Source organism: Spirosoma aerolatum (assembly GCF_002056795.1).
GTDB classification, from domain to species: Bacteria; Bacteroidota; Bacteroidia; order Cytophagales; family Spirosomataceae; genus Spirosoma; species Spirosoma aerolatum.
The window spans coordinates 115,343-173,013 of record NZ_CP020104.1 but is presented as its reverse complement, the minus strand read 5'-3'; the positions used below and the strand labels follow the sequence as shown (position 1 = coordinate 173,013).

Sequence of the window (57,671 nt, the reverse complement as noted above, 5' to 3'; positions counted from 1 at the left end):
TGCAAACGGATGTGTATGGCGACGGACATAAAATCTGGAGCATGTCATTCTATTCTAAGGAAGGCAATCCGCTCTGGGGCCAATATTCCACCCGCGTTGTTGAGCATACGCTACGGTCGTATGGCAACCGGACCATCAAATACCCATACCCAGTCGCTATCTCGTGCCATGCAACAGCCGGTGGCGGCATGGAATACCCAATGATTTCGTTCAACGGGGGTCGCCCTGAGGCCGACGGTACCTATTCGGCACAAACCAAAGCAGGTATGATTGGCGTAATTATCCACGAAGTAGGCCACAACTTCTTCCCGATGATTGTTAACTCCGACGAGCGGCAGTGGACCTGGATGGATGAAGGCTTGAACACCTTCTGTCAGTATCTGGCCGAAAAAGAATGGGATTACGATTTCCCAAGCCGCCGGGGAGAGCCCCAATACATTACCGATTACATGAAGTCGGACAAGTCAGTTTTATCGCCGATCATGACCTCGTCCGATAACGTTATCAGCCTTGGTCCGAATGCCTACGCCAAACCGGCAACGGCCCTCAATATTCTGCGTGAAACGGTAATGGGCCGCGAACTATTCGATTATGCTTTTAAAGAATATGCGCGTCGCTGGGCGTTCAAAACTCCCGAACCAGCCGACTTTTTCCGTACTCTTGAAGACGCATCGGGCGTTGATCTGGACTGGTTCTGGAAAGGTTGGTTCTACGGTGTTGAACCCGTTGATCAGGATCTGGTAGAAGTGGACTGGTTCCAGGTTGACTCAGGCGATCCGGTTGCGACCAAAGCAGCCGCTAAAGAAGAGGCTATGCGTCGGGCGGGCACCATCAGCAAACAACGGGATGCCGCCACGAAAGCCGAAACCGTTGTAGCGAAAGATTCCACCATGAAAGATTTCTACAACAGCTACGATCCGTATGCCATCACAGAAAACGATAAGAAGAAATACCAGGATTACCTGGCAACGCTTAGCGAATCGGAACGGGCAACCCTCGAAAAGAGCGCGGGTACGAATTATTACACCTTGTCGCTTAAAAACAAAGGCGGCCTACCAATGCCTGTTATTATTCGGATGCAGTTTGAAGACGGTACTGATTCGGTAGCCCGTTTCCCAGCCGAAATCTGGCGTTTCAATGATGTATCGGTCAAAAAGGTGATTGCAACCAGCAAAAAAGTAACGCAATGGACGCTTGATCCCTTCCAGGAAATTGCCGACATTGATACGGAGAACAACTCGTTCCCACGGGTATCGCAACCAACTCGATTCCAGTTGTTCAAGCAACGCGGCTTTGGTCCACAAGGCCCCAACCCGATGCAACAGCAGAAACAAACTACTCCTCCACCAGCCCGCCAGGGAACTGGCAGGAACTAGATTAATCGACTTGGATGAACAAGGGGTCATAGAATTTAGAAAAATCTCTTAATCTTCCTTGTTCATCCAAGTCAATTCACTATTTTTGCGCTCCAATCGGGATGTAGCGCAGTCCGGTAGCGTGCTTGCATGGGGTGCAAGAGGTCGTGGGTTCGAATCCCGCCTTCCCGACTTAACGAAAAAGCCACTTATGTTTATCATAGGTGGCTTTTTCGTTTTAGGTACAATGTTTGTCCCAACAGTTATCCGCTTTCTTCAAAAATAGATTAAGCTAGTAACCACTTATTTTACTCACAAATTACCCTTATTAGAGCCTCCATTTAATTTAGTACAAACAATAAAAAGAATCATTTTACCACTTAATAGAAGCCTAAAGGATCATTCAGGTTGGTGTGTAAGAAGCAGATCTTCTACATAAACTTCGCCATTTACTGCCCTAAAATCTAGCTATTTTTGACCCTTTAAGAGCGGTAAGCGGTAGTTGGTCATCCTAACTTATCCGCAATATAAATTAGGATAAATCAATGATTTTGGAGCATGCTTATCTGTGCCAAACTATCTTGCGAAGACCTAGAAAGCTCTTAATTGACTTGTTGTATAGATAAATAAAATTAGGTTCATTTAGAGGCCGTTGACGATAGTTAAACTGTACAATTGATATACTTGCCTAGGCGAATCAGGGCAGCCGATCTTTAAATTCCTAAACTTCTACTTCGCCATCAAGTTCATGAGTGCCCTACGTAGCATGTAATCCAGATAAGTACCTGTATTCAATTATTGCTGATCACCAGTCTGAATCGGTCAGACGGTTGGTCGTTGGTGGAAATAACCAGAAGGGCTATTATCGCCCAATGTGTCAGAGAGAGGCCAGACTGGCGATTGTAGCTATACTATAGTTTTATCTAGTATTCATTTAAAACCTTCCTAACTTGAACCCCTTGTGCATTTTGTAGCTTAACAAAGTATGAGCCTATGGCAACTTTACTTAAGTCAATGCTTTCTATTTGATCTTCTCCCGTACCGATGACGCGTTGCTGGTATATTTGGAACCCTGACAGGCTACTTACGGATAAAGTTGCTTCTTCCTGTTTAGCCAATTTGAAGTGGATCTGAGCTACTCCTTTTGTAGGATTAGGAGCAATAACCATCTGATTTAATCCTTTAGGAGGGTTTTCAACAGTTGAGTTCAACTGAAAATTTTTTACGAAATCCCACAAGACCTGCGCTGTGTTAAATTGAGAACTCCAGGCATGAGTGGCATCTTTAGTTACAAGTAAAATAACTTTTTTTCCCGTACCGCAAAAGGTTAAAGAATCCACATAGTCACTGAGAACATTGGTTGAATAAGTACCCGTACTGTTACCATTTAGCCGCCCAAATGTTGACAAAGGCCAAACGTCGGTCGCCGGCTTTGGATAAGATGGAATGGGTAATGGAGCGGCTAAATCCCCAGCGCTATGAACATGTAGAATAGGCGTCTTAATATACTTGCTACTCGTAAAATAGTCATTTAAGTACTTTTTATTTCCCCATAAACCGGATGCAACCGGAACAAAAGCTGCAATTTTATAAGCTAGAGCTACACTAGCGTAGTAGCACATAACACCACCACTTGAGTGGCCAGTTGCATATACTCGATTGTGATTTATATGGTATGTCTTTATAAAATAGTCGATTAAATCAGCGGTAAATAGTATATCGTCTGGGGCATCGGGGGCAACTGGATTAGGCCCGTCTAGGTCATCTGCTGATCCAAAACCAGGGACATCATCAGCGTAATAATTAAAATGAGCTACTTGGTCTATTATAACCCCGTCTGGATAGACAGCAATGAAGTTTTGGCTATCTGCAACGGCATCCAGACCTGCATACATTTGGAATGCAGCCCCTGACGCATAATTACCATGGTAGCCAATAAGAAGAGGTAAGCCGTCTTCAGGCTGATTCGTTGGCAAATGATAGGAAAATGTACGTGTACGTCCACCTGAAATTAATTGTCCTGTACGATTAACCGAATTCTGGGTCCAGGCTGTATGAGAAACGATTAAGCTTATTATGAATACTGTGATTCCAATAGCTTTGACCATAAAAGTCGGTAATTAAAGTTAAATGTAAATTGGCAGCAATTGTGATTTAAATTACATAATTGCTTGACTTGTTATGGAAATTGATTACTAAGGCAACTTAAAAGTAATCTGTTTTAGTCAAGAAATAAAGCGGGCCATGGAGGATTTACTTTAAAAAGCCTCTAACCATTGAAGATAGGGTACCCTTGATTAGATTAGTTTGGTAATGAAAAGTTACAGTTGATTATAACTTCTGAACTTACCACCATTTGGCTTTAACACAATGAAACACCCGAATCTTACCCTTTTGATGTTTTTGAGTAGCTTTACCAATGTCAAAAACATGACTTTGGAGGTATGTCTGTCTGGGCCGAATCCGTGAGTAATTCGGCGATGGGCCAATCTCTACTGATAAAGTAGTCATAGTAACAATAAAATCACGGCTATTTCCGATAGTGAGCGTAGTACAAGTTAAGGCAAGAACTCACAAACAGCTTCGTATGGAACATTACTATACAGGCCTTTTTAATTATATCGAACAGATCATCGTATTGCCCGAGACAGACAAAGCGTCTATCCGTGAATCCTTTAAACCAATTTTCGTTCCTAAAGACACGATCATTGAGCCAGCGGGGCAAATACCCCAATATCATAATTTTATCGTGTCGGGTTATATGAGGAACTTCCACCTCGATAAAGACGGTACCGAAATAACAACGGATTTTAACGAAGGACCACGTTTTTTTACGTCGTATTCCCATTTCATGAATCGTACGGTTTCCAACGAAAATCTGCACTGTATTACAGATTGTGAACTTCTCAGAATAAACAGGGAGGAGGTATCGATAAGAGCCGAATATAGCCAGACACAAAAAGACTACACGATTCAGATTCTACAAAGACACCTGGAAGAAGAAAAAAGACGGCTTTACGACTTAGCTCACCTGACAGCCGAAGAGCGGTACTCTAAATTTCTGCAGGAGAAACCCACCATTATACAGCATGTGCCCCTGCGTTACATTGCTTCTTACTTAGGCATCACGCAACGGCATTTGAGCCGACTCAGAAGTCAACACAACGCGTAACGCTCACCCTAGAATATAACCATTCATCCGTATTGGACATTTGTCTAATTACGCCCGGAAAGACGCTGCTTAAGTTTATTCCAAACCTTAGCATCCTTTCTGTCATGACATCCAATACAACGATCTCTGTATCTGATAAAACAAGTTTCTATAACACGACCAAAATTTTAACCATAGCTTCAACAGGCTGGTTTGGGGTAACTACACTCGGCCTTTGGTTATTTGGCATTTATATCTTGTTATTCTATGGCAAGGCCACGCTGGAAAACCACTTCGAAAGATGGAACAACGTGCTGCCGCATGGCTATGTAACTGGTGACTGGCTAGGTAATCTAGTAGTAGGCACACACGTTCTGCTAGCGTCTATCTTGGTTATTGGCGGGCCTTTACAATTTATTCCATCAGTGCGCCGGCATGCTCCCCGATTTCATCGCTGGCTAGGTCGTCTTTACATTATCACGGCTATTATTGTCAGTACAGCAGGGCTGATTATGGTCTGGACGCGCGGTGCAGTCGGCGATACAATCCAACACATCAGCATCAGTATACAAGCGGTTTATTGCATTATTTTCGCCTTACTTTCTTTTATCTACGCTAAAGCTCGTCAATTTAATAAACACAGAGTCTGGGCTCTACGGCTATTTATGGTGGTAAATGGTGTCTGGCTTTTCAGAGTTGAACTGATGTGCTGGTTACTGATACATGGAGGCCCTGTTGGGTTTAATCCTAAAACGTTCTCTGGCCCTTTCCTAACAGCTCTTGCCATATTTACCTATGCTATTCCTGTTTCGATCGGCCTTCTGGAACTCTATTTCTATGCTCAGCGAAAGCAACGAAAGGCTTTAAGCTTGTTCGTTTCAACCTTAATTTTCCTGGCTACAGCAATTCAGTTTGTTGGAATAGCCGGAGCAATGATGGGTATGTGGCTCCCCAGGCTCGCAGAGCCGTAACGATAGGTAGGGTCAAAGGCTATTTTTCGGTAGTCCGACTGTCATTTAATAGATTAAAAACATACGACCCCGGCAATTCATAATCCACGTTAGATAACCAGAAAGTTATATTTGCCGGAAATCAAGTTGATCATGAAACGTTACCTGTACACCTTTATCTTTCTCGTTTTAGCTGTTACTGCTTACTCGCAAAAAATTGACATTCCCAAAGGCGCTAATCGCATTGAGATAACCAGTAGTTTGTCTGACTCAGCGCTGGTAGACATGATTGCTTTTCGTCTTGAGTCGTCCGGTTTCTTTATCGAGCAATTAGATAAAAACAAAGGCTTTGCCATAACCGAATACAAAAACATGGGTAATGAAATCGCTATACGAATTTTTGTCCGGGTTGAGGGCAATAAAGCGGTCTTTAATGGTCAGGGCAATGCTGAGATGCTAGGGTATCAATACCGTAATACGCCTTTACTTTTCAAAGGATCGACAGGGGGCATTGAAAAAGGTGGCTTTCTAGCCATGGATGGTGTTGTCAGGAAGTTAGCCAAAACTGTAGGTGCTTCTAACATTGCTTACCTTCTGCCTTAGCCCATCCTTGTCTTGAACCAGATAGCCCCATCTATGTATCTGTTAACTGACCTGTTAGTGGTAAGCCATACTGGTTACATTATCTAAACTTTCAAAAAAATCTAGCGAGCGTTATGGAATAATCCCTGTTGATGCATCTATCCGTAAAAGGCTTCAGATGTAGTTTTTCAGGCATTATGGACAAGCTTAACAATTTTTTTATAATCCACGATCCGCCTTAATTATCAGGCTGAATTAGCCTATTGGGAGTGAGTTTTAGATATATAGGCCTAAGTTCAGAGTTTATCCGTTGTATTAATCGCTGACAACCAGGACCATCAAGTGAAATATATCCAAGTATTTATTGGTGGATTACAATAAAAGTGAAACATTTGACCAAAACCGTTGTGTGGTTTTTAATTGAAAACACCTATTTTTGTGGAGGTTCGACGGTATTTCTGCTAAATTTTTAGTGGATCAAACCGAAAGAGTCTAAATTTTTCACTTTTTTTACCGGGTAAACCAACTTTTAAATTTTAACCCTACAGTCCAGTTCAAATGAAAACACAAACTCCCTCTCCAGCACCCGCTAAAGCACCAGCCCCAAAAAAGAAGTCGTCGGGCGGTCTGAACCCCGCGTTCGTCCTTCCGGTTCTGTTGATCATCGGTATCCTGACGTACATGTTCGTCTTCGGTGATGGCAGTCACTTTCAGGAAGGCGACAATACCAAAGAACCTCTTCCAGGCGACTACTTCGGTACCGTGTATAAGGGAGGATTCATTGTACCTATTCTGTTCACCTGTTTCCTGACCGTATTAGTGTTCTCAATTGAGCGCTTCTTCACGATCGGTCGTGCGAACGGTTCAGGTTCGATTGACGATTTCGTTCGGAAAGTCAAAAGCCAACTCGACCGCAATGAAGTGGCTGCTGCTATCCAGGAGTGCGATCGTCAGAAAGGCTCTATCGGCAATGTAGTGAAAACGGCTCTGCTGAAGTACCAGCAATTATCGACCGATACCGAGTTGAACAAAGAACAAAAGTTAGTTGCCTTGCAGAAAGAAGTTGAAGAAGCTACTACCTTGGAGCTGCCAATGCTGGAGAAAAACCTGACCATCATTGCTACGCTGGCTTCGGTTTCGACGCTGATCGCCCTGCTTGGAACGGTACTTGGTATGATTCGGGCCTTCGCTGCCATGGGTGCAACGGGCCAACCTGACACAGCTGCTCTTTCGACGGGTATTTCTGAAGCTCTGGTAAACACGGCTCTTGGAATCGGTACAGCTGCTATCGCTACGATCATGTATAGCTACTTCACTAGCCGCATCGACGTATTGACCTACAACATCGACGAAATCGGTCTGAGCATCCAGCAAAACTTTGCGGCTCACTACTAAGCCGTACCAGTGCAGTTGATGTAATTAACCAACCTGCCTAATTGAACCAGGCAGGCCGAAACAGAACAACTCATGCCAGCAGTAAAAATTAAACGTGCCAGTTCGACGGTAGATATGACCGCGATGTGCGACGTGGCGTTCCTGTTGTTGACGTTCTTTATTCTGACCGCTCAATTCCGTGCGCAGGATGCCGCAACAATCGAAACCCCCTCGTCTATTTCTGGCATTAAGGTTCCTGACAAGGACATCATGACCATTGGTCTTGGCAGAGATGGTAAAGTCTACTTTGGTATTGATAACCAGCAGCACCGGTTGGCTATGCTGGATAACATTGCCCAGGCAAAAGGCATTACCTTTTCACCAAAAGAGCAGAAGGAGTTCGCCCTTATGTCGAACTTCGGTATGCCAATCGCTCAGTTAAAGCAGTTCCTTAACCTGTCGCACGAGCAACAGGCGAAAATTAAACAGCCTGGTATCCCTACCGATTCGACAGGGGCCGGTGTTACAAATGAACTGAAAGACTGGGTGTTTAACGCCCGTAAGGCTAACAACGATCTCCGAATTGCGTTGAAAGGCGACAACCTTGCCAAGTTCCCCGAATTCAAGAACGTCTTAGCTACGCTGCAAGCACAAAACATCAACAAATTCAACCTGATCACTGGTACGGAAGCACCACCGGCAGGTTGGAAAGCGGATGACTAACGTGCAGTGATTGCAACCGAATTGATTTTTCATCACGCGAATCTGTTAAGAAAACATGGCAGAAATTAACACTGGCGGTGGTGGTGGTAAACATGATGGTGGTAAGGTACGCTCCAAGAAAGCGTCGACGCGGGTGGATATGACCCCGATGGTTGACCTGGGCTTCCTGCTGATTACCTTCTTCATTTTGGCCACCACCCTGAGCAAACCATCTTCGATGACGCTCAACGTGCCAGATAAAACAAAGACCGAAGAAACGGAGCCTATTAAGGCGTCCAACGTTATGACGATCTTCCTGGGTAAAGACAATAAAGCCTATTACATCTTTGGTAAAGCGGCTAACGAAGACCCAGAAGTGAAGACCGTTGGTTACGGTTACGAATTTCGGCAGGCCATTCAGGAGAATGCCCGCAAAGTTCCAGCCGATAAGTTTGTTGTGGTAGTGAAACCAACCAAAGAATCGACCTACAAAAATATGGTTGACGTACTGGATGAGATGGCTATTACCAAAACCAAACGCTACGCACTTGTGGATCAGTTAACTCCTGACGAGAAAAAACTCCTCAAGGATAAGGCAAAAATAGACGCATAACGCCATGGCAGAAGTAGACCAAAAGGCAACACTTGATGATATCGTGTTTGCCCACCGGAACAAAGCATATGGTGCTTATGATCTTCGGAAAACGTACCCTAAAACCGTAACACGTGCCCTCATTATTGGTGGTGTTCTGTTTACGCTGGGCGTACTTTCTCCAACGATTATTAGTGCCCTGACTCCGGAGAAAAAGGAAGAAGCAATGGTTGAGGTGGATCTGATGAAGCTCCCACCACCACCCATTGACCCAAATGAGCCACCACCACCGCCACCACCACCGGTCGAACTACCAAAGGTGAATACGGTGAAGTTCCTTCCACCGGAAGTAAAGCCGGATGAAGAAGTGCCTGAAGAAACGCCACCACCAGCCGTTGAAGAGCTGAAAGAGGCTGTTGCCGCTGAAAAAACGCAGGAAGGTGACCCTAATGCTGAAGAGGTAATTGCAGCGCCTGAAGCTACTGCGGCTCCCACCAAAGTAGAGGTCGCTGTAGAAGCCGCTCCGAAAGAAGAGGAAATCTTTACAGTGGTAGAACAGCAACCCGAATTCCCAGGTGGTATGGCCGCTCTTGGTCAGTACCTGAGCAAAACGCTCCGATACCCTGCTGCCGCTCAGCGTGCAAATATATCGGGTCGGGTATTCGTCAGCTTCGTTGTTAATACGGACGGTAGTATTCAGGACGTGGCAGTTCTAAAAGGACTGGGTTTCGGTACGGATGAAGAGGCTCAGCGTGTAGTAAAAAGCATGCCAAAGTGGCGTCCTGGTAAACAGTCAGGCCGTCCGGTACGGGTAAAATACAACCTGCCGATCAACTTCACGCTGGAGTAAGTCTGTATGCGTAGACAAAATAAAGGTGCAGCCCAGTTAACGCTGTACATAGCAGCGCTGGCTTCGCTGGCATATTTGGGAGGAGGCATCGCACTGATAGCCTCCTCTCAATCTTTTGGCATGTTGCCAGAGCCCGGATTACTGCGATATAGTATGGGTGCCTTGCTGATTATTTATGGAGCTTTTCGGGCATATCGGGCCTACCAACGTTTTCAAAATAATGACTAATCGATTTTGGGTGTTTGCTGGGCTATTGCTGAGCCTGTTTGGATGTAGTACGGATAAACCGTTAGACAACCCATCGAGGGGCGAAATTGTAATTGCCGCTGATGAATCGTTTCAGCCATTGGTCATGCAGTTGACCTCAGCTTATTCAGGCATTTATCCTGATGCTCACTTTAAAGTAGTGTACAGGCCAGAGCAGGAAGCGATCAATATGATGCTTAAAGATAGTGCCCGGCTGGTCTTTGCTACACGTTCTTTAAAGCCAAACGAGTCGGCGGTACTTAAACAACGAAAGATCAAGGGAGCTACGGAGAAGATTGCGACCGATGGTGTAGCCCTGATTATCAACAAGGCGAATACCGATAGCCTGATTACAATGAATGAATTAAAGGATATTTTCAATGGGCAAATCAAACAATGGTCTCAATTGAAAGCAGGAAACCTGTCGGCTCCAATAACCTTAGTCTTCGATAACAATAATTCCAGCAATTTAGAGTTTGTATTAAACACTTTTAATGTCAAAGACGTTAAGAGCCTACGAATTTTCACTACCCACTCGAATCGTGAAGTAATTGATTTCGTGCGTAAAAATCCTTCAGCACTAGGTTTTATCGGTGTCAACTGGATAAGTGATAGCGATGAACCTCTTTCTGTTGAATTGGCTCGTGATTTACGGGTAATGGGTGTATCGCCCAAACCCACCCCAACGAAACGGGACGATTATTTTCAACCGTTTCAGGAAGATTTAGGCATGCAACGCTACCCGTTACGGCGACCTGTCTATATTTTAAGTCGGGAAACGCACCCAGGTTTGGGTGGTGGGTTGATAAATTACATCACTCGTGATGCCGGATCACTGATCATTCGTAAATTGGGACTTTGGCCCAGAATGCCATATGATCGAATCATTAACTTAACAAAGTGATTTAGTTTTTTTGGTTTAACCGCAATTTTTTAGTTTTGCTATTTGTTTTATAAGCATAAGCGCAAACCTTTTTCATTTCCAATTTGAAATCCATGATGAACAACCGAAAGCAGTCGCTATTGACCATCCTGTTCGTTGGGGCTACCATAACGACTCCTTTAGTGGCGCAGGATCTCCAATCAGCGTTGAAGGACATAGAGGCTGATCGTTATACAAAAGCCGAGCAAACGCTAACTAAATTAGCCAGCAGTTCGCCAAACGCTGAAAATCAGTTTTACCTTGGCTACTACTATCTGAGAAGCGGTCAAACTGACAAAGCGAAAGCCGCTTTTGAAAAAGGCGCTGCCGCTGATGCCAAAAATCAATTAAACAACATCGGTTTAGCGGGTGTAGCGCTCTCAAAAGGCGACGGCCCAGCTGCTAAAACATTGATCGACAATGCTGTTGCGGCAACGAAAAGCAAGGACCAGAATGTACTGATTCGCGGTGGCGAAATGTACACGCTATTCGAAGATCCGAAGAAAAATAATCCGGCCGAAGCGATTCGTTTACTCACAATTGCTGACGAAAAGGACAAGAAAAACGAAAATTCGGAGATCGAAATGCTTCTTGGTGATGCATACTTCCTGAAAAACGATGGTGGTAATGCGATTACCAAGTATGAAAATGCGATGACTATTACGCCAAACCTGGCTGAAGCGAACTATAAAATAGGCCGGTTATACCTGCGTGGTAAAAATTATACCAAAGCTCAGGAATATTTCAAACTGGCGATCCAGAACGACCCTGAGTTTGCGCCAACCTATCTGGCTTATGCCGATGCATTAGCTAACTCACGGGCTTACAAGAGTGCTGCTCAAAACTATGAACTGTATGTTCAGAAAAGCGGTACTACCGACCCCGAACAACTGCTGGATATAGCTCGGTATAAATTTCTGGCGGAAGATTATCAGGGCGCAATCACTTACCTGGATCAATTGAAAGGAAAAATCAATAACCCAATCATTGACCGGATGTACGGTTGGGCTTACACAGCTTTGGGAAAAAACCAGGAAGCCATTGAATCATTGAACCGCTTTATCAATGCCGCCCCTCAAAAGGTAATGGCTGATGATTACAAATTCCTTGGTCGTGCATACAATCAGACAAATACCCCAGAAGGTGATTCGTTGGCTATTGTAAATTTGGAGAAAGCTGCTCCGATGGACACAACGGAGAATCTGTATCGTGAAATTGCTAAGACGTTCTACGATAACAAAAAGTATGACAAAGCAGCCGCTTATTACACAAAAACCATCCAGACCGATAAGAAACCTCAGAACAATGACTATCTGTGGTTAGGTTTGGCAAGCTATCAATATGCTCCTCGTGTAGGTCGCGATAGTACCGCTGCTCCAATGGATACTGCCCAGATTCGTCAGATAAAACAAATGTATTATCTGAAAGCAGATTCAGCCTTCTCAATCATGGCGCAGAAGATTGAAGCAGACGGCAAAAAATATCCTTTGGCTTATTACTATCGTGCAGGCGCAAACTATTATGCCTATACAAACGATAAGCTGAAAGGGGCTGAATTAGCAACTCCTCTCTACGAAAAATTCATTGAGCAGGCTACGACTCCTGACTCAACTGATAAAACTGATTACAAGCGTTATCTGATTACTTCATATAAGTCGCTGGCAGGGTTTAGCTTACTGAAAAAGGATGATGGGAAAGCCAAAGAATATTTCAATAAAGTGCTTGAGCTTGATCCGAACGATGAAAGCGTGAAAAAAGCACTTGAAGATCCGAAACCAGCAGCGCCCGCAGCACCAGCAAAGGCTGCTCCAAAAGCTGCTCCTGTGAAGAAGAAAGTTGCCGGTAAATAAGCAGATTTTAGAGAATACAATAAAAAAGCGTAGGTTTGAAACCTGCGCTTTTTTATTTTGCTAGTAGAAAAGCATGACTATCAAGGAATATCGCTATTATTTTTCCGGGGCTATTGTAACTTTGCGGGCGCAATTTTTTTGTCTAAAAACGACACCCCTTTAAGAAGCCGTATGCTTAATCTTGTACTGTTTGGCCCGCCGGGAGCAGGGAAAGGTACCCAAAGCGAAAAGTTAATTCAAAAATACAATCTGGTTCACTTGTCTACAGGCGATTTGCTACGATCGCAAATTGCTGCGGGTACCGAGCTTGGCCTCAGAGCCAAACAATTAATGGATAACGGCTTATTGGTTCCCGATGAAGTCGTAATTGGGATGATTGAGAGTAAATTGCAGGAAAATCAAGCGGCTCCTGGGTTTATTTTCGATGGGTTTCCACGAACTGTCAACCAGGCCATTGCCCTTGATCAACTGCTAGATCAGCATCAAACCCGGATCACGGTCATGGTTGCCCTGGTTGTTGACAGTGAAGAATTGACCCGACGCCTTTTATTACGCGGGCAAACTTCGGGCCGCCCCGACGACCAGAACGAAGAGCTGATTCGTCGGCGTGTTAAAGAGTATAACGACAAAACAGCTCCCGTGGCTGACTATTATAATCAACAGGAAAAATACGTAGCCATCGACGGCATCGGTAGTATTGAAGATATTTTTCAAACTATCTGTCAAAAAATTGAAGAGTCGGTTGTGCGGTAGAAAGATTTATGGCTTCGTCAAATTTTATTGATTACGTTAAAATAAATTGTCGGTCAGGTGCTGGCGGAGCGGGATCAGTCCACTTTCGTCGGGAAAAGCACACCCCCAAAGGCGGACCTGATGGTGGAGATGGTGGACGAGGAGGGCATATTATTTTACGTGGTAATGCACAACTCTGGACGTTGCTGCACCTGAAATACCGGAAGCATGTTAAAGCAGGCAACGGGGTAGCGGGTGAAGGTGGCCGACGAAGTGGAGCACAGGGAGAAGATGTCATCCTAGAAGTACCCCTGGGTACTATTGCCCGAAATCCTGATTCAGGAGAACAACTGGCGGAAATCACTGAAGATCAACAGGAGATTATTTTGTTTCCGGGCGGCCGTGGCGGCCTGGGAAATGATCATTATAAAACATCGACTCAGCAGGCACCCTACTACGCTCAACCGGGTGAGCCGGGTATGGATGAATGGGTTATCCTGGAATTGAAATTATTGGCCGATGTCGGTCTGGTTGGATTCCCGAATGCTGGAAAATCCACTTTATTATCGGTCTTGTCTGCAGCACGCCCCGAAATTGCCGACTATCCCTTTACAACCCTCGTACCCAATCTGGGAGTCGTAGCTTATCGAGACTTCAAGTCATTCGTTATGGCCGACATTCCAGGGATTATTGAAGGTGCTTCACAGGGCAAGGGGCTTGGTCTACGATTTTTACGCCATATCGAACGGAACTCAGTCTTATTGTTTCTCATTCCGGCTACCTCTGACGATATACGGAAAGAATATAATACGCTGCTCCATGAACTGCGCGAGTTCAATCCAGAATTGATGGATAAAACACGCCTGCTCGCCATTACTAAAATGGATTTAGTCGATGATGACACGTTAGCGGGTTTAAAGGAGTATTTACCTAAGAAAGTACCAGTCGCATTTATTTCATCGGTAAGCCAACGTGGGCTTGAGGAGTTAAAAGATATCATCTGGCAAAATCTGACGGCCGTTGACCCAAGCACGTAGATGGGGAAAAAGTCAGCGCATACGCCTTGACTGGTCGCATTTTCAATGATTATGAACCATTTTTTCAGGACGCTCGGTACAACAGTCTGTTTACTCTTATCTTTTCTGGCAACAGCACAGATTCAGGTGTCTTTCCCCGTGAGCCGGGCTGTTTTTCAACGTAATCAGTCAAATGAAGCAACTTTTCGAATTACAGGCTATTATACATCAGCAGTAACCCGCATAGAAGCTCGTATACAAGCACGCGACGGTCAGGGTACGTCAACTGATTGGGCTGCTATTCAGAATAATCCTACAGGGGGCGTCTTTGCAGGCGATTTGAAAGGAAAAGGCGGTTGGTATAATCTTGAGGTGCGTGGTATGAATAATGACCAGCAGGTTGGGAATGTAACCACCATTGAGCGAGTAGGTATTGGCGAGGTATTTGTCGTAGCGGGGCAATCCAATGCACAGGGCGTTCATCAAAGTGCGCCAAACCCTCAAAATGACCGGGTAAATTGTGTAAATTACCAGTATCCAGGAGACGGCTTTCCAAATGACCCTCCAACTCCCGTTTTTTCCATGCTGGACAATACGGACGGATTTTCGATTGCACCTCGAGGGGTAGGAAGTTGGTGCTGGGGCTTGTTAGGCGATCTATTGGTAAAGCGACTCAACGTTCCTATCATGTTCTTCAACGGCGCTTTCACAGGAACGGCTGTTCGGAACTGGCGGGAAAGTGCACCCGAAGGAGGAGTAGCTTACAGCGTGTACAGCGGAGCCCCCTATAGTCCACGCCAACCTTATATCAACTTAAAACTGGCTCTCCAGTATTACGCCAACATGCTGGGTGTGCGTGCTGTACTATGGCATCAGGGCGAAGCAGATAATTTGATCAATACCAGCGCAAACTCCTACGCCAACGACTTACAGTTTGTGATTAATCAGGCTCGTCAGGATTATGGTCAGAACATGTCCTGGATGGTTGCCAGAGCTAGCTACGGTGATTTTATAGGGGGTACAGACCAACAAATCATTGCTGGGCAGAACCAGGTCATAAGTACCGTATCTAATGTATTTGCAGGCCCTAATACCGACGGTATCCAAGTACCGCGTACACGACCGCCTTTAAATGATCCCGACGGCGTTCACTTCGATTATAACGGCCTTGTTGAGGTTGCTGGCGCCTGGAATGGCAGCTTAACCGATGCCTTTTTTCAAACCTCAACGCCAATTAGCCCTGCTTTGGCACCAACCGTCAGTGTAGAATGTGCTGGCAGCAATAACCTGAAATTGACGGTTGCCGGAAACTATCCAACCGTACAATGGGAATCGGGTGAGTCGGGGAGTTCAATCACAAAAGGAGCTGGAACTTACCGGGCTAAAGTTAAAGATTCGAAAGGTAACACATTTTATACGGGCCAAATCAGAGTCTCTGATGCCCCTGTTGCCTTGGTCGTTGGCAATCGTCCTCCTTCGGTATGTATAGGCAGTAGCCTTTCCCTAACAAGTAACTATGATAATGTTACCTGGATCAATCAGCAAAATAATACCACGGTAAGTACCTCCCGAGGATTTTCTACGACTACAGCGGGTATCTATTTTGTACGTTACCGAGATATAAGTGGTTGTGACTTTACCTCAAATACCCTCAATGTGACAGTTAATCCATTACCTGCCACGCCAACAATCACCAACGAAAAGTCAACGACCTTCTGCCAGGGAGATAATACAACGCTCCGTGCCAGTAGTGATAACGTACAGTATAACTGGAGCGACGGTCAAAATGGTAAAGTAGCCACTATTGGATCGTCTGGCTTCTACTTTCTGACAGTTACTGATCAAAACGGCTGTACATCTGCCCAATCGAATACCATCGTTGTCACGGCAAACCCTGTACCAGCCAAGCCCGTTATTTCGGCCAATGGACCGACTATTTTTTGTGCGGATCGTAACGTAACCCTAACAGCTCCCCAGAACGTAGCCTACCAGTGGACCAGTGGTCAGACCTCACAGAGCATCACCCTGAACCAGTCGGGCAACTTTGCGGTTCGTACCCGCAACGAGTTTGGCTGTACGTCCGAGGAGTCTGACCAAGTGATTATTAAAGTAAATCCATTGCCCCAAACACCTACTGTGTCGGCTGCGGGTATAACAACCTTTTGCGAAGGAAACCGGGTTACTCTAAACGCGGCCAGTGCCGTAGGCGTAGTCTGGTCGAGTGGCCAAACGGATAAATCAATTGTGGTCACCACGTCTGGCAATTATGCTGTACAGGCCCGGGACGAAAATAATTGTCTGTCGCCCTACTCATCGGTTATTCCTGTAAAAGTAAACCCACTGCCAGCTACTCCAACCATTGTAGCCAACCCATCATCGACCATATGCGAGGGAGATAAAGTTACCTTACGCGTAGATGGACAGTATACGGTTTTCTGGAGCACGGGCGATTCGACGCAGAGCATTACCCGAACTACTGAGGGGACTTATTCAGCTAAAATTCGGGATGTGAATGGCTGTGTGTCAGCCCAGGCAGGCTCAACAACTGTTGAATTAAGACCTTTGCCTCCAGCCCCAACAATCAATGTAGCTGGTACATATACATTACAAGCCATCAGTTCAACAAATGGCACCATATTTCGCTGGCGTCGTGACAACGACTCTCTGGCCGTACAGACCTCCAGCATAAAAGCGAGTGAATCAGGCACGTACACTGCTCGTGCATCGATCGTTTATTCTGGAACGCTGACCTGCTTCTCCCAGCCATCGGCCCCACTAACCTTTACGATTGACCCGAATGACAAAGGATTAAGTGTGTACCCAAATCCAAATCCTGACAAAATCTTAACGATTGAAACAAAAGAGAACCTAACGAATGCTACGCTTACCATTTACACGCTCACGGGGCAGGTAGTATTGAAGACAGCGGTACCAACGTTTGATGATCGAAAACAACTCACTTTAACAGCAATGCCGTCGGGTTCTTATATTCTTCGGGTTCAATCGCCGGGTTTCGACGTTTCAAAGCGAATAATCCTCGGATTGTAATATTAATTTGGTTTTAACCGTTTAATCATAGTTGCTAACCTTAATTTTGCATTTTATTGGGAAATCGCACTGATCCAGTTATTCGGAGACTGGTATCTAGAGCGGTCTGATTTTTGCATGTCTTTTTGTTACTGATTATTTTATGCAGTAACAGTATACAAGTTATTGAAAGATAAAATGAGCAATCGTTATTTATTAGTACATGGTTTAGTATGTTGCCTTACGTGGATGAGTACGTGGGTATCCGCTCAAAGTACCAACTCTATCATAAAAATTACTTATCCGGTTACGCGGGCTATTTTCCAACGTGCGAATGATAACACCTGTACGTTTTATCTTTCAGGAAGTATATACCAGCCCGTCGACAGTGTTCAGGCTCGCGTTCAGGAAGAGGTGGCTGGGCAAGGATTAGGTACGAACTGGGTTACTATACAAAAGAATCCACAGGGTGGTATTTTCCAGGGTTCTTTAAAAGCAAAAGGTGGCTGGTATCGGCTGGAAGTTCAGGCATTTGCCGGTGGCAATGTAATAGGCAGTGATGTTGTTCGGAAAATAGGAGTTGGCGAAGTATTCATTATAACGGGACAGTCCAACGCACAAGGTTTCATCACAAGGGCTGGCTTAAATTATGGCGCAACGGCCGCCAATGATGACCGGGTCAATTGCCTGGCGTACGATAATATCGCCAAAAATTCACTCGCTGATCCACCAGCCCCCGCCTTCCAGCAATTAACAGCAACGGCCATTATCGGCCCTCGAGGTCAGAGTGCCTGGTGCTGGGGCTATCTTGGCGATCTGTTGGTGAAGCAGTATAATGTTCCGGTACTCTTTATCAATACGGCCTGGGAAGCAACGACGATTCAAAACTGGACCGAAAGTGCCGATGGCAAAATCACTAAACAGATATTTGCCCTAGGTACGCCTGATGAAAACTTTCCAGTAGGCATGCCCTATGGCAATTTGCTTGTATCCTTACGCTATTATAGCTCACTGCTTGGCCTACGTGCCGTATTGTGGCAGCAGGGTGAATTCGACAACTTCCCATTACATACTCCTCGTAAAGAGTATGCTACTGCCATGCAGTATCTGGTCAATAAGACCCGTGCCGACATCCAGAATTATCCAGCCTGGGTTCTGGCCCGGTCGTCGTACAGCAACAATTCGGTAAGCCAGGATGTTATCCAGGCTCAAAACGATGTGATCAACACCTACGCCAATAACGTATTTGCAGGCCCTTTTACGGATAATATCCAGATTCCCCGCTTCGACGACGTTCACTTCGGGAACCGTACAACTAATAATCCAGGCGACAAAGGGCTTATTGATCTGGGTCAAGCCTGGTACGAAAGCCTAAACACCGCCTTTTTTGCAAGTTCACTACCGCTGCCTCCACTGCTCCAACCAGCTATTAATGTCACCTGTGGCACTTCGGGCAACGCTTTAACACTCACCTTGCCAAACGCTTATAAATCGTATACCTGGAATACAGGGCAGACGACACAAAGTATTACCGTTAGTCAGCCGGGCACTTATCAGGCTACATTGAAAGATGGAGGTGGACGAACCTATTTATCGCCAATTCTTGACGTACAAAGTCCTATTCAGCCATCAGCACCCACTATTTCTCTGGCTAGCCAGCCTGGAAAAGTAGTTGATACACAACAACAAATCTGTGCTGATTCGTCGGCAGTCTTTCTTGCGAATACGAGTGCCAACAGCACAGGTATATGGAGTGCAAGCGGCACAACATCGATTGGTAAAACCATTACACTGAGTAAAGCCGGAACCTACACGTTACAGGCACAGAGTGTATACGGCTGTAAGTCCAGCCAGACAGCGAGTATCAATCTAACGGTTCGGCCCAAAGTCCCTGTACCGAGTATTGAGCAAGTAGGCCCTTACAGCTTACAGGCGGTACTACCTACACCTACCGGCGGGCAACCTGATTTATTCGATTGGCGACGTAACAATACAGAAGTGCTTCCTAAAAACGATGCCGTAATTAAAGTAGTGGTATCGGCCAATTATTCAGCGCGAACAAAAACTACGTTTGCACTGGCTAACGGGAATAATCTGACCTGTTATTCAACCTTCAGTGCGCCTAAACCGTTCACATTCGACCGTTCTAACGGAGGACTGGTTATTTACCCTAATCCGTCAGTTGATGGGACAGTAGCTATTGAAACCCTGGAAGATTTAAAAAATGCCGATATTGACGTATTTACGTTAACGGGTCAAAAAATCTATTCAAGCCAGATTCCACTACTTGACCAACGGAAGGTAGTCGATTTATCAGGACTGGCACAGGGAGTTTATCTCATTCGCGTTCATTCGAACGGGTTCGACCTATCCAAACGCGTCATCATCAATCGATAAACCAAATCAGTAGTCATTTTGCAAAAGCCTTTTCTGTTCGAAAAGGCTTTTGGCTTTTTATCCAATTGATCAAAGCAATCGGTAATTGATTAAACAAGTCGTGTATCGTATATTTGATGTATATTTGACGCAAAGGCTACGATGAGCTTATTCACGTGAGTTTATTCGTTTTATCGCTACCTTTGCCCGTTCTTCGCAACCTACGTCTATGAATGCAACCTATGTTCCGGCCGATTATTTGCCGGTGCTGATTCAACTCGGTTTAGCACTGGGATTCATCGTAACGACGATGATCGTTACCCACGCAATCGGTCCTAAACGCCACAGTCAGAAAAAAGACGATCCATTTGAGTGTGGTATTCCTGTTCAGGGCGACGCTCGTACACCCATTTCCATCAAATATTTCCTGATTGCTATCCTCTTCGTCCTGTTCGATGTAGAGGTGATCTTTTTATATCCCTGGGCCGTTAATTTTAAAGGCTTAGGCATGGCCGGTTTTATTGAGATGGTGCTGTTTATGGGGCTCTTGCTGGCTGGCTTTTACTACATCATTCGCAAGGGTGTGTTGAAGTGGGAATAAGCCCCAACAAATGAATTTTACAGCATATTTATTCGTTGTTATAGTAACCAACTACAACCGCAACGGCGGATCGTGTTTTTCATGGCAACTGACATTAAGCTGGCTGAAGCCCCTGCAAGTTATGACGGACCAGGTTTTTCGGCTACTTCATTCGATAAAATTATAGGCCTGGCCCGCGCTAATTCGCTTTGGCCACTGCCCTTTGCCACCTCCTGCTGTGGTATTGAGTTTATGTCGACGATGGCTTCTCATTACGATTTAGGTCGTTTTGGGGCCGAACGTCCGAGTTTTTCACCCCGGCAGGCCGACATGCTGCTGGTAGCGGGAACTATCGCGAAAAAGATGGCCCCCGTTGTCAAACAGGTCTACCTGCAAATGGCCGAGCCTCGCTGGGTCATTGCCATTGGTGCCTGTGCGTCGAGCGGTGGTATTTTCGACACCTACAGCGTCCTGCAGGGTATCGACCGGATTATCCCTGTCGATGTATACGTGCCTGGTTGCCCACCTCGCCCTGAGCAAATTCTGGAAGGTGTGTTGCAGGTTCAGGAGCTTGCCAAAAACGAATCGCTCCGTCGGCGAAATACCGAAGAATACCAGAAGTTACTGAATTCGTATAGCATTCAATAAGTACAGGATGAGTGAATAGATGAGCTGGTAATTGCTAAGACGCCCTCTCCCCTATTCACTCATTTGCTTTCACTCATTCACTTTTGCCAATGCTGACCAACGAGGAAGTTGCGCAGAACATCATCAACCAATTCGGCGAAGCCGTTTCCGACTTCGATGACCCGTATAACCTGCTGACGTTTTCGACCAGCCGTGAGCAGATTATTCCACTTGTCTCATTTCTGAAGTCGCACTCTACCTATCAGTTCGGGTTTTTGACCGATATTACGGCTGTTCATTACCCTGATTCGGCCGGTAAGGAATTTTGCGTCGTCTATCACTTACATAGCCTAATCAATAACTTCCGGCTACGTATAAAAGTGTACCTTGCCGCCGACGATGTCCATATTCCGACGATGACAAGCCTGTTTGCCAGTGCCAACTGGATGGAGCGTGAAACGTTTGATCTGTTCGGGATTATTTTCGACGGCCATCCCGATTTACGCCGGATTTTGAACATGGAAGAGATGGACTACTTTCCAATGCGGAAAGAGTACCCACTCGAAGACAGCACCCGGCAGGATAAAATAGATGCATTGTTTGGACGATAAATAATGGCGAAAGAACGAAAGAGTGAAAGAGCGAAAATCCATACGCCAGCCACTCTTTCGCTCTTTCACTCTTTCGCTCTTTAATTATGGTTTCTGAAGAACTCGATATAGCTAATAAAAACTTACCTGCCGAACAAGGACCGGTTCAGTACGTCAACGAATTGACCACATTGAACCTCGGTCCTACTCACCCGGCTACACACGGTATTTTTCAGAACGTTCTGCAAATGGACGGAGAGAAAATCGTATCGGGCGAGCAAACCATCGGCTATATCCACCGGGCGTTCGAGAAGATTGCCGAACGACGCCCTTTTTACCAGATTACGACCCTTACCGACCGGATGAACTACTGTTCGTCGCCCATTAACAACATGGGCTGGCATATGACGGTCGAAAAATTGCTAGGGATTGACATACCCAAGCGGGCTCAGTACATTCGGGTCATTATGATGGAGTTAGCTCGCCTGGCCGACCACCTCATTTGCAACGGTATTCTTGGTGTTGATACGGGTGCGTTTACCGGCTTCCTGTACATCTATCAGGAGCGCGAAAACATCTACGAAATCTACGAAGAAGTCTGCGGTGCCCGGTTGACGACGAACATGGGGCGTATCGGTGGCATGGAGCGGGACTTGTCCCCTACAGCTATCCGTAAGATCAAAGAATTAATTCCACGCTTCCGCAAAGTACTGACCGAGTTTGAAAACCTCTTCAACCGCAACCGGATTTTCATGGATCGGGTGATTGGTGTTGGTGGTATATCAGCCGAACGGGCGTTGAGTTATGGATTTACCGGCCCAAACCTACGTGCCGCCGGTGTCGATTATGACGTTCGGGTTATGAATCCCTACTCGTCGTATGAGGATTTCGAATTCGACATCCCCATCGGTCAAAGTGGCGATACATACGACCGCTTTATGGTTCGAAATGCCGAAATGTGGCAGAGTTTGCGAATCATCGAGCAGGCTATCAATAACCTGCCAGAAGGTTCCTACTATGCCGACGCTCCACAGTACTACCTGCCTCCGAAGCAGGAAGTGTACAAAAACATGGAAGCCCTGATCTATCACTTCAAAATTGTGATGGGTGAGATCGATGCACCAGTTGGTGAGGTGTACCACGCAGTTGAAGGAGGCAATGGCGAGTTGGGCTTTTACCTGATCAGTGATGGCGGACGAGCTCCGTATCGTCTGCACTTCCGTCGGCCCTGTTTTATCTATTACCAGGCTTATCCGGAAATGTGTAAAGGGCTGACTCTATCCGATGCCATTGTGATCATGAGTAGTATGAACGTGATTGCCGGGGAGTTAGACGCCTAGGTATGGCCATAAAGTTCCGCGAAGTTGTGCGTATAATTGAGGACGATGGCTGGTATCAGGTCAGGCATCGAGGAAGTCATCGTCAATTTAAGCATAAAACAAAAACGGGCCTAGTAACCATCGCTTATCATAGCTTAAACGACGATGTTCCTGTTGGAACGCTAAATAGTATTTATAAACAGGCTCAGATTGATCGATGAAAAAGTATTTGGTCATATTTGAAAAGACGCCATCCGGGTATGGAGCTTATGTGCCGGATTTACCTGGCTGTGTAGCCACTGCGCCGACCAAAGAGGAAGTCGAACGCTTGATTTATGAAGGAATTCAATTTCATATAGAAGGTTTAGAACTAGAAGGGCATCCTATTCCAACTGCGAATTCAGAAGCCGAAACAATGGTTTTTGCCTATTAAATGTATGACAACAGAAACAAACCATTCTGCTATACAATTTACGCCCGACCGTCTGGAACGGGCGAAGGAAATAATTTCCCGTTACCCGGAAGGTAAACAGAAATCCGCTTTACTTCCACTATTGCATCTGTTACAGGAACAGGAAGGGTGGACAAGTGTTGAAGGGATGGACTACGTGGCCCGTATGCTCGACCTCCAGCCGATCGAGGTATATGAAGTGGCTACGTTTTACACCATGTTTCACCTTAACCCGGTCGGTAAGCACGTCATCGAATACTGCCGAACAGGCCCTTGCTGCCTGATGGGCGGGGAAGAAGTGTATGCACATCTGAAAACGCGCCTGGGCATTGATGCAGGGCAAACAACGGTCGATGGCCGGTTCACGCTGAAAGAAGTGGAGTGTTTGGCCGCCTGCGGAATGGGTCCCGTTTTCCAGATTCGGGAAAAATACTACATGAACCTGACCAACGAGCGTGTAGACGAAATCATTGACGAACTGTCGAAATAATCCACTCATGGCAACTAAAATATTAACCGAGCATATTAACGTCCCAGGCATCGAGACGTTCGATGTTTATCGGAAACAGGGCGGGTATACGGCTGTTGAAAAGGCCCTCAAAACCATGACACCCGATGCCATTGTTGAAGAGGTAAAAAAAGCAGGTGTTCGTGGCCGGGGTGGCGCAGGCTTCCCGATGGGCATGAAATGGAGCTTCCTGGCTAAGCCCGAAGGAGTTCCCCGCTATCTAGTCTGTAATGCCGATGAATCGGAGCCGGGCACCTTTAAAGATCACTACTTGATGAAGAACATCCCTCATTTACTCATTGAGGGCATGATTATTTCGTCGTACGCTTTGGGGGCTAATAAGTCATTCATCTACGTACGGGGCGAATTGATGTACGTCATCCATATCCTCGAAAAAGCTATTGCCGAAGCCAAAGCCAAAGGCTTCCTGGGCAAAAACATTCTGGGTAGTGGCTACGATCTTGAGTTGGTTGTTCAGCCCGGGGGCGGTGCCTACATTTGTGGTGAAGAAACGGCCTTGCTCGAATCGCTGGAAGGTAAACGAGGCAATCCTCGGAATAAACCGCCGTTCCCCGCTGTTAAAGGCCTTTATCAGTGCCCAACGGTGGTTAACAATGTAGAATCCATCGCCACTACCTCCTGGATCGTTAACAACGGTGGGGATGCCTATGCAGCCATCGGCATTGGCCGTAGTACGGGAACAAAGTTGATTTCGGCATCGGGGCACATCAATAAACCGGGTGTTTACGAAATCGAACTGGGAGTCCCTGTCGAAGATTTCATCTTTGCCGATGAATGGTGTGGCGGTATCCGGCCGGGGCATAAATTCAAAGCCTTAGTAGCAGGAGGCTCATCAGTACCCATTTTGCCAGCCAACCTGGCCTTGACGCTGGCCAACGGCGAGAAACGCTTAATGTCCTACGAGTCCCTGTCGGACGGCGGGTTTGCTACAGGAACCATGCTTGGATCAGGTGGTTTCATCGTGTTTGACGAAACGTCCTGTATTGTTCGGAATACGTGGAACTTCTCCCGGTTCTATCACCACGAATCCTGTGGCCAGTGCAGCCCCTGTCGGGAAGGAACAGGCTGGATGGAAAAAGTACTGCATCGCATCGAATACGGTCACGGTCATCAACAGGACATTGATCTGCTGGTCGATGTGGCTAAAAAGATTGAAGGAAATACGATTTGTCCGCTTGGCGATGCTGCTGCCTGGCCAGTAGCCAGTGCGATCCGGCATTTCCGCGACGAATTTCAGTGGCATATCGACCACCCCTCCGAAGCAACCCAGCCAGGTGCCGTATATCGGGGTGAGATGGCTCTGATTTAATGCAATCCACATTACTCTGTCATTATGCCGCTTTTTCTAGTCAGCGTATATAACCTTCTGAAAGCCCAGACCTGGTTACTTACGCTGATTTTTTGTCTGGTCTGTACGGTTGTTATCTTTTTTGTGAAGGTAAAATTCGCTACGAGCTATTTGCCCGATATTTCGGGTTCAGAACGGAGTACAACGTATGGCATTCAGTTAGTGGCCGACGGTCGCCCTTTGTATTATAACCCGGAAGTTCCGCCTTTCTGGGTTACCCAATACGCCCCCCTTTATTATCGGCTCGTCGGAACCCTTTACAAGCTAATCGGCTGGGACCCGACGCAGGTATTTCGAATTCAGTTATTGAGTCGAATGGTATCATTTGCGCTGGTGATGGTGTCGATGCTGGCGGTTTTTGCCACGGGTATGCGCCAATTGAGACTTCAGCTGTTACAGAATATAGTCCTTTGCTGTCTCGTCTTTGGTGTTTTACAACATTGGCATTTGACAAATTCCCGAGTCGATAGCTTACTCTTTCTTTGCACAACAGGTTTGCTCTATTGCGCGCTGGAAGGACTTAAGAGGCCAACGATCTGGAATGGGTATTGGATAAGTGCAGCGTTGCTCGCCGTTATTGCTTTTTTCGTGAAGCAAAGTGGTATGATACACATCGCCGTAATCCTGGGGTTTCTCTTCATTATGGCTCAGTGGCGCGTTCTGATTCGTACAATAGGGATCATGGCAGCGCTATTCCTGGTCCTGACATTGCTGTGCGATGAAGGGCATATGGGCATTTTCTTTCAGAATCTGTTCATCAGTGTCACCTTACCGCTTTCACCGGGCTGGTTTTATGGGTACACGTTTCGCTACCTGATTCCGGCAGCCAGTCTTCTGATTGCAGTGACATGGCTTATCAGTCTTAAATGGCTGTTTACGAGCCTGTATGTTCGGCAACAGTTTCTTAGCCTGGCAGCAATGTTCTTTTTTGGGTTCGCTACAGTAACCGCTTTTAAACATGGTGCTGCTGTGGGCTATTATCATGAGTTCGCGTATACAGGCTTACTCATAATATTTTGGTATTTTTGTGGTGAAATAAAGCTCCCGCATACGGGCAGCTTAGGTCGCTATCTGTTTCCGGCAATGCTCTGCATGACAATGCTCTATTTTGCCAGCCAACAGCTAGACAATCATCTGAATACGGACTATGGGTATTATGCCCGGCAGTATCGGGATGAAATGCTCGTAAAATCGTTTGTTGAGCCTCAACTAGGCAAACAGGATTATGTGGTAGCGCTCATGGGTGATAATTACCGTGGATGGCTGCTTCAGCAAATGCTGTTTCGGCACCAGTTGGCCTATACCGATGACATTATCCGGTTTCTGTATATTGGCAAAAAACACGATTTTAGCCAGTTCGAAAAGCTGGTAAAGCAAGGTTCTATTAAATTTATTATTGCGCCTAAAAAGCAACCACTTTATTATTTCGCTTTTGAGTATACATTCAATCCAAAAGATTATGTGCTCCAGAAAGAAATAAGTGGCTATCAGATTTTTAAGCATATTTAATACCGCATCGAATGTGGTAGATTTGTCAACTTAGCAAACGATTATGGCTGAACAGGAAATAAAGCCGCAATTACTGAAAGTCACAATAGACGGGATTGAGGTCGAAGTAGAGCCAGGCACTACCATTTTGCAGGCTGCTCGTAAAATTGGTCCGGCAGTAGCTCCACCGGCTATGTGCTACTATCAGCCCCTGAAAGGCAGTGGTGGCAAGTGCCGGGCATGTCTGGTTCGGGTAGCGGCCGGGTCGGCCAAAGACCCTCGTCCCATGCCTAAACTGGTTGCCTCCTGCCTGACAACCGTGCAGGATGGCATGATAGTCGAAAATGAAACCAGCCCGCAGGTAGTAGAAGCCCGCAAAGGGGTTGTTGAGTTTTTGTTGCTGAATCACCCACTCGATTGCCCCGTATGTGACCAGGCTGGTGAGTGTGATTTGCAAAATTTTGCGTTTGATCATGGCCGTGAGACCACCCGGTATGAAGAAGATCGGCGGACTTTTGAGAAGCGTGATATTGGTCCGTACATCCAGTTACACATGACACGCTGCATCCTTTGCTACCGTTGCGTGTTTACGGCCGATCAGATTACGAACAAACGGGTGCATGGTGTAATGGGTCGTGGCGATGCTGCCGAAATTAGTACCTACATTGAAAAAGCCATCGATAACGATTTCTCAGGAAATGTAATTGATGTTTGCCCAGTTGGTGCATTGACCGATAAAACCTACCGATTCAAAAACCGCGTTTGGTTCACTAAACCAGTTGATGCACACCGTGATTGTCCAACCTGCTCAGGAAAGGTAACGCTCTGGTATCGGGGAGAGGATGTGATTCGGGTAACAGCCCGGAAAAACGAGTGGAACGAGGTAACTGAATTCATCTGCAATACCTGCCGCTTCGATAAGAAGAAAACCAGCGACTGGACCATTGAAGGGCCTACGAAAATTTCGCGGAGTTCGGTTATCTCGGCTAATAAATACCGACGTGATGAAATAAAACCATCCTTCGGTCAACGATTGGCAGCGGCCGAGTACAAGTCAATCCATGATGAGCGTGATACATCGCAACTCAATATTCAGCAATTACCACCTGAGCGATTTGCAAAAGTACTCCCATCAGCGCTGGAACCAGAACCTTAATCAGTTAAAAACGTTTATCGTCTTCTGTCTGTAGTTGACAAAAGCAACGCTGATGTAAACAGAAGACGGTAAACAGAAAACAGAAAAAAATGGAATTACCCGTATTAATCGTAAAGGGCCTGATTATCCTGGTTATTTTCGGGATAACGCTCCTGATTGCGACTTATTCTACCTATGCTGAGCGGAAGGTAGCCGCATTCCTTCAAGATCGTATCGGCCCAAACCGTGCAGGCCCCTGGGGCCTATTGCAACCCATCGCCGACGCCGGTAAAATGTTCTTCAAAGAAGATTTTATCCCATCTCAGGCCAGCAAGTGGTTATTTATTCTTGGTCCCTGTCTGGCTATGCTTACCGCGCTGATGTCAAGTGCTGTAATTCCATTTAGCGACAGTATTCGGTTTGCCTGGGATAAGATCAATTACGAGATACCCGTTCAGGGAATCGAAATCAACATTGGCGTTTTATACATTTTCGGCGTAGTATCGCTGGGGGTGTATGGCATTATGGTCGGTGGCTGGGCGTCGAACAACAAATTCTCGTTGCTGGGCGCTATCCGGGCAGCTTCGCAGAACATCAGCTACGAAATTGCCCTTGGTTTATCGCTGATTACTATTCTTATGATGACGGGCTCACTATCGCTTCGGGCCATCATCAACGAACAGGCTACATTTTTCGAATGGAACATTTTCACTCAGCCACTCGGCTTCGTTATTTTCCTGACCTGCGCCTTTGCTGAGTGTAACCGAACCCCGTTCGATTTGCCCGAGTGCGAAACTGAACTGGTAGGTGGGTATCATACCGAGTATAGCTCCATGAAACTGGGATTCTACCTGTTTGCGGAGTATATCAATATGTTCGTTTCGTCGGCATTTATCTCAGCACTTTACTTTGGCGGATTCCACTATCCCTTTATGAGTCTGGTCAATGAAGCCCTGGAAAATTCACTGGGTGCCGTAACTGGCCACAACATCGCCACGCTTATTTGTTTTGTTGTTTTCTTCGCCAAGATTTTCTTCTTCATTTTCTTTTTCATGTGGGTTCGGTGGACATTACCTCGTTTCCGCTACGATCAGTTGATGAACTTAGGCTGGAAAACCTTTATTCCACTATCAATCCTCAACGTTGTTATTACTGGTGCAGGATTGCTATACGATTTTAAATACGCAACCTGGTTAATCGCTATTGTTATGATTGTATTGGCAATCATGTCAACAAGTCGGGCGCCGAAGCGTGAAACCATTGCACAGGGAACCGTGTAAGTTAATTTGTTTTTGAATCAGGGGCTGTTAAACAACACACCGTGATCCAAAACCCGAAAACTGAAAAGCATGCAGTTAACAAATCGCTCTAAACAGGTCAGTAATAAAGAGATGACCCTGGCGGAGAAAATGTACTTACCCGCCGTTGTGGGTGGGTTGGCGATTACCCTTCGCCACTTTTTCCGCAAAAAGGTCACGATCCAGTACCCGGAAGTGAAGCGCTATCTGGGGCCTATTTATCGTGGCCATCACGTACTGAAGCGCGATGAACAAGGCCGTGAGCGCTGTACAGCCTGTGGTCTTTGTGCCGTAGCCTGTCCGGCCGAAGCGATCTCGATGGTAGCCGCCGAGCGCAAAAAAGGGGAAGAAAATCTGTACCGTGAAGAAAAATATGCTGCCGTATATGAAATCAATATGCTGCGCTGCATCTTCTGCGGATTATGTGAAGAAGCGTGTCCTAAACAGGCCGTTTACCTTCGTCACGACCGTATGGTACCTGTTTTCCAGGAACGGGATGAAGTTATCTATGGCAAGGATCGGCTGGTTGAAAAAATGGATGATCGCTATATCCGGGTGAACAATTCGGAAGTAAAAGCAACACCAACCGAACCCAGTTTAACCCGGGCCGCCACCTAGTAACTTTAGCCTTCAGTAGTCATCTATCGTCATTCGGTTGTCATTGATTGTCAATAACCACGTTCCAATAAATGACCTCAATGACTACCAAATGACCATTAATGATTTCTAATTATGACTGAAACTTTAGACTTCTTTAAAAATCTCACGCCCACCGGCTATCTGTTTCTGGCCTTAACTGCCATTACACTTTTTAGCGCTATTGGCGTTGTTACGGCCCGAAACCCTATCTATAGTGTATTGGCGCTGATTGCTACGTTCTTCTGCCTGTCGGGCCACTATGTATTGCTGAACGCCCAGTTTCTGGCGGCTGTCAACATCATCGTTTATGCGGGTGCGATCATGGTTTTGTTCCTGTTTACGATCATGTTTCTGAACCTTCGGAAGGAGGATGAAGAGTCGAAAACCAATCTGACAAAAATGGCTTCGGTAATCGTCGGTGGATTGCTGATGGTTATGCTGATTACCATTTTCCGGGCTAAGAGCGCTCAGATTCCAACGGTTAATCAGATGTCTTTTGATTCAAAAACGGGATTGGTAGAAAACCTGGGGCGGTTGCTATACAATGATTACATCCTGCCTTTCGAACTGGCTTCTGTTCTGTTCCTGGTGGCTATGGTTGGTGCGGTGATGCTGGGCAAACGCGAAGCAGGCGACCGGCATTTCTGACCGCACAGGCGGCCCTGCAGGATTTATACGATTTACCTGGTTTCTTAGCCGCTCCCAAGAGCGGCTTTTTTTATGGCTAACAACTCAATGATAAGAAATAGTCCGATCGTCTCTTTATACACTAAACACAAATGGCATGGTACGTATAACATTTTTCTTAGTTATAATCAGCATACAGGTTACGCTCGCCCAAAAACAGGTACAAACAGATTCTGTATTGATCGAAGGGCACTATCGGACTTTTCATTTCTTAAAGGCCTCCAAACCCGGCGCTATGCTCATTTTTGTCCTTCATGGTTCAGGCGGTGATGGTCTGGGAAATCGAAAAGGAGCCGCCAAGCTGGAAGCGAAGCAGGATGCAGAAAATCTATTAATCGTTTACCCTGACGGGTATAAACGCTATTGGAACGAATGTCGAAAAACGGCCCAGACCCTGGCCAATAAAGAAGACATCAATGAGAATGCCTTTTTTGAGGCTATGATCCAATATTTTGATAAAAAATACCAGATCAACCCAAAGCAGGTTTTTGCCGTAGGTACATCCGGCGGTGGTCACATGGCTTACAAACTCGCCTTGACCATGCCCGAACGATTACGAGCAATTACCGCTTTGATCGCCAATTTACCTGATACCAATAATATCGATTGCGTTGAAAAGCGCATGGCAATCCCTGTTATGATCGTTAACGGCACCATCGACACGGTTAATCCATACGAAGGTGGTGAAGTAATAACGGGCGGTATTAGCCTGGGATTGGTTCGCTCTACCGAACGGACGTTCCATTATTGGGCTGATCTGGCTGGCTATACGGGCTCACCGAATAAAGAACTCCTACCTGATAACGACCCTAACGACCACAAAACGATCGAGCGGTACACCTATAAAGCCAAGGACAAACCAGAAGTCACACTCCTTAAAGTTATTGGCGGTAAGCATGACTATCCGAACGATATCAATGTCTATCTGGAAGCACTCGCCTTTTTCAAGCGACAATTGTAGGTGATAGATAATGACTAATGCACAATGGACAATGGATATTGGGCCCCGAATGCGTGCCCTACATTATTCATTGTCCATTGTGCATTAGTCATTATCCCACAACTGGCTTTTTGTGGTTTGCCAGAAAAATAGTATGCTTGCATAATAATTTATTAGACGCTGTAATGATTCCAACCGAAAAGTGGTTATTACAGTAATGTTTCTGCTAAGCCAGTAATCAATAGAACGTATATGGATGCATACATTGTAGCCGGATACCGCACGGCAGTGGGAAAAGCGCCACGCGGAGGTCTCCGTTTCACCCGCCCCGATGATATGGCGGCTGAAGTAATCAAGCATTTAATTAGCCAGGTACCCAATCTTGACCCAGCCAGGGTGGAAGACCTGATCGTGGGAAATGCTGTTCCCGAAGCAGAACAGGGAATGCAGATTGCCCGATACATTGCTCTACTGTCGCTGCCCCAAAGCGTTCCTGGAATGACCATCAATCGCTATTGCGGATCTGGCCTGGAAGCTATTGCCATTGCTTCAGCCAAAATTCACGCGGGTCTTGCCGATTGCATCATTGCGGGTGGCACCGAATCGATGTCGCTGGTACCAGTGATGGGTTGGAAAACGGCATTGAACTACGAAATTGCCAAAGCGCACCCTGACTACTATATCGGTATGGGACTCACCGCTGAACAGGTAGCCCAACAGTTTAACATCAGCCGTGACGCGCAGGACGAATTTGCTCTTGAGTCGCATATGAAAGCGTTGGCCGCCCAGAAAGACGGGAAGTTTACTGACGAAATCGTTCCAATAAAAGTCGCCGAAACCTACTTCGATGCCGAGAGTGGTAAGAAAAAAAACCGCGAATGGACGGTTGCGCAGGACGAAGGTCCCCGTAAAGACACCAGTGCCGAAGGCTTGGCGAAGCTAAAGCCTGTATTTGCCGCTGGTGGTTCAGTAACAGCCGGAAACTCCTCACAGACATCAGATGGAGCGGCTTTTGTGATCGTCATGTCGGAAAAGCTGGTGAATGAACTTAATCTGAAGCCGATTGCCCGGATGGTATCGTATGCTACGGCAGGGGTTGAGCCTAAAATCATGGGGATTGGCCCGGTAGCGGCTATTCCCATCGCCCTCAAAAAAGCGGGTTTGAAGCAGGACGATATTGAGCAGATAGAACTGAACGAAGCCTTTGCCGCCCAGGCCCTAGCCGTTGTTCAGGAGCTTGGCCTTGACCGAAGCAAAATCAACCCCAACGGAGGGGCTATTGCCTTGGGCCATGCCCTTGGCTCGACGGGTGCCCGCCTGTCGGTTCAATTACTGAATGAGATGCGTCGTCGTGACCAGAAATACGGGATGGTATCTGCCTGCGTAGGGGGTGGTCAGGGTGTTGCCGGTATCTTCGAACGACTGAACTAAGGTACGTTTAACTTCCCGAAAATTGCGCACTTTCGGGAAGTTTCATAAATCTGATTTACCAATTACCCTTACACTAAAAAATCAATAGTATGCTTGCATACTATTTTTGAAATGATTTTATTTGTTTCGAAATAGTATGCAAGCATAACAAATTCCCTGACACATGATTGCGACAGAACCTAAAGCCTCAATCAAAGGGGGCGAATTTCTGATAAAAGAAACCGAAGCCTCCCAGGTATTTATTCCCGAAGAATTCACCGAAGAACAGCAGATGATTGCGGCTACATGCCGTGAGTTTCTGGAACGTGAAATTTGGCCTCGGCTGAACGAAATCGATAACGCCAAGTCGCCGGAGCTAATCTCATCGCTCATGGACAAAGCCGGTGAACTAGGCCTTTTAGGTACGTCGGTACCTGAACAATACGGCGGCTTCGGTACTAATTTCAATACATCCATGCTAGTAGCCGAAACCACTGGCGCTGGACATTCATTCTCCGTAGCTCTATCAGCTCATACCGGTATTGGCACGCTACCTATCGTTTATTACGGCAACGAAGACCAGAAATCGAAATATCTTCCCAAGCTGGCTAGTGGTGAATGGAAAGCCGCTTACTGCCTGACCGAGCCCGATTCAGGATCAGATGCCAACTCAGGAAAAACGAAAGCAATACTAACTGAAGATGGTAAACATTACGTTCTGAATGGACAGAAGATGTGGATCACCAACGGTGGTTTTGCGGACTTATATATTGTATTCGCCAAAATCGAAGAAAACGGCCAGACGGATAAAAATCTGTCAGCATTCATTGTAGAGCGTACCTACGAAGGGATTACGATGAATGAACCCGAGCATAAAATGGGGATCAAAGGTTCAGACACCCGTCAGATTTTCTTCAACGATGTGAAAGTACCCGTCGAAAACCTATTGTCGGAACGCGGCAACGGTTTCAAGATCGCGGTAAATATTCTGAACATTGGCCGAATCAAGCTGGGTATTGCGGCTGTTGGCGGTTCAAAAGAAGTGATCAACAACGCAATTCGCTACGCCAACGAACGAAAGCAGTTCAAAACCGCCATTGCCAACTTCGGGGCCATTAAGCATAAGCTGGCCGAAATGGCTATTAAAGTGTATGTATCCGAAACGGCCTCGTACCGGGCTGGCCAGAACATCGACGACCTGATCGAAGACCTGAAAGCCAATGGCATGGAAGATGGGCCCGCAAAACTGAAAGCGCTTGAGCAGTTCGCCATCGAATGCGCGATCATGAAAGTGCACGGCTCCGAAACCCTCGATTATGTCGTGGACGAAGGCGTTCAGGTCTACGGCGGTATGGGCTACTCAGCCGACGCGCCAATGGACCGGGCGTATCGCGATGCGCGCATCAACCGGATTTTCGAAGGCACGAACGAGATCAACCGCATGCTCATCGTTGATATGCTATTGAAACGGGCGATGAAAGGTGAACTTGACCTGATGGCACCCGCCATGGCTGTTGCCAAAGAAATCATGTCGATTCCAGACTTCAGTTCGGATGAGGAAGAAGGCGTGTTCGTTGCCGAGAAAAAAGTGCTCAAAAACCTGAAGAAAGCCGCCTTGATGGTTGCCGGAGCAGCCGTTCAGAAGTTTATGATGACCCTGTCGGACGAGCAGGAAATCCTGATGAACGTGGCCGACATGGCGATCGAGATCTATGCCGCTGAGTCGGTATTGCTCCGGGTGGAAAAACTGATCGGCACCCAAGGCGAAGAATCCGTAGTGCTACAGAAACAAATCGCGCTTGTCTATCTCCATGAAGCCGTTGAAAAAGTAGCCAGTGCCGGACGGGCAGCCGTTACGTCGTTTGCCGAAGGTGATGAACTTCGTGGAATGCTTATGGGCCTGAAACGGTTTACCAAAATTGACCCCATGAATCGTAAAGATGCCCGCCGTCAGATTGCCGACGCTATGATTGCGGAGAACAAATATATTTTCTAATCATCAGCAGCTAAAGTTCAACGGGCCGACTCTGTTTCAGGGTTGGCCCGTTTGTGTTTATGCGCCTTTTGAATCTGCCTTTTCCCATAAAAAATACGTTCTACTCCTGTACAAGGCCGGACAGCCTGTGTCCGCTTACGGACATTGGTTCAACCACAAAACCGGCTCTATTGAGCAGAAAAGCCCATTTATAAAGTTGGCCACCTATTTGCTATACAAATGAGTAGGATACTATTTATGTACGTATGAAAGGTGCTCAACTAGGCGAGTTTGAAGAGCTTGTTTTGCTGACGATTGCCTTGCTCTATGATAATGCCTACAGCGTGGCTGTCATGGAAGAGCTTAGCAACCGACTAGAACGCCCTATGAGTCTGGGGGCTGTTCATCGTACCATGCAGCGACTCGAAGAAAAAGAACTGGTCCAGTCACGGTTTGGCGAATCGACAGCCGAACGGGGCGGACGACGTAAACGGCTCTTTACCGTAACCGCTGCGGGTGAACAGGCGTTGCAGGAAGCGCGTAAAATTCGGAACGACCTCTGGGCCGATATACCTAACGCTGCTTTTGGAGGAAGCCTGGCATGAAGTCAAGACGAACAACGCATAATACCGTTCAGAACGTGAAGCCTCCTCGCTGGGTAAACTGGCTGATGGAGCGTATCACCGCTCCGCATTTACGCGAAGAACTGCAGGGCGATATGGAAGAGCTTTTCCATAGACGTGTCAGTCGTTACGGCACCAACAAAGCCCGATTTATGTATGCCTGGGATTTCCTACTGCTCGTACACCCGAGGCTCTGGCGACCCGAACCGGAGCCTACGTTCAAACCTCGTTATACGAAATACAGTGACGTTTCTAAACCCTTATCGTTTCATCCTGTCATGATCCGCAATTATTTAAAACTCGCTTTTCGCAATCTGATTAAATACAAGGGGTATTCGGCCATCAACATTGCCGGGTTGGCTGTTGGTATGGCCGTAACGATGCTGATTGGCATTTGGATCCAGGACGAAGTATCGGCCAACAAGCATCATAAAAACTATGAAACCCTTTATCAGGTTAAATTCAACCAAACCTTCGATGGACAACGGGGCACGCAGGACGCTATCCCGTTTCCATTGGGCGACGAATTAAAAGCCAAGTATCCCGATTTTAAAGCCGTGGCAATGTACCAACGGTCAGAAGGCAATCGCTCGTTGATTGTGGGTGATCAGAAATTCCTCAAAAACGGCATTTACATTGGCCAGGATGCCATTGACATGTTTTCACTAACCGTCCTGAATGGCGATAAAAATCCACTAAAAGAACCTTATTCGATCGTCCTTACGGACGAAACGGCCCGAACGCTTTTCGGAAATCAGGACCCCATTGGCAAGATTGTTCGAATCGACAATTCGGTCGATCTGAAAGTAACAGCCGTAGTTGCCAAACAGCCTGCCAATGCTACGCTACAGTTTGATTATTTATTGCCTTGGCAATTGCAGGAGGCCCGCTATGACTGGGTAAGAAATAAGGCAAAAACCGACTGGCGAAACAACGATTGGGGCGTCTTTGCACAGCTTAAAGAGGGCATCGATCCGGCACAAACCAACGCAAAAATTAAAGATGTAATACTAACCCATTTAGCAGCCAACGACCCCACGTCGAGAAACCAGGTCAAGCCCGAAATATTCCTGCATCCTATGGCTAAATGGCGGCTTTATTCAGAGTTTACGGAAGGGAAGAATACCGGAGGCTTTATTAAATACGTCCGACTGTTTGGCATTTTTGGCCTGTTTATTCTGGTCATTGCCTGTATTAACTTTATGAATCTCAGCACGGCCCGTTCCGAGAAGCGGGCGAAAGAAGTGGGGGTTCGAAAAGCGGTGGGATCGGGTCGTGAGCAGTTGATCGGGCAGTTTTTAAGTGAGTCTATCCTGATTGCAGGTATGGCATTGGTCATAGCCGTAGTCATTGTTCTGGCTGCGCTGCCTTTTTTCAATACACTCACGGAGAAAGCCATGACGATCGAATTCGGAAATCCCCTGCTCTGGGGCGGCACACTGGCTTTTACATTATTTACCGGATTGTTAGCCGGTAGTTATCCAGCTCTGTATCTGTCCTCCTTCAGTCCAGTGAAGATTCTCAAAGGGACTTTCCAGGCTGGTAAAGGCGCTACATTACCCCGGAAAATTCTGGTTGTCGTTCAGTTTGCCTTTTCTATTTCCCTGATGATTGGAACCATTATCATTTATCAGCAACTGGAACATGGCAAAAACCGCCCGCTTGGTTTTACGAAAGCAGGCCTTATTTCGGTTAACTCGTCTAAAAGTTTACTTGATCATTACGACGCCCTTCGGGACGAACTAATGGCTACGGGCGCCGTATCCTCTATTTGTAAGACCAACGCCCCGCCTACACAATGGTGGAGCAGTAACAGTGGCTGGAAGTGGAAAGGCGCAAACCCCGCCGATGAATCCGTCATTTTTACAACCATCGCGACCAGCTACGACTACACCAAAACAATGGGAATCAAGCTCAAAGAAGGGCGGGATTTTTCGAGAGAATTTGCGACCGATTCGGCAGGTGTTATTTTGAACGAAGCGGCTGTCAAACGCATGGGTCTGAAACACCCTGTTGGCGAACGAATGCGTTGGGCAAATAGAGACTGGACCATTGTTGGCGTAGTCCCCGACATCGTCGTCGAATGGTCACCCTACCGCGCTGTTGCTCCGATGACAATTATCTTTGCTAAAGATTGGGTTAATTTTATCGACCTGCGCATCAATCCGGCCATGTCCCCTTCCGCAGCTATCGACAAAATCAGACCCATTTTCGATAAATACAATCCCGGTTTCCCGTTCGATTATCAGTTTGCGGATGTCGAGTACGCCAAAAAATTCCGGTACGAAGAACTCGTCGGTAATCTTTCGGCTGTTGTCTGCTTATTGGCCATCTTTATTTCATGTCTGGGTCTGTTTGGGCTGGCTTCGTTTATTGCCGAACAGCGTACCAAAGAAATTGGCGTTCGGAAAGTATTAGGGGCCAGCATCGCGAATCTGTGGGGATTACTATCGAAAGATTTTGTTCAGTTAGTTATGATTGCCTGCCTGATCGCTTCCCCTATTGCCTGGTATACAATGAATCAATGGCTGGAAAGCTATACTTACAAAATAACGATTCATATCGGCGTATTTGTAGGCGTATTAGCCATAGCTTTGTTAATCACCTTATTGACGGTCAGTTACCAGGCCATTAAAGCTGCATTATTAAATCCGGTAAAGACCCTGAGAAGCGAATAAGAACTTAATATGGCGAAGAAACGAACGTTTCTGCGAGCAGAGTGGCGTAATTTGTTGATGCTCAATTATGAAGTAGATCCAGCCATACTGATTCCGCATTTACCCCCAGCTACCGAGCTAGATTTCTGGCAGGGGAAGGCGTTGGTCAGTATGGTTGGCTTTCGATTTCTGGAAACGGCCGTTTTAGGAATAAAATGGCCCTGGCACACCAATTTTGATGAAGTTAATCTGCGTTTTTACGTTCGGCATTTCGATGGTCAGCAATGGAAACGGGGTGTTGTGTTCGTTAGCGAAATCGTGCCCAGACCTATCATCGCTACTGTAGCCAATGTACTCTATCATGAGCGCTACCGGGCGCTACCTGTACGCCATACTATCCAGCCACTTGATGCTCATTCTCAGTCTATTCAATACGAGTGGAAAGCCAAAGGCCGCTGGAATAAACTGGGTGCAACGGTGAGTACTGATTTACAGGTTATGCCGCCGGAGAGTGCCGAAGCGTTTATTTTTGAACATTACTGGGGGTATAACAAACTGAGCGACCGGAGTACTCATGAGTATCAGGTCGAGCACGTTTCCTGGCAAATTGCCGATGTTCATAATGCCTATCTGGATGCTGATGTCGCCCACTTATACGGGAACGAATTCGTTCCCTTTCTAGCTCAACCTCCACATTCAGCCTTTTATGCCGATGGTTCGCCTGTTTCGGTCCGAATTGCCGGTAAACTCCATACATAATTAATTTAATCGTTGCCAACCCTACTGACATAAGGCTGTCACTACGAAGCATGATCTTTGTTGTGATCATTCACCAAAACAACAAATCATGACAACGCAACTGTCGATACCCGAACATGCACTGGCGATTACCGAAACACAGCCCTTCACCGCCCTTGGCTTCACCACCCGCGCGACCCTACAAACCCTCTCGCAGCATGCACCTGGGGTAGCCGATAGTTTATACAAGGAAGCGAACCTGTTGGGTTTGACAGTCACTGGCCCAATTCATTGGCTTTACACCGATGTCAACGGCGACGAAACCCATGAATTCCAGTTAGAGATTGTCTTGCCCATTGCGCAACCGGGAGCCCCATCCGACCACTTTTTCTACAAAGACTATCCTTCCTTTCGATGTGCCGCGTACACCTATACGGGTCCCTGGAGCGATTTTGGTGCGGTATATGATGCGCTATTCGGTCAGTTTTATCGGAACGGTTATCAGAACGATGGGCGCGTTCGTGAGGTGTACACGGTTGTCGACCTTCAGAATCAGGCCAACTGCGTAACCGAGATTCAGATTGGCCTTTAGCTAATTAGAGCCGTTTTCCCCTAAACAACTCCGACCCGAAGCTGGTAGAAAACCTGACTTCGGGTCTTTGTTTAAGGCTCAGTAACGTACTGGGTTTACCAACCGGCTATTCATGAAAAAGCAATCCTCTACTTCCCGACGAGATTTTCTACGCAACTTAGGTGCCGGGGCATCGGCGCTCTCGCTTCCAATGCTCGGTTATGCCGATAATGAATTTGTAAAAAACGAATCCAGTGGCCTGTATTCATTACGGCCAAACGCTTTGGGACAGCCCGGCCGCAAACTAGGAATTGCCCTGGTTGGGCTCGGCTATTACAGCACCAATCTTCTGGCACCAGCATTGCAGCAGACTCAAAACTGCCGTTTAGCCGGAATAGTAACGGGTACTCCTTCAAAAGCCGAGCAATGGATGCAGAAGTACAACATCCCCAAAGCGAATGTGTACGACTATAAAACCTTTGATCGTATTGCCGACAATAAAGATATTGATGTAGTGTACGTGGTGCTTCCTAACTCAATGCACGAAGAATATGTAATACGGGCAGCGAAGGCGGGCAAACACGTCATTTGTGAAAAACCCATGGCGATTACCGCTAAAGAATGTCAGAATATGATTGATGCCTGTAAGAAGGCAAACAAACAACTGGCTATTGGCTATCGGCTTCACTATGAGCCCTTTACCAAAGAAGTGATGCGACTAGGACAGGAAAAAGTATTTGGCGCCGTTAAATTCATCGAAAGTAGCGACGGGTTCCGCAGTGGCGATCCGAACCAGTGGCGGCTGAAGAAAAGCATGGCCGGGGGTGGCCCACTTATGGATGTAGGCATCTATGCCGTACAGGGCGCCCGCTATGTGACGGGAGAAGAACCGATCTCCGTAACGGCTCAATTTGCCCCAAAAACTGATCCACAGAAGTTTAAGGATGTTGAGGAAACTATGTTCTGGCAGTTTGAATTTCCGGGAGGTGCCGTTTCAAACTCCACCACCAGTTATGCGGCCGGTGTTGAACGGCTCTATGCTTCCTGTGAGAAAGGCTGGTTCGAATTATCGCCCGCTTTTGGCTACGGCCCGCTGAAAGGTCGCACCAGCAAAGGACCGATTGAACAACCTGTGGTAAATCACCAGGCAGCGCACATGGACGGCGTTTGCAAAGACCTTCTGGACGGCAAAAAATTACCCGATCACGTTACCGGCGAAGAAGGGCTACGCGATGTCCGGTTGTTACAGGCCATTTATCAGGCTGCCGAAACAGGCCGAAAGATCAACCTGAAAGCGTAAAATCGACGTTTACCATTCGTCAAATAATACGGCCCTGCCTAAGCAGGGCTTTTTTTTTCTATGCTTTCCCAGACAGTTTAGAGGTAGTTGTTACCCGGTAATACGAGGGTGAACCGAGTGCCACCCTCCGCCGAACTCTCCACCCTGATCTTTCCTCGATTTCGATGCGTAAACTCACTCACTAGAATTAATCCTAAACCCCGATTGGATTCACTCAACTGACCATCCTTAGGATGCGCCAATACCGACCGTACCGACGATAACTGGGCGGAGCTCATTCCGGGTCCCGAATCCCATACCTCAATACTGACCTTGGAGGCCTCCTGAATAGTAGCCTCAATCGTAAGTCGACCTGGTTGCCGATCCATCGCCTTAAGCGCATTGGCCACCAGGTTCCGTAAAATTAACTCCAGCGCATCGGGGTCGGCATACACCTGAAGCCGGTCGGAGCAACGCACAGTAAAGACAACCGAATCAGAGTAAGGCAGGCTCTCAAACAGGCTCACCACTTCCCGCAGCTTGGGCGCCAACAGTAGCAGTTGTGGTTGGTAAGGTAGCTCCTGTCGTTGGGCTAGAGCCCAGCGCAGCAAATTGTCGAGCATAAGCTGGATGCGAGCTCCGGCTTCATCAATTGCCTGAGATAGTTTTTCTATAGCCTCATAGCGCTGGTTTTTCAGGTAATAGCTCACTAGTTCGTTCATCCCCTGGAAGGCATGCATGGGTCGGCGCAGGTCGTGAGCGATGATGCTAAAGAAGCGTTCTCGAGATTTATTGAGGGCTTTCAGTTGGTTATTGGCCTGATAGAGTCGGTATAACAGAAACCCAACGATGACCAGCACAGCCGCTACAATCAGCAGCAGGAGTCGGGTTTGTTGCTGTTGTTGTTGCAGATAAAGGATTTGTTGCTGTTTGCGTTGGTCTTCATAGCGGGCTTCCAGTTCGAGCATCTTTTCGTCATTCTCGGCCAACAGAATCCGATCATTGTAATGCTGAATGCTATCAGCCAGGCGATTGGCCTCAACATAGTCACCCTTTTGCATTAACAATTGCCGGTACTTGTCATAGGTATCTTTTATGGGTATATGATGCTTAACCGGTTTAGTTTGGGAAAGCAACGTTATCACGTTCTGGCACAAGGCAATTCCCTCATCGGTTCGCCTGAGTTTATAACAATAGCCCGCTAGATTTTGACTTACGACTGTCATTTCCCAGAACTGAGCTGGCTTTAACTGCCTAATAAGCTGTTTACTCTGTTCATAGGCTAGGTTATACTGGCCATGCAAATAATAACAATGAGCTTGTAAGCGACTAAACTGTACACGGGCATAGCTGCAGGAAGGATTCTTATTGATTATTTCGAAGGCTTGGTCAAGGGTTTGTTGCATGAGGGCTATTCCCTTCTCAGTCAGTATAGCCCGATCCCAGATATACACCAATTTGGCCACCAGAAGATCATGCGGATCGTGGGTAGTAGCTAGAATCTGATCAATTTGGGCTAAATATTCCTTGCTGACCTGCGTCTTGGAGTGCACCTTATATTGATAGTTTTTTACATTAATAAGCACTAACAAACCATAGGTATTTAAGAGGCCCGATTGATCACCAAGTTCCTGAAAGATCTGGAGAGCCTGATTAGCGTATAACGTCGTTTGCCCACGATAGTCCAGATAGTAATGGGCAAAGGCACGGAGATATTGATAAGCTGCATCAGCCGTCCGATCGTGGTATAATTTAGTCAAGCGGCTAATCTCAGGTAGGTATTTCCCAACCTTATCATGATACTCCCAACAGTACGTACGCTCTAGTACAATCAGGTTCCTGAGTCGATTCAAGGATGGGGTAGGGTTGAGCACTAGCCAATGCTCCAGGCTATCTGGATTAGTAATCGGGTGGGTATCAGCAAATTTGAACGACTGAGCGCTGGCAATCCCTCCATTTAACCCTACAAAAACCAAGAGGACTATGAAGTAGGTGGAGGTTAATCCACCCATAGACTTGAGTTTCATGAGCACTAGCTTTCGTCTATCAGGCAAAAGAGGGCTAAATAAAATAAGCATGTAAAATATTGATTCTGAGTGATTTGTAGAAAAAAAAAACGGTCGTTCCCCTTGTGGCTCACTCAGAATTGACGAAACATAGATTTTTATGCAAATTATCGGGCATGAAACCCGATTAAATAATCAAAGTAAGCTTTCGTAGTGGCAACCTTTGCTAAGACGTTAACGCGATAAGTGCCCAACTACCGACCTCCCTATTTCCATACTAGCCCCGTTTTGCTGTATAGACCCAACTATAGACTATGTAACAATTAAACCTGTTTGGATACATTTACAACAACCACTTCTTATATAAAAGCTAAAGTACAAAACTTCAGATTAACTGCACGCACAGATCAGTCTCATTGAATCTCCTATCTAAGACGATCGTGTTCCCGTCTCGTGCAAACGACGACTATATGCCTTTCCGCAGAACTACCCCATATCCGTTGGCTTGGGCAAATAAATTTAGGTACAGCTAAGCCCTGACGAAACGTGTACGATTATGTCAGTATATCCAGTTTAGTAACAACAAAATTTATTAAGACAAATTCTAAATAATATTTGATAAACCCACCTATTATATTTTATCTTTGTCCATTGTTTTTAATTAGTCTATTTAATAATAGAAATTTGATTACGGCAAGCCATTGACTACCTGGATCATGAAACAAGTCTGTACGAATAGCTTTCTTCAATTGTGCTTGCTGATCTTATTAAACTCATCTGTAGTCTGGGCGCAGAACCATACGATCAAGGGTACTGTCTTACTGGCCGACGGTACGCCGGGCGCATTAGCTACTATTCAGGTTATTGACGCTCCCAAAGGCACGACAACCGACGAAAAAGGACATTTTACCTTATCGGAACTCGCTCCGGGGAAATATCATCTTCAAATTTCAATGATAGGCTATGCAACGCTGCAACAGGCTATTATGCTACGAGACAATCAGCCCGTTCAATTCACGGTTAGACTACAACCTGCTACCAGCCAGTTGAATGAAGTTATCGTGACTGGACAGTATGAACCCCAATCACTGAAGAAATCGGTGTACAATGTCCGGGTGATTGATAGTGAACGCATTCGTTTGCGGGCGGCAACGAATGTGATGGGCGTTCTGAATAACGAACTGGGCTTCCGATTTTCCAACGACCTTACCTTAGGCACTACCGATGTACAACTGATGGGGATGTCGGGCCGCAACGTCAAAATCTTGCTGGATGGCCTCCCTATGGTTGACCGGGGCGATACACGGGAAAGCCTAAATCAGATCGACATCAACAGCATCGAGCGGATCGAAATTGTCGAAGGCCCTATGTCGGTTTCGTATGGCTCCGATGCGCTGGCGGGGGTTGTCAATATTATCACCAAAAAACCAGGCCGCGAACGGCTAAGTGTTACCGCACGCATTCAGGAAGAGACAGCCGGTAAAGAGTACAACGTACTCACCAACCAGGGACTACACATCCAGAATGCTGGAATTACCTGGCAAAAGAAAGGCTGGAACGCATCGGCCGGAGTCACCAATAATACGTTTGGTGGCTGGCAAGGTCTATCGGAAGGACGAGTAAAAGACTGGCTACCCAAAAATCAGCTGTTTGGTCATGGGAAAATTGGTTATCGTACCGAACACCTCAATATCTATTACCGGCTGGATGCGCTCAAAGAAGACTTACTGAGCCAGGGGGCTGAAAATAGCAACACCCATCAGGCTCGCGACCAGAAATACATCACCAATCGATATGTTCATCAACTACAGAGCGACTGGAAAGTAACCGATCGGCTTCAGTTCAATGGGCAGGCTTCGCTTACGGATTATCAGCGCCGTACACAAACGACTATTCTGGATGTAACGACCAATCGGCGCACACTTTCATTGGGACAGGGCGAGCAGGATGTTGCCACGTTTACCAGTCAAACGTACCGGGCAACGGCTACCTATAAGGTTTCACCAGTCGTTTCACTACAACCCGGAATCGATATAAATCGGGATGCCGCTTCAGGAGACCGGATTTTAGGATCACCAGGCATCAACGATTATGCCTTTTTTGTGTCATCGACACTCAATCCAAGTACTCGCATCAGTATCCGTCCGGGCCTGCGGTTCATCAAAAATTCGGTTTACGAGGCTCCTCCGGTTATTCCTTCACTCAACACCAAATTTGCCCTTACCCCCACACTGGATTTGCGTTTAGCCTATGCACGCGGTTTTCGCTCACCCGCTCTACGAGAATTGTATTTCAATTTCTTCGACGCCAGCCACTCCATCCGAGGCAATCCGAATCTGAAAGCCGAAAACTCGAACAGTTTCAACGGATCGCTGGTCTGGCAGGCGATGCCGAAAGCCAAATCGACACTGGGCTTTTTTTATAACGATTTTAATAACCTGATCACTTATGGAATCGATCCCAGCGACCCTCGCATTACGACAAACATCAATATTGACCGATTCAAAACAATGGGCGTTACGCTGGAAAACGTCTTTTCCTGGAAGGCACTTCAGGCAACAGTAGGTTTTTCATACATCGGTCGGTACAACAATCTACTCACCGGAACAGATACCACGACCTATGTAGAAGGCAAGCTACCCACGTTCATCTGGTCGCCGGAAGTCAATACGAATCTGACCTATACACTGAAAAAACTCGGTACGAAAGTCAGCCTTTTCTATAAATACACGGGCAAACGACCCAGCTACCTGGCAACCGCCACTGCCGACGGTCATGTTTCGGCAGTATTGACCGAAATAGCCGCTTTCCACTGGGCCGATCTTACCCTGACCAAGCCCATTACCAGCTACCTGACACTGACTACGGGGGCCAAAAATCTCTTCAACATTACCCGCCTGTCGAACACCTCAACCGACACGGGTGGCGCCCATAGTTCGGGCGGACCATCGCCTGTCAGCTACGAACGTTCCTACTTCCTGGGCCTTAGTTTTCAATGGTCTAAAAACTAATCAACCACTGGCTACACCTAACCCATAATACGCTATCACTCAGCTACAACACAAGTCTACCAAACAGTTTACATCCCATGAAAAAAGTCCTTGGCTTCGTATTCCTTATAACGGTTAGTGCCTTAAATGCCTGTAAAGAAAGCGACCCTCCGCTACCCGACAATCTGGTGCAGTTTGAAAGTACCGAACAGGGTATGGATGCAGCTACACAATCGTCAACCATTAAGCTGAAGCTGTCTCGGGCGGTCGATGCGGCTACCCCCATAACTGTTCAGGTAACCCCCACTGGCATCACCTATGGCACTCAGTTTACGACCACCCCGGCCATCACCAACAATACCTTGTCGTTGACTGTACCAGCCGGAAGCAGTGAAACCTCGTTTACAATTACTAAAGCCAATTCAATTTTTCTGAGCGGTACAGAAACCATCGATTTTGCCATTACTTCGGCTGGTAACCCGGTTTTGGTCGGCACGACGAAATCCCTCAAGGTTAAATTCACATCCATCATATCAACAGGTACTACGCTCACACTCGATGGTGGTACAGGAGGCTCCAGTGCTGTTAACTCCGTATTTGTGGATTTAAGTAATAATGCGGCTACTTCCATCCGGCGGGACAGTTGGGATTTGGGCTTTTATTCCGGTGCCGATTTCCGCGTGATTCTGAACAATACGACCGGAGCAGCGGCTATTGCCCTGGCCAAAAATGACTTGGCCCAGGTGACGGCTGCCGACACGGCTGGCTTATCATTGAGCGTAGGAAACTTTGATCCGGCTGGTTTGAAATGGGTCGACGATGTATCGGGCGATCTTACCAAAACGGTTATTGCGAGCATTTCGGCTACCGATGCCGATAACAAAGTGTATATCATCAATCGGGGCACCAGCGGATCAACACCTGCCAAGGGCTGGGTAAAAGTTCGGATACTTCGGAACGGAACAACAGGTTATACGCTACAATATGCAGGTATCAAAGAGACGACCTTTAAGACCGTGTCGATTACAAAAGATGACGCGTATAACTTCAAGTATATATCATTCACAACGGGCACAGTAGTCGATGTTGAACCGGCAAAAGCACGTTGGGATATTGAATGGAGTGGTGGGATCTACAAAACCAGCGATGGCACCAATGATATCCCCTACTACTTTGCTGATCAGGTCTATATCAACGTCTTAGGTGGAGTTACGGCGGCCGAAATCCTTACCAGTACGGTTTCGTATGATGCCTACGCTGACAGCAATATTGCCACCACTACCTTCAAGAATGACAAATACGTGATTGGTTCAAACTGGCGCGTAGCGAGCCAAACCTCAACGGGTGTTCGAACCGACCGATTCTATGTGGTGAAGGACGCTGCGGGCAACGTTTACAAGATCAAGTTTATCAGCTTCGCTTCACAGGATGGTGGCGAACGCGGCAAGCCCAAATTCGAATTCAAGCTGGTTAAAAAAGTTTCTTAAACCCATCATACCGAAGGCGCTAAGTCGACGTGACCGTTTCCTTTTACCATACTCGCAATGAAACAACTACCCTATGTCATACTCTGCCTCGGTTGTTTGCTGGGAATTTTAGCCAGCCACCAGGCCGTATCAATGCCTGAAAACCCAAAAGACGACCCCATTCGGATTGTTTCGCTGGATGGCACAGTCAGTGAAATTCTGTGCGATCTGGGTCTACAGGCACATCTGGTTGGTGTTGATGTAACCAGCACCTATCCCGAATCCTTGCAGAAACTCCCGAAAGTCGGCCATAATCGGAACATATCGGCCGAAGGGGTTATCTCGCTGAAACCAACTCTTGTCCTGACGTCGCAAAATGCAGGTACTAAACCCGAAGTGATCGATCAGATCAGATCGGCGGGCATCAAGGTGATTACGTTTGGACAGGACTATAGCATTGCCGGAGCGAAAAAACTGATTCAGGATGTAGCCAATACCTGTCAGGTTCCTTCGCGCGCCAAACCCCTGATCAAAAAACTAGATACTGATCTGGCGCAGGTCAAAAAAGCGACCGGCAATCCGAAAGTCCTGTTCATTTATGCCCGGGGAACAGGCACCATGATGGTCTCAGGTCGGGGAACACAGGTCGATAAAATGATTGAATTGGCCGGAGGGACCAATGCCGCATCCGACTTCGAGAATTACAAGCCCCTCACTGCCGAAGCCCTCGTAACGGCCAACCCCGATGTTATTCTGCTATTCGACAGTGGTCTTGAAAGCCTGGGCGGAGCAGCTGGCTTGCAAAAAGTGCAGGGTATTACGCAGACGAATGCGGGTAAGGCCGGACACATCATCGGCATGGATGGGCACTTGCTAAGTGGGTTTTCCCCACGTTTAGGTAAAGCGCTACAGGAATTAGCCCAGAAAATCAGTCAAAAACCTAAGGCCTAAACCCGATGGATACCCTTACCGTGGTTCGTAATCCTCCGTTGAAAACAGGGGTCTCGCCATCGTCGCTAAAACAATCTATCAATCCCTGGCTGATGCCAGTCTTACTTGGTGGGTTAGTGGCAACCGTCGTTTTTTCGGCAGGGATTGGTGCTGTACGCGTGTCGCCTTACGAAATCCTGTTAATTATAGCCCGGTCACTCGGCTACACCGTTGCTGTTGACCCGACAAAGGAAGCCATTCTTTTAGCTATTCGATTGCCACGCGTTTGTGTGGCCGTCTTGATTGGCGCTGGCCTGGCTATTTCAGGCGCTGCGATTCAAGGGCTTTTTCGAAATCCGCTGGCCGATCCGGGTCTGATCGGCATTTCATCAGGAGCATCGCTGGCTGCGGTGACGATGATCGTGCTTGAAGTGAGTTTTTTTCAGAAGTTAAGCGGTATGCTGGGGCTGTATGCCTTATCGGTGGTAGCCTTTTCGGGCGCCTGTACGACCGCTTTTCTGGTGTACCGAATTGCGCGAATAGCCGGGAAAGATATCATCACAACCATGCTACTCACGGGTATTGCGATCAATGCGTTATCGGGTGCGTTGACGGGTATTATGACCTATCTGGCTACGGATGAGCAACTTCGCAATATTACCTTCTGGAGCCTGGGCAGTCTGGGTGGTGCTAGCTGGACATCGGTTCTGGCCATTTTACCCTTTACGATCATTGCGCTGGTTGGCATTCCCCGTCTGGGCAAATCGCTGAATCTGCTGGCGCTGGGCGAAAGCCAGGCGAGTATGCTGGGCGTGAACCTTAAACTTGTCAAACGGCAGGTCATTCTTTTCTCGACACTGGCCGTCGGCACCTCAGTAGCCGTTGCGGGCATCATTGGATTCATCGGGCTGGTGGTTCCCCACCTGATTCGGATGGGTGCCGGGTCCGATCATCGACGTGTCTTGACCGGCTCTGCGCTGGGTGGCGCCATCATTCTGACACTGGCCGATTCTCTTTCCCGAACGCTGGTGGCGCCCGCTGAACTGCCGATTGGCATACTGACGGCTTTAGTTGGAACGCCCGTCTTTTTATGGATTTTATTTCGGGAACGACGTCGTACCCTTGCCTAAATCACCAAACTATGCTGGAAGTCAGAAATCTTTCCTATCAGATTCGGAGTCGAAACCTACTCAACAACGTTTCGTTTCAGGCCAAACCGGGTGAGTTATTGGCCATCGTAGGCGCAAACGGAGCTGGGAAATCGACCTTGCTGAAGCTGTGTACCCGTGAGCTAAAACTCTCTGGCGGATCCGTTAACCTTCATGGGAAGAACCTGGAAGCCTATTCGGAGAAAGAACTTGCTTTGTTTCGGGCGGTACTGCCGCAGCAAAATGCCGTCGTTTTTCCATTTCTGGTTAGCGAGCTGGTGCTTATGGGCCGTTATCCTCATTTCGATTTCCATCCCTCCGAACACGATTATCAGGTGGCCGAACTGGCCCTGAAAAAAGTAGGGATGTGGGAATTTGCCTCCCGGGTCTTCACTACGTTATCCGGTGGCGAACAGCAACGCGTACAATTAGCACGGGTACTGGCGCAAATCTGGGACGCATCAGAGGGCATTTTATTTCTAGATGAACCCATAACAGGGCTCGACCTGCTTCATCAGCATCAGCTACTGGAGATTGCCCGCGAATTCACGCAGAAAGGCTTTTGTGTCGTTGTCATCCTTCACGATCTCAATCTGGCCGCTCAATATGCCGATCAGATCGTCATGCTCCGTGCGGGGTATATAGAAGCCATCGGCACACCGCAGGAAGTGATCACCGTCGATACGATCCAGCGCGTGTTTAATCTGGCAGTCTGGCTCGTCAGCCATCCTGAGCTTGACTGCCCCATGATCGTGCCACAGCAACATCAATTTTCTGAACATAACTGACCAATTCAAATCCTCCAATAACAAATGATTACAGCACAAAGCCTGAAAGAACGCTGGGCTACCTTTAAACAAGAAAACCCTAAAACCAGAATTCGGGATGCCGCCAACCAACTGGGAGTCAGTGAAGCCGAATTAGTAGCTACGCAGGTTGGCGATACGGTCCAACGGCTGGAAGGCGATTTCCGCCAACTGCTCAAAGATGTGCCGACGCTCGGTTATGTCATGGCCTTGACACGTAATGATAATATTGTTCATGAGCGTAAAGGCGTCTACGAAAAGGTATCGTTTAACGATCAGACCGGCTTGGTTCTGGGACCCGATATTGATCTGCGCCTATTCATGTCGCACTGGCATTTTGGATTTGCGGTCAACGAAAACGACCGCAAAAGCCTACAATTCTTCGATCAGGATGGGCAGGCCATCCATAAAATTTACATGACCGACAAATCGGATGTAGCTGCCTACGAAGCACTGGTTCAGATATACCTCGCTGCCGATCAAACCGCTCCCGTCGTTACAGTTCCATACCCTGAAAAAACGAAGGATATTAACAACGAAGATATTGATGTACAGGCCTTTCAGGCAGATTGGCTAGCGATGCAGGATACGCACGAGTTTTTCGGATTATTGCGTAAATACAAACTCGAACGGGAACAGGGTCTACGCATGGCCCCCGAAGGTTATGCTGAGCCAATTTCTGTCGATCAGCTTAAAAAACTATTCGAGACGGTCGCCCAGCGGGAGTTGCCGATTATGATTTTTGCATCAAGCCCCGGCTGTATTCAGATCCATACAGGTCCAGTTAAAAAACTGGTGAGTATGGGCCCCTGGTACAACGTACTCGATCCTGAATTCAATATGCACCTGCGGGAAGATCAGATCAACAGCATCTGGGTAACGCGCAAACCCACGAAAGATGGCATTGTGACGGGCCTGGACTTATTCGATAAAGACGGCAACACCATTGCCCTAATTTTTGGAAAGCGTAAACCCGGCGTTCCTGAAATGCAGGAATGGCAAAACATAGTGAACGAAACCATTGCCGCCTGACTTCTCTAAACCCCTAAAAATCCAGAAGCCCTAACTGTGACTAGTTAGGGCTTCTGGATTTTATCAGATGAATTAATGCTCTTCGTGATGATGCTCATGCTCCTCTTCTTCACCTGCCGGAGCCGGAATCTGATTTTTCAGACCCTTAGACCAATCGGCCAGTAATTTAGCATCTTCGGGGCTGACTTTGGCATCGCCGTGAATCCACAGATATGAACCAATGGGCATCGAACCTTCCGTGACAACCTCCTCTACTTCATCTAGTTTATGCCGGGCTCGTTTGGGCTGATAAGTGGCAAACTCCGAGAAATTCAATTCTCGTTTACCTTCATCAATGTGATGGCTTAACCACCAGGCTACAGGCTGAATGTTATTGTACCAGGGATAGGTCGTATTGTTGGAATGACAGTCGTAACAGGAACGTTTCAATACCGTCTGTACATTAGCAGGTACGGCATATTTTGTAGTAATATCGTTGGGCGACATACCCGAAGCCTGATTCTTTTCGGGGCGGAAAAACTGGATGAGAACCAGGATCACAAGTAGGGCAATAAGAATTTTACGGACCATAGTTGTTTAGGATTACGGTTCAATATAGAAAGAAGAACCATTTCTAAATTAACTAATGGTTAAATCATTCCAGCGATTGCATCAGGGCCTGTGCTTTGCGAATGTTTGTATTCTGCCGATCCGTTTCGATCAGTCCATCGCGGAGTCGGATAATCCGATGGGCATACTCGGCAATATCTTCTTCGTGCGTTACCATAATCACGGTATTGCCTTTGCTGTGAATCTGGTCGAAGAGGTCCATAATCTCGTACGATGTTTTGGTGTCGAGGTTACCCGTCGGTTCGTCGGCCAGCAAAATACTGGGGTCGTTGACCAGTGCCCGCGCCACCGCCACCCGCTGCCTCTGCCCACCCGACAGCTCGTTTGGGCGGTGCCCAGCCCGGTTTTCGAGTCCAACATTTTTCAGGGCCAGCATCGCTTTTTCAATGCGGTCGGCTTTGCTATAACCCGCATAGATGAGTGGCAGGGCCACATTTTCGAGCGAGGTTTGCCGGGGAAGCAGGTTAAATGTCTGAAAGACGAAGCCGATCTCTTTATTACGCACTTCAGCCAGTTCGTTTTCGCCCATGCTACTCACATCCTGATTGTTCAGAATATACTGCCCCGACGTTGGTGTATCCAGACAGCCAACAATGTTCATCAGTGTTGATTTTCCGGAACCGGAAGGCCCCATAAACGCAACATATTCTCCTTTCTGAATACTAATAGTAATGGATTTGAGTGCTTCAATCACTTCGGTACCCATTACGTACCGTTTGGCAATATTGTGGGTCTCAATGATATTCATAGAATCCTGGGGCTTACTAGCAAAGCTACCTTATTGTAAGAACTTTTGACGGCTGTTTTCGATTGACGCCAGTTTTTCCTGATAAGTCCGCAGAAATGCCTGATAATCGGTAGGGTTAGCTGCATTCCGTAGTTTTTCGAGACCATTTCTGGCATAATCGAACAAGCTCAAATCCAGGCAAAGCGACACGTACGTTTTGAGAAGTTCGGCATTATCTTCGTTATAGGGCAGGGCAGTTAATACCAGATCATAGGCCCGCCTGGTCTGCTTTTGCTGCTGTTCAAACTGAGCGAACGTAGCGGCCATTTGCGCATTCAGCGGAGCCAGTTGTATCGCTTTCCGATAGGCATTGCGGGCGTTGGCGGGGTGTCGCGTACGCTCATAGGTCTGTCCTAACCAGTAAAAACGTTCGGCCTGATAATCGGGCAAAATAGGTTGCTTTGCCATCGTCTCAGCCGCTCCTACACTTCGCCGGAAAGCCGCCAGCCGAATGGCTGTTACCGTACGCAATGATAAAGCGATTGGACTAACTTTCGATGAATCTGGCAATCCGGACAATACCAACTGTGCATTTCGCCACTGCAACTGGTCAAGGAAATCGTTCGCCAAGGCAACCCCAGCCACCGATTTCAAACTGGGGTCCTGAATGGTTTCCCAATACGCCCCCCGATTGGCGTCATCGAGTCGATAGGTGGCATAAAATGCTTTTTCGAGGTCAGTTTCCGGTTTACGTTCCTGGTAATATACCTGCTTGATTGCCTGCACAGCCGGATCACCCAAGGCAGCCGTCTCCCAAAGCGACTGCGCCAATACCGGATCATTCGCCTTGGTCAACGCAATAGCCCGGTAGTAGATAGAAGTCGTATCAGAATTATAACCGAACGTTTCGGCCGCCCGACGATACAGCCCCTGCTCCATCATCCACAGCCCCGCAATAGCCCGGTAAGAAGATCCATTTTGCTGATCACCTTCGCCCAGTTGAGTCATTAGCCCGAAAGCCGCCGGATGATCATGTCGTTTGTATTCCGCTACAGCAAGCGCCAGCAGGATTTCGTCTGTAAAATCCTGGTTAGCAGGCTGAATAGACAATTGCTGCATCGTTTTAGTCAAGGCTGCATCCGTCTGTTTGGTAGCCAGTGCGTAATTGAACAAGCTCGCGAATCGTCCAATACTCAAGCCTTGACTGGCCGCCTTATCGGATAACCAGCCAGGTTGTTTCGGTTGAGTTGTGTCGGTCTGAGCTACGAGCCTGAGGGCCAGCGCATTAGCCTGATACGACTCATAAGCCGATTCTTTCACATTTTTAGCGAGCGTAGAATCGGCCTGTAGTACATTGGGATTTCGCGCATACAAGGCCAGCAAATTCGACTGAGGCACCTCATTTTGGTCGGCATGGCTCGTAGCCGCTGTGAAATAATAATAAGCCGAATCGGCCACGCTGGTTCGGGCATAGAGATACCCCAGATTATTCTGTAGCTCACCACTTTTCGGAAAAGCCCGAATGCCCCGTTGCAGGATTTTAACGGCTTCGAAGAATAAATTGGTTTGCAGATAGGTTTGACTCAATCCAGCATAATCCTGTGGGCTGGGTTGTTTGAGCAATGCCTGCTGGAAATAGAAAGCGGCTGTGGTCTGGTTATTCGTTCCCAGAGCCTGCGTAGCCAGCGCGTAATTGGATTTATGGTTTTGAAACTCCTGCTCTAGCGCTAACTGGTAAAAGGCGGTGGCCGACGCCGATTCGCCACAAGCCGTATAATAATCCCCCAGGCCATTATAATATCCGGCCACTCCTTGCCGAAACGTAATCAGTCCACCTGATGCCAGTAGAACCACAAAAACGACAATACCAACAATTCGAAACAAGCTAAGTTCCAGTCGTTTGGGTTTGTATAGGATTCGATATACCGCCAGATTTTGCTGGTAAATGGGCCAGAAATTGATAACGACATAGGCCAGGAACACCAGCCCCATCGCTAAATGAGTATACACAATGACATCCTCAAACAACTCAACGACAGGGTCGTTCGCTGTAGCAAACGCATACGCCATGGTAAGCGTAGTTAGCAATGCCAACCCTACATACAGAAAGGCCCCCGAATCACGAAAGGACATCACATCCTGCTGTTGAATCATCCGGCGAAAGCCCCAAACACCTGCGACTACCGTAATGAGATACAACAGAAAAGGGCTGATTGCCAACACATCCCAATCGATCGACCGGGTGTTTTTAAGCCAGATGAGTGCCAGATTGATCAGATACAAAAAACTGATGACGAGCAGGTTATTTATACCCAATGTCCGCTTTGAATTTCCAGGGGCACTGCCTTCTTCGGCTCGCCCAACGGAGGTAAGCCAAACCAGACCTGCCATTATTTCGGCTGCCATGAAAAATATAAAACCAGCACTATACGCCAGCAGTACGGGCATCCCGTAGCTCACAACCAGTAGGCCCGGAAACTTCACCGGCGACACAAGTGTCAACCCAGTTGCTACCAGAACCGTCAGGAGGCTAAATGCCGCCATACGTATCAGAATCGGGTAATCGGAGCGAAAAGCATGGAAATAATAACTTACTGACCCGAATAAAAACGTCAGTAGTAGAAACAGATAATTGCCACCTAGCCCCGGTACTTCGAGCATTTCCCAGCGAAAAAAGGCCAATCCCAGAATCAGAATAGCCATACTGATCAAATACCGAATCCGGTCGAAGCGGGTTACGGCGCTCAGCACCAGCACAAAAGCGATACAGATTCCCACCAGAAAAGCGGTAGCCATCTCAGGCCTAATTTGCATAGGCCCCGCCAAAAATTGCTCCGAAACAGCGTAGGCTTTCCCGTTCACGGCATAATCGAGTAAGCCATCGGAGAAGTTATAAAAGGTAATAGGTACATCGGCCAGTTCGCTCAGGACATCCCAATGGACGGCATTGCCCAAACCACGTATCCAGGCAATGACAAACAAAAACAGGCTGATAATGAATAAACTACTACTAACTAAATAGGCAAATCGATAAGACCGATTCCAATCCTTCCAGAAAAATAAAGATGACATGCCCAAGTAACGCACGTTACAGCGGGTTAGTGCCTATATAAGGTGTACATCCTATCTGCAGAGCGATATCGTCATGCGGACAGGACGTACACTACTTAGTTACGCCCTTCCTGCCATTTGGGTCAGTTTCAGCAATTTCTGAGCTACATTATCCGTCAGCTGGCCAGGTTGCAACCGCCATTGCCAGCTTCGGCCACCCAGTCCAGGTGTGTTCATGCGGTTCGATTCATCTAGATTCAAAATATCCTGCACCGGAAGAATCGCTAATCGGGCCACCGACTGCATGGTTAATCGGCAAATCTGATCGACAACATTTTTTTCCGTCACTTTCATGCCTACATAGTCATTGATGCGCTGTCGTTGCTCATTATTCGCTTCCCGAAACCATCCCAAGGTGGTATTATTATCATGCGTTCCCGAATAGACCACAAAGTTTTCGGTATGGTTATGCACAATATGGGTTGCGGTAGGCATGTCTTTCCCAAAACCGAACTGAAGCACCCGCATTCCCGGAATGCCATAATGCCGTAAATAGGGCTGTATTTCGGCGGCTTTGTCGCCCAAATCCTCGGCAATGATAGGCAGGTTTACAAATTGCCGATACATGGCCTTCATAAATGGTTCAATGGGAGCCTTCACCCACTGACCAACTTTGGCCGTAGGCTCATGTGCTGGAATTTCCCAATATTCGGCAAAACCTAAAAAATGGTCAAGCCGTGTCAGGCTATACAGCGACATTTGATGCCGGAGCCGGTGCATCCACCAGTCAAATCCGGTTCGCTCATGCTCGGCCCAGTCATAAATTGGATTGCCCCAGCGCTGACCATACTCACTGAAATAATCCGGGGGAGCCCCTGCTACAAATAAGGGCTGAAAGTTTTCATCCAGTTTAAACAGACCCGGATTGGCCCACACATCAACGCTGTTGAACTGAACATAAATGGGGATATCGCCAATCAAATGAATTTTCTTATCGAAACAATACGCCATTAGTTCATTCCACTGGCGCTGAAAAAAGTATTGCAGCACCTTGTTGGTCTCGATTCGCTCGTGTAGTAAGTCGGTCTGATGCGCTATCTCCTTAGAGTCACGCCGGACCAGTTCAACAGGCCACCGAATCCAGCTGGGTTCGCCAGTTTCCTCCTGCAAGGCAGTAAATAGGGCGTAATCGTCTAGCCAGCGTGTATTCCATCCGCAAAAACGGTCGTAATCGCTACGTTGTGCGGGACTGGCTTCGCGCAAAAACGTTTGAGCAGCCTGATAGAGTAAGGGACGTTTTTTGATCCAGGCCGCATGCATCGCATTGGGCGCCATCACAAGTGGACCCGCCAGAATCGGTGAATTCGTTCGATCCGTACTGGATGGCTCGGAGATGGTTACATCCTGAACCGGCTGCTCATTGAATATGGCCAGATCGTCAGGGCTAAGCAGCTTTTCGTCAGCCAGTTTTTCGAGGCTGATCATGAGTATATTACCAGCAAAAGCCGATGGGCTGCTGTATGGCGAAAAACCAGCTCCCGGATCGACGGGGGCCAGCGGCAGGATTTGCCAGTAAGTTTGTCCGGCGGCTTCCAGGAAATCGGCAAAACGGTAGGCCTCAGGTCCTAAATCTCCGATACCATGAGCCGAAGGCAACGATGTAATATGTAGTAATAAACCGCTTGAGCGTTGTTGAAGCATGTACGTTGAGTTGATAGAAGCGAGGAGTGATGAGCAAGGAGCAAGTTGTAAGAATGGCCCAGTCACGTAGGTAATACGGCCGTATAGATTCTCACTCCTCGCTCCCCGCTCCTAACTCCCAACTCCTGTTGGCTTGTTTTTGTACAAATCTGCTTACGTTAATTTTTGTTTATGATTTTTCGTAAAAAGCTTATTGCCAATAACCTTCCCTAACAAATCATTCCGAAAATGAGCGGCCTGATTCTTGACCTTACGCGGTTTTTCTCCTACTTTTGCAGTCCCAAACAAAGGGCAACTTTTCAATAAAGCAATACCACATACAAATGAGTAAGGCAACGGTAGTCAATACAGGTAAGATTACGCAAATAATCGGGCCGGTTGTGGACGTGAGTTTCGAAGGTGAAGGCACCCGGATTCCCGCCATTCTGGACGCTCTCAAAGTAACGAAAACCAATGGGCAAGAGGTAATTCTGGAAGTTCAGCAGCACCTCGGCGAAGACCGCGTTCGGGCTATCGCTATGGACTCAACCGACGGCTTATACCGTGGCTTAGATGTAATTGACCTGGGCACTCAAATCACCATGCCAGCCGGTGAA

Annotated in this window: 49 protein-coding genes and 1 tRNA gene (2 of these 50 running past the window's edge); 44 read left to right on the top strand and 6 right to left on the bottom strand. The window is 47.1% G+C overall.

The annotated features are described in order from the left end of the window. Nucleotides 1-1,376: the 3' portion of a M1 family metallopeptidase gene (locus B5M13_RS00735; protein WP_080053841.1), read on the top strand. It extends 1,027 nt beyond the left edge of the window; 1,376 of the gene's 2,403 nt are visible here — the last part of the coding sequence; its start codon lies off the left edge, out of view; the stop codon is at nucleotides 1,374-1,376. Between the two features lie 97 nt (nucleotides 1,377-1,473). Next, nucleotides 1,474-1,547: transfer RNA gene (locus B5M13_RS00730), tRNA-Pro, on the top strand. Nucleotides 1,548-2,278: 731 nt separating this feature from the next. Here B5M13_RS00730 and B5M13_RS00725 read toward each other — a convergent pair. Continuing rightward, entirely contained in the window at nucleotides 2,279-3,463 is a 1,185-nt protein-coding gene (locus tag B5M13_RS00725) for a T9SS type A sorting domain-containing protein (RefSeq protein ID WP_080053840.1), read from the bottom strand. Nucleotides 3,464-3,942: 479 nt separating this feature from the next. Between B5M13_RS00725 and B5M13_RS00720 the strand changes: the two genes are divergently transcribed. The 35 genes from B5M13_RS00720 (at nucleotide 3,943) to B5M13_RS00550 (ending at nucleotide 40,630) form a co-directional block, all read left to right on the top strand. Then, on the top strand, nucleotides 3,943-4,527 hold the full coding sequence (locus B5M13_RS00720) for a Crp/Fnr family transcriptional regulator (protein WP_080053839.1): 585 nt from the start codon (nucleotides 3,943-3,945) through the stop codon (nucleotides 4,525-4,527). 104 nt (nucleotides 4,528-4,631) lie between these two features. Beyond that, nucleotides 4,632-5,477, top strand: coding sequence for a DUF2306 domain-containing protein (locus tag B5M13_RS00715; RefSeq protein ID WP_080059743.1), 846 nt, complete (start codon nucleotides 4,632-4,634; stop codon nucleotides 5,475-5,477). A 132-nt stretch (nucleotides 5,478-5,609) separates the two neighbouring features. Next, nucleotides 5,610-6,059 (top strand): hypothetical protein, encoded by a 450-nt coding sequence (locus B5M13_RS00710; protein ID WP_080053838.1) that lies wholly within the window; start codon nucleotides 5,610-5,612, stop codon nucleotides 6,057-6,059. Between the two features lie 537 nt (nucleotides 6,060-6,596). Beyond that, a complete protein-coding gene (locus B5M13_RS00705) occupies nucleotides 6,597-7,433 on the top strand; it encodes a MotA/TolQ/ExbB proton channel family protein (RefSeq protein WP_080053837.1) in 837 nt (278 codons plus the stop codon). 72 nt (nucleotides 7,434-7,505) lie between these two features. Next, nucleotides 7,506-8,135 carry an ExbD/TolR family protein gene (locus B5M13_RS00700; protein WP_080053836.1) on the top strand — a complete coding sequence of 210 codons (630 nt, stop codon included), beginning with the start codon at nucleotides 7,506-7,508 and terminating at the stop codon, nucleotides 8,133-8,135. A gap of 55 nt (nucleotides 8,136-8,190) precedes the next feature. Continuing rightward, a complete protein-coding gene (locus B5M13_RS00695) occupies nucleotides 8,191-8,727 on the top strand; it encodes an ExbD/TolR family protein (RefSeq protein ID WP_080053835.1) in 537 nt (178 codons plus the stop codon). Nucleotides 8,728-8,731: 4 nt separating this feature from the next. Then, nucleotides 8,732-9,556: an energy transducer TonB gene (locus B5M13_RS00690; RefSeq protein ID WP_080053834.1), complete on the top strand. Its 825-nt coding sequence runs from the start codon at nucleotides 8,732-8,734 to the stop codon at nucleotides 9,554-9,556. A 6-nt stretch (nucleotides 9,557-9,562) separates the two neighbouring features. Next, nucleotides 9,563-9,784: a hypothetical protein gene (locus B5M13_RS00685; protein WP_080053833.1), complete on the top strand. Its 222-nt coding sequence runs from the start codon at nucleotides 9,563-9,565 to the stop codon at nucleotides 9,782-9,784. After that, a complete protein-coding gene (locus tag B5M13_RS00680) occupies nucleotides 9,777-10,706 on the top strand; it encodes a PstS family phosphate ABC transporter substrate-binding protein (RefSeq protein WP_080053832.1) in 930 nt (309 codons plus the stop codon). Before B5M13_RS00685 ends, B5M13_RS00680 begins: the two co-directional genes overlap by 8 nt. A 92-nt stretch (nucleotides 10,707-10,798) precedes the next feature. Then, nucleotides 10,799-12,574 carry a tetratricopeptide repeat protein gene (locus tag B5M13_RS00675; RefSeq protein ID WP_080053831.1) on the top strand — a complete coding sequence of 592 codons (1,776 nt, stop codon included), beginning with the start codon at nucleotides 10,799-10,801 and terminating at the stop codon, nucleotides 12,572-12,574. Between the two features lie 171 nt (nucleotides 12,575-12,745). Further along, the gene (locus B5M13_RS00670; RefSeq protein ID WP_080053830.1) at nucleotides 12,746-13,327 is read left to right on the top strand and encodes an adenylate kinase; all 582 of its coding nucleotides are present in this window, start codon (nucleotides 12,746-12,748) and stop codon (nucleotides 13,325-13,327) included. Nucleotides 13,328-13,335: 8 nt separating this feature from the next. After that, the gene (obgE, locus tag B5M13_RS00665; protein ID WP_080053829.1) at nucleotides 13,336-14,343 is read left to right on the top strand and encodes a GTPase ObgE; all 1,008 of its coding nucleotides are present in this window, start codon (nucleotides 13,336-13,338) and stop codon (nucleotides 14,341-14,343) included. 51 nt (nucleotides 14,344-14,394) lie between these two features. Then, nucleotides 14,395-17,370 (top strand): T9SS type A sorting domain-containing protein, encoded by a 2,976-nt coding sequence (locus B5M13_RS00660; RefSeq protein WP_080059742.1) that lies wholly within the window; start codon nucleotides 14,395-14,397, stop codon nucleotides 17,368-17,370. 228 nt (nucleotides 17,371-17,598) lie between these two features. Then, a complete protein-coding gene (locus B5M13_RS00655) occupies nucleotides 17,599-19,746 on the top strand; it encodes a sialate O-acetylesterase (RefSeq protein WP_080053828.1) in 2,148 nt (715 codons plus the stop codon). Between the two features lie 208 nt (nucleotides 19,747-19,954). Next, the gene (locus tag B5M13_RS00650) at nucleotides 19,955-20,326 is read left to right on the top strand and encodes an NADH-quinone oxidoreductase subunit A (RefSeq protein ID WP_080053827.1); all 372 of its coding nucleotides are present in this window, start codon (nucleotides 19,955-19,957) and stop codon (nucleotides 20,324-20,326) included. 81 nt (nucleotides 20,327-20,407) lie between these two features. Beyond that, nucleotides 20,408-20,953: an NADH-quinone oxidoreductase subunit B gene (locus tag B5M13_RS00645; protein ID WP_020596472.1), complete on the top strand. Its 546-nt coding sequence runs from the start codon at nucleotides 20,408-20,410 to the stop codon at nucleotides 20,951-20,953. Nucleotides 20,954-21,042: 89 nt separating this feature from the next. After that, a complete protein-coding gene (locus tag B5M13_RS00640) occupies nucleotides 21,043-21,543 on the top strand; it encodes an NADH-quinone oxidoreductase subunit C (RefSeq protein WP_080053826.1) in 501 nt (166 codons plus the stop codon). An 86-nt stretch (nucleotides 21,544-21,629) separates the two neighbouring features. After that, nucleotides 21,630-22,862: an NADH dehydrogenase (quinone) subunit D gene (gene nuoD, locus B5M13_RS00635; RefSeq protein WP_080053825.1), complete on the top strand. Its 1,233-nt coding sequence runs from the start codon at nucleotides 21,630-21,632 to the stop codon at nucleotides 22,860-22,862. Between the two features lie 2 nt (nucleotides 22,863-22,864). Further along, nucleotides 22,865-23,062, top strand: coding sequence for a type II toxin-antitoxin system HicA family toxin (locus B5M13_RS00630; RefSeq protein WP_245859645.1), 198 nt, complete (start codon nucleotides 22,865-22,867; stop codon nucleotides 23,060-23,062). Then, on the top strand, nucleotides 23,059-23,274 hold the full coding sequence (locus B5M13_RS00625; RefSeq protein ID WP_080053824.1) for a type II toxin-antitoxin system HicB family antitoxin: 216 nt from the start codon (nucleotides 23,059-23,061) through the stop codon (nucleotides 23,272-23,274). The genes B5M13_RS00630 and B5M13_RS00625 overlap by 4 nt, the downstream gene beginning before the upstream one ends. Before the next feature lie 4 nt (nucleotides 23,275-23,278). After that, nucleotides 23,279-23,782 (top strand): NADH-quinone oxidoreductase subunit NuoE family protein, encoded by a 504-nt coding sequence (locus B5M13_RS00620; protein WP_080053823.1) that lies wholly within the window; start codon nucleotides 23,279-23,281, stop codon nucleotides 23,780-23,782. Between the two features lie 7 nt (nucleotides 23,783-23,789). Next, nucleotides 23,790-25,130: an NADH-quinone oxidoreductase subunit NuoF gene (gene nuoF, locus B5M13_RS00615; protein WP_080053822.1), complete on the top strand. Its 1,341-nt coding sequence runs from the start codon at nucleotides 23,790-23,792 to the stop codon at nucleotides 25,128-25,130. A 24-nt stretch (nucleotides 25,131-25,154) separates the two neighbouring features. Then, nucleotides 25,155-26,678 (top strand): hypothetical protein, encoded by a 1,524-nt coding sequence (locus B5M13_RS00610; protein ID WP_080053821.1) that lies wholly within the window; start codon nucleotides 25,155-25,157, stop codon nucleotides 26,676-26,678. A gap of 43 nt (nucleotides 26,679-26,721) precedes the next feature. Beyond that, entirely contained in the window at nucleotides 26,722-27,813 is a 1,092-nt protein-coding gene (locus tag B5M13_RS00605; RefSeq protein WP_080053820.1) for a 2Fe-2S iron-sulfur cluster-binding protein, read from the top strand. 89 nt (nucleotides 27,814-27,902) lie between these two features. Then, nucleotides 27,903-29,072, top strand: coding sequence for an NADH-quinone oxidoreductase subunit NuoH (nuoH, locus tag B5M13_RS00600; RefSeq protein ID WP_080053819.1), 1,170 nt, complete (start codon nucleotides 27,903-27,905; stop codon nucleotides 29,070-29,072). Nucleotides 29,073-29,141: 69 nt separating this feature from the next. Further along, nucleotides 29,142-29,708, top strand: coding sequence for a NuoI/complex I 23 kDa subunit family protein (locus B5M13_RS00595; RefSeq protein WP_020596463.1), 567 nt, complete (start codon nucleotides 29,142-29,144; stop codon nucleotides 29,706-29,708). Nucleotides 29,709-29,822: 114 nt separating this feature from the next. Then, a complete protein-coding gene (locus B5M13_RS00590) occupies nucleotides 29,823-30,377 on the top strand; it encodes an NADH-quinone oxidoreductase subunit J family protein (protein ID WP_080053818.1) in 555 nt (184 codons plus the stop codon). A gap of 136 nt (nucleotides 30,378-30,513) precedes the next feature. After that, entirely contained in the window at nucleotides 30,514-31,377 is an 864-nt protein-coding gene (locus B5M13_RS00585; RefSeq protein ID WP_080053817.1) for an alpha/beta hydrolase family esterase, read from the top strand. A 231-nt stretch (nucleotides 31,378-31,608) separates the two neighbouring features. Continuing rightward, entirely contained in the window at nucleotides 31,609-32,787 is a 1,179-nt protein-coding gene (locus B5M13_RS00580) for an acetyl-CoA C-acyltransferase (RefSeq protein ID WP_080053816.1), read from the top strand. Nucleotides 32,788-32,950: 163 nt separating this feature from the next. Then, nucleotides 32,951-34,762, top strand: a complete 1,812-nt coding sequence (locus tag B5M13_RS00575) for an acyl-CoA dehydrogenase family protein (RefSeq protein WP_080053815.1) — start codon at nucleotides 32,951-32,953, stop codon at nucleotides 34,760-34,762. A gap of 245 nt (nucleotides 34,763-35,007) precedes the next feature. Continuing rightward, complete coding sequence (locus tag B5M13_RS00570; RefSeq protein WP_080053814.1) at nucleotides 35,008-35,346, top strand: PadR family transcriptional regulator; 339 nt, start codon at nucleotides 35,008-35,010, stop codon at nucleotides 35,344-35,346. Further along, nucleotides 35,343-38,042 carry an ABC transporter permease gene (locus B5M13_RS00565; protein WP_218919471.1) on the top strand — a complete coding sequence of 900 codons (2,700 nt, stop codon included), beginning with the start codon at nucleotides 35,343-35,345 and terminating at the stop codon, nucleotides 38,040-38,042. The genes B5M13_RS00570 and B5M13_RS00565 overlap by 4 nt, the downstream gene beginning before the upstream one ends. A gap of 9 nt (nucleotides 38,043-38,051) precedes the next feature. After that, the gene (locus B5M13_RS00560; RefSeq protein WP_080053813.1) at nucleotides 38,052-38,780 is read left to right on the top strand and encodes a YqjF family protein; all 729 of its coding nucleotides are present in this window, start codon (nucleotides 38,052-38,054) and stop codon (nucleotides 38,778-38,780) included. A gap of 88 nt (nucleotides 38,781-38,868) precedes the next feature. Next, nucleotides 38,869-39,351 (top strand): GyrI-like domain-containing protein, encoded by a 483-nt coding sequence (locus B5M13_RS00555; RefSeq protein WP_080053812.1) that lies wholly within the window; start codon nucleotides 38,869-38,871, stop codon nucleotides 39,349-39,351. A 112-nt stretch (nucleotides 39,352-39,463) separates the two neighbouring features. Further along, complete coding sequence (locus tag B5M13_RS00550; RefSeq protein ID WP_080053811.1) at nucleotides 39,464-40,630, top strand: Gfo/Idh/MocA family protein; 1,167 nt, start codon at nucleotides 39,464-39,466, stop codon at nucleotides 40,628-40,630. A gap of 77 nt (nucleotides 40,631-40,707) precedes the next feature. Here the strand turns inward: B5M13_RS00550 and B5M13_RS00545 are convergent, their stop codons facing one another. Continuing rightward, complete coding sequence (locus tag B5M13_RS00545) at nucleotides 40,708-42,636, bottom strand: sensor histidine kinase (RefSeq protein ID WP_170061071.1); 1,929 nt, start codon at nucleotides 42,634-42,636, stop codon at nucleotides 40,708-40,710. A gap of 695 nt (nucleotides 42,637-43,331) precedes the next feature. Here B5M13_RS00545 and B5M13_RS00540 point away from each other — a divergent pair. From B5M13_RS00540 to B5M13_RS00515, 6 genes are all read left to right on the top strand, one after another. Continuing rightward, entirely contained in the window at nucleotides 43,332-45,626 is a 2,295-nt protein-coding gene (locus B5M13_RS00540; protein ID WP_080053809.1) for a TonB-dependent receptor, read from the top strand. A gap of 77 nt (nucleotides 45,627-45,703) precedes the next feature. Then, a complete protein-coding gene (locus B5M13_RS00535) occupies nucleotides 45,704-47,092 on the top strand; it encodes an HmuY family protein (RefSeq protein WP_080053808.1) in 1,389 nt (462 codons plus the stop codon). Between the two features lie 57 nt (nucleotides 47,093-47,149). After that, nucleotides 47,150-48,022 carry a heme/hemin ABC transporter substrate-binding protein gene (locus B5M13_RS00530; protein ID WP_080053807.1) on the top strand — a complete coding sequence of 291 codons (873 nt, stop codon included), beginning with the start codon at nucleotides 47,150-47,152 and terminating at the stop codon, nucleotides 48,020-48,022. A 5-nt stretch (nucleotides 48,023-48,027) separates the two neighbouring features. Further along, the gene (locus B5M13_RS00525) at nucleotides 48,028-49,131 is read left to right on the top strand and encodes a FecCD family ABC transporter permease (RefSeq protein WP_080053806.1); all 1,104 of its coding nucleotides are present in this window, start codon (nucleotides 48,028-48,030) and stop codon (nucleotides 49,129-49,131) included. 11 nt (nucleotides 49,132-49,142) lie between these two features. Continuing rightward, nucleotides 49,143-49,937 (top strand): heme ABC transporter ATP-binding protein, encoded by a 795-nt coding sequence (locus B5M13_RS00520; RefSeq protein ID WP_080053805.1) that lies wholly within the window; start codon nucleotides 49,143-49,145, stop codon nucleotides 49,935-49,937. Nucleotides 49,938-49,961: 24 nt separating this feature from the next. Next, complete coding sequence (locus tag B5M13_RS00515) at nucleotides 49,962-50,987, top strand: hemin-degrading factor (protein ID WP_080053804.1); 1,026 nt, start codon at nucleotides 49,962-49,964, stop codon at nucleotides 50,985-50,987. Between the two features lie 72 nt (nucleotides 50,988-51,059). Here B5M13_RS00515 and B5M13_RS00510 read toward each other — a convergent pair whose 3' ends face one another. The 4 genes from B5M13_RS00510 to malQ form a co-directional block, all read right to left on the bottom strand. Next, nucleotides 51,060-51,557, bottom strand: coding sequence for a heme-binding domain-containing protein (locus tag B5M13_RS00510; RefSeq protein ID WP_080053803.1), 498 nt, complete (start codon nucleotides 51,555-51,557; stop codon nucleotides 51,060-51,062). A 64-nt stretch (nucleotides 51,558-51,621) separates the two neighbouring features. Further along, the gene (locus B5M13_RS00505) at nucleotides 51,622-52,344 is read right to left on the bottom strand and encodes an ABC transporter ATP-binding protein (protein ID WP_080053802.1); all 723 of its coding nucleotides are present in this window, start codon (nucleotides 52,342-52,344) and stop codon (nucleotides 51,622-51,624) included. Nucleotides 52,345-52,374: 30 nt separating this feature from the next. Beyond that, the gene (locus B5M13_RS00500) at nucleotides 52,375-55,395 is read right to left on the bottom strand and encodes a tetratricopeptide repeat protein (RefSeq protein WP_080053801.1); all 3,021 of its coding nucleotides are present in this window, start codon (nucleotides 55,393-55,395) and stop codon (nucleotides 52,375-52,377) included. 99 nt (nucleotides 55,396-55,494) lie between these two features. Next, nucleotides 55,495-57,075, bottom strand: coding sequence for a 4-alpha-glucanotransferase (gene malQ / locus B5M13_RS00495; RefSeq protein WP_080053800.1), 1,581 nt, complete (start codon nucleotides 57,073-57,075; stop codon nucleotides 55,495-55,497). A 323-nt stretch (nucleotides 57,076-57,398) separates the two neighbouring features. Between malQ and atpD the strand changes: the two genes are divergently transcribed. Next, nucleotides 57,399-57,671: the 5' end (the start) of a F0F1 ATP synthase subunit beta gene (atpD, locus tag B5M13_RS00490; protein ID WP_080053799.1), read on the top strand. 1,254 nt of this gene lie beyond the right edge of the window; the window shows 273 of its 1,527 coding nt (coding positions 1-273); the start codon lies at nucleotides 57,399-57,401; the stop codon falls past the right edge of the window.

Coding starts and splice junctions, on each gene's coding strand:
- B5M13_RS00725 (WP_080053840.1), bottom strand. CDS start 3,463: ATGGTCAAAGCTATTGGAATCACAGTATTCATAATAAGCTTAATCGTT.
- B5M13_RS00720 (WP_080053839.1), top strand. CDS start 3,943: ATGGAACATTACTATACAGGCCTTTTTAATTATATCGAACAGATCATC.
- B5M13_RS00715 (WP_080059743.1), top strand. CDS start 4,632: ATGACATCCAATACAACGATCTCTGTATCTGATAAAACAAGTTTCTAT.
- B5M13_RS00710 (WP_080053838.1), top strand. CDS start 5,610: ATGAAACGTTACCTGTACACCTTTATCTTTCTCGTTTTAGCTGTTACT.
- B5M13_RS00705 (WP_080053837.1), top strand. CDS start 6,597: ATGAAAACACAAACTCCCTCTCCAGCACCCGCTAAAGCACCAGCCCCA.
- B5M13_RS00700 (WP_080053836.1), top strand. CDS start 7,506: ATGCCAGCAGTAAAAATTAAACGTGCCAGTTCGACGGTAGATATGACC.
- B5M13_RS00695 (WP_080053835.1), top strand. CDS start 8,191: ATGGCAGAAATTAACACTGGCGGTGGTGGTGGTAAACATGATGGTGGT.
- B5M13_RS00690 (WP_080053834.1), top strand. CDS start 8,732: ATGGCAGAAGTAGACCAAAAGGCAACACTTGATGATATCGTGTTTGCC.
- B5M13_RS00685 (WP_080053833.1), top strand. CDS start 9,563: ATGCGTAGACAAAATAAAGGTGCAGCCCAGTTAACGCTGTACATAGCA.
- B5M13_RS00680 (WP_080053832.1), top strand. CDS start 9,777: ATGACTAATCGATTTTGGGTGTTTGCTGGGCTATTGCTGAGCCTGTTT.
- B5M13_RS00675 (WP_080053831.1), top strand. CDS start 10,799: ATGATGAACAACCGAAAGCAGTCGCTATTGACCATCCTGTTCGTTGGG.
- B5M13_RS00670 (WP_080053830.1), top strand. CDS start 12,746: ATGCTTAATCTTGTACTGTTTGGCCCGCCGGGAGCAGGGAAAGGTACC.
- obgE (WP_080053829.1), top strand. CDS start 13,336: ATGGCTTCGTCAAATTTTATTGATTACGTTAAAATAAATTGTCGGTCA.
- B5M13_RS00660 (WP_080059742.1), top strand. CDS start 14,395: ATGAACCATTTTTTCAGGACGCTCGGTACAACAGTCTGTTTACTCTTA.
- B5M13_RS00655 (WP_080053828.1), top strand. CDS start 17,599: ATGAGTACGTGGGTATCCGCTCAAAGTACCAACTCTATCATAAAAATT.
- B5M13_RS00650 (WP_080053827.1), top strand. CDS start 19,955: ATGAATGCAACCTATGTTCCGGCCGATTATTTGCCGGTGCTGATTCAA.
- B5M13_RS00645 (WP_020596472.1), top strand. CDS start 20,408: ATGGCAACTGACATTAAGCTGGCTGAAGCCCCTGCAAGTTATGACGGA.
- B5M13_RS00640 (WP_080053826.1), top strand. CDS start 21,043: ATGCTGACCAACGAGGAAGTTGCGCAGAACATCATCAACCAATTCGGC.
- nuoD (WP_080053825.1), top strand. CDS start 21,630: ATGGTTTCTGAAGAACTCGATATAGCTAATAAAAACTTACCTGCCGAA.
- B5M13_RS00630 (WP_245859645.1), top strand. CDS start 22,865: ATGGCCATAAAGTTCCGCGAAGTTGTGCGTATAATTGAGGACGATGGC.
- B5M13_RS00625 (WP_080053824.1), top strand. CDS start 23,059: ATGAAAAAGTATTTGGTCATATTTGAAAAGACGCCATCCGGGTATGGA.
- B5M13_RS00620 (WP_080053823.1), top strand. CDS start 23,279: ATGACAACAGAAACAAACCATTCTGCTATACAATTTACGCCCGACCGT.
- nuoF (WP_080053822.1), top strand. CDS start 23,790: ATGGCAACTAAAATATTAACCGAGCATATTAACGTCCCAGGCATCGAG.
- B5M13_RS00610 (WP_080053821.1), top strand. CDS start 25,155: ATGCCGCTTTTTCTAGTCAGCGTATATAACCTTCTGAAAGCCCAGACC.
- B5M13_RS00605 (WP_080053820.1), top strand. CDS start 26,722: ATGGCTGAACAGGAAATAAAGCCGCAATTACTGAAAGTCACAATAGAC.
- nuoH (WP_080053819.1), top strand. CDS start 27,903: ATGGAATTACCCGTATTAATCGTAAAGGGCCTGATTATCCTGGTTATT.
- B5M13_RS00595 (WP_020596463.1), top strand. CDS start 29,142: ATGCAGTTAACAAATCGCTCTAAACAGGTCAGTAATAAAGAGATGACC.
- B5M13_RS00590 (WP_080053818.1), top strand. CDS start 29,823: ATGACTGAAACTTTAGACTTCTTTAAAAATCTCACGCCCACCGGCTAT.
- B5M13_RS00585 (WP_080053817.1), top strand. CDS start 30,514: ATGGTACGTATAACATTTTTCTTAGTTATAATCAGCATACAGGTTACG.
- B5M13_RS00580 (WP_080053816.1), top strand. CDS start 31,609: ATGGATGCATACATTGTAGCCGGATACCGCACGGCAGTGGGAAAAGCG.
- B5M13_RS00575 (WP_080053815.1), top strand. CDS start 32,951: ATGATTGCGACAGAACCTAAAGCCTCAATCAAAGGGGGCGAATTTCTG.
- B5M13_RS00570 (WP_080053814.1), top strand. CDS start 35,008: ATGAAAGGTGCTCAACTAGGCGAGTTTGAAGAGCTTGTTTTGCTGACG.
- B5M13_RS00565 (WP_218919471.1), top strand. CDS start 35,343: ATGAAGTCAAGACGAACAACGCATAATACCGTTCAGAACGTGAAGCCT.
- B5M13_RS00560 (WP_080053813.1), top strand. CDS start 38,052: ATGGCGAAGAAACGAACGTTTCTGCGAGCAGAGTGGCGTAATTTGTTG.
- B5M13_RS00555 (WP_080053812.1), top strand. CDS start 38,869: ATGACAACGCAACTGTCGATACCCGAACATGCACTGGCGATTACCGAA.
- B5M13_RS00550 (WP_080053811.1), top strand. CDS start 39,464: ATGAAAAAGCAATCCTCTACTTCCCGACGAGATTTTCTACGCAACTTA.
- B5M13_RS00545 (WP_170061071.1), bottom strand. CDS start 42,636: ATGAAACTCAAGTCTATGGGTGGATTAACCTCCACCTACTTCATAGTC.
- B5M13_RS00540 (WP_080053809.1), top strand. CDS start 43,332: ATGAAACAAGTCTGTACGAATAGCTTTCTTCAATTGTGCTTGCTGATC.
- B5M13_RS00535 (WP_080053808.1), top strand. CDS start 45,704: ATGAAAAAAGTCCTTGGCTTCGTATTCCTTATAACGGTTAGTGCCTTA.
- B5M13_RS00530 (WP_080053807.1), top strand. CDS start 47,150: ATGAAACAACTACCCTATGTCATACTCTGCCTCGGTTGTTTGCTGGGA.
- B5M13_RS00525 (WP_080053806.1), top strand. CDS start 48,028: ATGGATACCCTTACCGTGGTTCGTAATCCTCCGTTGAAAACAGGGGTC.
- B5M13_RS00520 (WP_080053805.1), top strand. CDS start 49,143: ATGCTGGAAGTCAGAAATCTTTCCTATCAGATTCGGAGTCGAAACCTA.
- B5M13_RS00515 (WP_080053804.1), top strand. CDS start 49,962: ATGATTACAGCACAAAGCCTGAAAGAACGCTGGGCTACCTTTAAACAA.
- B5M13_RS00510 (WP_080053803.1), bottom strand. CDS start 51,557: ATGGTCCGTAAAATTCTTATTGCCCTACTTGTGATCCTGGTTCTCATC.
- B5M13_RS00505 (WP_080053802.1), bottom strand. CDS start 52,344: ATGAATATCATTGAGACCCACAATATTGCCAAACGGTACGTAATGGGT.
- B5M13_RS00500 (WP_080053801.1), bottom strand. CDS start 55,395: ATGTCATCTTTATTTTTCTGGAAGGATTGGAATCGGTCTTATCGATTT.
- malQ (WP_080053800.1), bottom strand. CDS start 57,075: ATGCTTCAACAACGCTCAAGCGGTTTATTACTACATATTACATCGTTG.